A 57,671-nucleotide genomic window follows, 5' to 3' on the forward strand; every position below is an offset into this window, starting at 1 on the left:
GGGCTTCTACCAGGCGATTGTTAGTGGTATATTCATCATAACGCTGGCGCAGTTCCTGCTGGATTCCCGCGATTGCCCGTTCCAGATTTTCTGGGGTGGTGGTATGGTGGGAAGCCGGGAAAATCGAGACATGGTTCAGCTCGCCATAGATCTCACCGGTCAGCGTATCAATCTCGGTGATCCGCTCGATTTCATCACCAAAAAATTCCAGACGAATCGCTTTATTTGATGAGGCCGAGGGAAATATCTCGAGAATATCCCCGCGGACCCGAAAATTGTTCCGTTCGAAGGCAATATCGTTCCGGGTGAACTGGATTTCCACCAATTTACGGATGATTGCATCCCGGTCTTTTTCCATTCCCGGACGGAGAGACAGCATCATGTTTTCATAATCAAAAGGACTTCCCAGTCCATATATACAGGACACGCTGGCAACTACAATCACATCCCGCCGTTCAAACAGAGCCGCCGTGGCGGAATGCCGCAATTTATCTATTTCATCATTGATGGACGAGTCTTTTTCAATAAACAGATCCGAGTGCGGAACATAGGCTTCCGGCTGATAGTAATCATAATAGCTGACAAAATATTCCACCGCATTATCCGGAAAAAAACTCCGGAACTCATTGGTCAGCTGGGCCGCCAGGGTCTTATTATGGGCAATCACCAGGGTTGGTTTTTGGACCGCCTCGATGACCTTGGCCATGGTATAGGTTTTCCCTGATCCGGTTACACCCAATAAAGTTTGATATTTTAAGCCATCCTGGATTCCTTTAGAAATTTTTTCAATGGCCGGTCCCTGATCTCCCTTGGGTTCGTATTCCGAGACAACCTTAAATGCATGCTTCATATCTTTCATCAGCACCCTCCAATCGATTCAATGAACATTCGTTCCATTATTTTACCATAGCTTTTTTTTTATGGCAAATGATAATCTTTATAATTTAATAAAATCTTAATTATTCTTATTTGAATAGAAAAAGCATGCCGTAATGGCATGCTCTTTAAAATTAATTGGTACCGCTGAGTACTTGCAGGGCCTTTTGAAGCTGGACATCTTCTTCGTCGGTAAAGAAATTATTCTTCATAAAGTCAGTAGCTTCGATGACAATATTCGGCTCCAGACCTTTTTCGTGAATATTATTGCCGTCGGGAGTGAAATATTCGGAGTTGGTTACTTTAAACCCACCACCATCAGTGAGACTGATGATTTCCTGAACAATGCCCTTGCCGAAGGTCTTGGTTCCCACCAGCTGGGCGGCTCCGGTATCTTGAAGCGCGCCGGCCAGTATTTCTGCCGAGCTGGCTGATCCGCCATCGACCAGCGCCACCATCGGGAGGTTAAGCTGTTCGGTACCGTCTGATGTATACTCTGTTTTCTCGCCATTTTTATCGACTGTGTAGACAACCATTGTTTCGCCGAGAATCCGGTCGGCAATTTCCACCGCTTCTTTTACCCCACCGCCGGGGTTGCTACGCAAATCAATGACCAGGCCGGTGATGTTCTGAGCCAGTAGCTCACCCAGTTGGGTTTCAAAGTCGTCTGCGGTTTTATCGGTAAACTCACTGATCTGAATATAACCCTTATCGCCAATTAGCCGGGACTCCACCGTCTTTGCTTCAATGGTTTTACGAACCAATTGCATTTCAATGATTTCCTCACCTCGCGCAATGGTGATGTTGACAGTGGTGTCGGCTGGGCCCTTCACTTTGGCAACAACCGCATCTGATCCGATGGTCGTCACATCTTCACCATCCACCTTGATAATCTTATCTCCAGTTTTGATCCCGGCTTCCTCTGCCGGTGTACCCTTCTGGGGTGCGATGACCGTCGTATAACCCTGTTCATCTTCTGTTACCACCACACCAATACCTTCATAGACACCAGTGGCTGATTCCATGTATTTTGAAAATTCCGCGGAGGTAAAATAAGTACTGTAAGGGTCGCCAAGGCTTTCAAACATTCCTTTAATGGCTCCATCAACCAGCGTCGTGTTATCCACATCTTTATAGTACTCTAAGCTAATCTGTTCTTTCAACGCCAATAATTTTTTAATGCCGGCGGCGGTTTCGCTGCTGTCGACATTCACAATCAACTTGTTTCCGATCAGAAAATTGCCGGTTGTTGCCACTGTGAAGGTAATGATATTGGTGATGATTAGCACCACAATAATCACGATGAGCTTTGTTTTTTTTGATTTATTTTCCATTGTCTCCACCTAATCCTAAACTTTTATTCTGCTGCAAATAAAACAGGAGAAAAGAATCATGATTCTTTTCTCCTGTTCTTTCGTTATATTCTACAATGTTTCGCTTAAAAATATCCTAAAGGATCAACAAACGATCCGCCCGAAAGTACCCCAAAGTGGAGATGGGCGCCGGTGGAATCTCCGGTTGAGCCAACATATCCAACCACATCGCCTTTATTGACGGTTTGGCCAGATGATACAGCAAAACCACTCATATGGGCATACATGGCCTGAACACCATTGCCTAGATCAACAATCACACAATTTCCATAGCCGCCATTCCAACCTGCCGAGATGATCGAGCCATTACCCATCGCCAAAATTGGGGTTCCTGATGGAGCACCCATGTCGACACCGTAATGGGTTCGGTAATCACCCCAGATCGGATGCAATCGAGTCCCGAAGAAATCATCATCGGCTGAAGGATAATAACCCGGACATGGCCATTGATAGGTTCCGTTTGATGGTACAAAGGAAGTGCTGCCACCAGTGGTTGATCCGCCTGAAGCTGCGGCCTGAGCAGCCATCGCCGCGCGAACCTGGGCTTCAATATTAGCTGCATTGGCAGCCTCAGCTGCGACAATCGCCTGATATTCTGCGACGATGGCCTGATTCTGAGCTAATAAGCTATCTTTTTGAGCCTTAACTTCCTGCTGTTGGGCTAATGCTGTTTCCTGCTCGCTCTTTTTTGTAACTGTTTGAAGACGATCTGCTTCGATCTTAGCTTTCTTTTCATCGATAATTCTTTTTGTCTCCGCTAAAGCGTCCAGCGATTCCTTGTCCGATTCAATAATGTACCGGGACATATCAACCTTGGTCACAAAGTCTGCGAAATCACTTGATGTAAACAAAAACTCAAGCATGCTGCCATTTCCGTACATGTACATAGTCCGGACACGTTCGTTCATGGCTTCTTCCTGTTCCTGACGCTTCGCTTCAGCAATATTCAGCTCTTCCTGAGTTTTGGCAATATTGGCTTCCAATGCGGAAATTTCAGCATTGATTTTATCGATGACGCCAGTAATCCGACTCATTTCTTCATTGGCCTTGCCAATTTCAGCTTCGATTCCGGCAATGGTATTCTGGGTCATATCAATTTGATATTGAGCTGCTGCCTGTTTTTCATTACTCTCTGCCAGTTGTTCAGTCAGGGATGCTGCATTTACTGGAGATATCAATATCCCCAAAGTAACCATTATGCTCACAATGCCTGAAATAATTCGTTTTTTTGTCATCCGACAATCCTCCTGTGTTTGAACAAGTCTAATCATTTATACATCCAAGAATTTGCGAATCGCAAAAACGCTGCCTACTGCTCCGATAAATCCTCCATAAAGCAGGAAGAAAAATATCAATTGTCCCATTACTGCGTCCGGGGAAGCCAGACTGGCATCCACCGGCAGAAAGAGATTTCCGCCAACTAAACCCAAAATATAATAATAGGTAATCCGGATAATCAGGAATGCCACAATGGCTCCCATTAACCCCAGCAGGGTTCCTTCCAGAATGAAGGGCGCCCGGATATAGGCATTGGTAGCACCTACATATTTCATAATTCCGATTTCTCGCCGCCTTGCAAAAACGGTTAATTTAATGGTGTTGTAAATAATAAAGATCGAAATCATCGATAGAACCACCAGCACCACAATACTCAAGGTATTGGTAAATTTATTGAAGCTCACCAGTGCTTCTACATATTCCTGACCATACCGGACATATTCAACCCCTTCGCCTTCAAAAGACATGGCCAGAGTTTGAACCTCATCCATATCCTCCGGATCGGTTACCCGGACAACAAAAGATGCCGGCATGGGATTATTTTCCGAATTATAACCACTAAGCAGTGGGGCATAATCTTCCAGACTGACAGTAAACTTTTCTAATGCTTCCTCGGCACTTTCAAAGGTGACATTTTCAATCAGATCGCTTTTTTCCAGTGCCTGTTCAATCGTTTCCTTTTGGGTATCAGTGAAATCCGACTGGAGAAATATCTTCAGTTCCAGTTTTGATTCCACATCCTTGGTGACTTCCTGAACATTAATGGTCAAGATCAGAAAAATACCCAGGATAATTAAGGCAGCGATAACCGATAAGACCGAAGCGGCGCTCATCAAGTTATTTCGCTCAATACTTTTCATCGTATCCCGAACCACATTTCTGGGCATTGTTTTTATGGAACTAAACTTCATAGCCGTACCTACCTGTCGCATCATCTACCTTAAGAATACCATCTTCCAATGTTAAAACCCGTTTTTTCATCGTATCAACAATTTCCCGGTCATGAGTCACCACGACGACGGTTGTTCCTCTGCGGTTGATTTCTTCGAGGATACTGATGATTTCATAAGATGTTTCCGGATCAAGGTTTCCAGTGGGTTCATCACAAATCAAAATGGAAGGATTATTAATAATCGCCCGGGCTATTACCACCCGCTGCTGTTCTCCCCCTGATAATTCATGGGGATAATGGTTCATCCGATGGGATAAACCCACCATATCCAGAGCCAACGGCACCCGCTTTTGAATCTGTTTTTCAGATTTCCCAATTATTTCCATGGCATAAGCCACATTTTCATAAACACTTTTGTTTTCCAACAGACGAAAATCCTGGAATACAATTCCCATTTTTCGTCGTAAAAAGGGAATTTCCTTTTTTGAAAGTTTTGATACATTAAAATTATTAATATAAACTGAACCTTCGGTCGCTTCAATTTCTCTTAAGAGAAGCTTAATAAATGTGGACTTTCCCGCACCGCTACGGCCAACAAGAAAGACAAACTCACCCTTATCAATAAAGAGGCTCACATTTTTTAGCGCATCACTCTTGTTTTTATCATAACCCTTGGTTACATTTTTAAATTCTATCATATCTTAGCCACTCCTAATTTACTTATCATTCTGATTACTTTGACAGGGCATTTTAACATGTCCTATCCTATTTTCTTCTTAAATCAGCAATAAGTTAAGATTACCTTAATTATTTAATCGGAATATAAATGTTCTGGACATCAGCGAATTCTTCATCTTCCGGACATTTCATGTTTGAAGCTGAATTTATTTTAACATACTTTTTGAATAATTTCATTAAAAAAATAAATATTTTGTAACAAATGTATCTGAATTCGTCCAACTTTTTATTTTATTGTTAAATCATAACCTTCGTCCGAGGATAACCACTGGTTTTTAGGACAAAATAAAAGAGAAAAGATTCTATTTTAATCTTTTCTCCAATAATTATTCGTAAAATTTTAATCCCTCACAATTAAACGATTCTATTTAAATATAGGGACTGACTGGTGATCCATATAAACGTACTTCATAATGAAGGTGAGATCCGGTTGAGTCGCCGGTACTGCCAACGGCACCAACGGTCTGACCCGCTGAGACGGTTTCCCCTGATGAGACGTTAATTGCGCTTAAATGAGCATATACTGCCGACAAACCATTACCAATATCAACGATCACACAATTTCCATAACCGCCGTTCCAACCAGCCGAGATCACTGTTCCGTTTCCGGCACAGGCTACTGGGGTACCGGATGAGGCCCCAATATCGACGCCGGCATGGAATCGGGAATCGCCGTAGATTGGATGAATTCTCCAACCAAATTCACTGGTGATATTACCGCCACATGGCCAGACATAGGAGCTGGAATACTCCGGAGGTGCCGTTGTTCCACCACCTGATGTATCTCCGCCGCCAGGGGTGGAAGTGTCTCCGCCCTCACCGCCGGCAGTACCATCTGTCGCTCCGCTGTTGCCGCTATTTTGAGCTGCTGCCTGTTCTGCTGCGGCCCGCTGTTGTTCATAATAAGCTTGTAATTGACCTTCAATATCTGCTGAAGTCGCCGCTTCAGCTTCTTCAATCGCCTTATACTCATCTAATGTTGATTGGTTTTGGGCCAATAACTGATCTTTTTGAGCTAGTACTTGTTCCTGCTGAGTTAACACAACTTCCTGTTCTGTTTTTTTCTCAACTGTTTTCAGTCGATCTGCCTCAATGCTCAGTTTCTTCTCATCAATTACTTTTTTAGTTTCTTCCAGAGCATTCAGGGAGTCCTTGTCCGCTGTCATGATATATCGGGACATATCCAATTTTGTGATAAAATCCGAGAAGTCCGAAGCCGAAAAGATGAATTCCACAATGCTGCCGTTGCCATACATATACATAGCCCGGACCCGATCACTCATGGCTTCTTCCTGCTCCAGTTTTTTCGCCTCTGCTATTTTCAGTTCTTCCTGTTTTTTTGCTATATTCCCTTCAATGGTTGATAACTCGCCATTGATCGCACCGATCACCCCACTGATTCGATTAACTTCTTCATTGACTTTGCTGATTTCCTCTTCAATCCCGTTGATGGTGTTCTGAGTCATGTCAACTTGATACTTTGCCGCTGCCTGTCGAGCATTACTTTGTGCCAACTGCTCGGTTAATGAAGCCGCATTGACGGGCGCTGTTAAAAATGCCAAAACCAGGGAACCAGTAACGATACCTGATACAATTCTATGTTTTTTCATTTTTCCCCTTTCCCACAATCTTAGTGTGACTGATATTGTTTGTTACTTTTAAGGTAATTCTTATTGTTTTTGTAACGGTTGTATTATACCATATTAGTGTCGTAATTAAAACAAAAACAATAAAATAACTTTAAAATATTTTGTATAAAACATTAATAAATGGGATGTTTTTCCGCTTTTTTATATTTTAAAGAAAAAAAGACACTCCGAAAACTCAGAATGTCTTTTCAGTAACAGGTTATTGCGAATTTCTATTTCAAAAACTTAGAATGCAGCTTTATAGATAGCAATTACATCTTCTTTGGTTGGGCACTTTGGATTTCCGCCGGTGCAGATATCGGCCAGCGCCAGATCAGCCAGTTCGCTGAAATCTGCTTCTTTAACACCGATTTCTTTAAGTCCTGATGGAATACCAACATCTTTTGATAGTTTTTTAATGGCATCAATGGCCATGATATTAATTTCTTTAGGTTCGCGACGGCTGGTGTCAACTCCCATCGCCTGGGCAACGTCTTTTAACCGATCACCAACAGCATCAGCATTAAAGGCCGTTACATAGGGTAACAGGATGGCATTGCAGACGCCATGTGGCAGGTCATAAAATCCACCTAACTGATGCGCCATCGAGTGAACAATTCCCAGCCCACCGTTTGAGAAGCCCATGCCAGTGACAAACTGACCATAAGCCATGTCATCCCGGGCATCCAGATCGTCACCATCTTCAACGGCTTTTCTCAAGCTGCCGGAAATAGCTTTGATCGCTTCCAGATTAAAGAGGTCAGTAAACCGGGAAGCGCCGGCGGTGGTATAGCCTTCAATTGCATGGGTCAAGGCATCCATCCCAGTGGCTGCGGTTAATGATTTTGGCATTTTGAGCATTAAAACGGGATCATTGACCGCCACTGTCGCCAGACAGTTAGGATCGACAATAACCATTTTCAGTTTCCGGTCTTCGTCAGTAATAACATAGTTAATGGTTGCTTCACTGGCGGTTCCGGCGGTGGTGTTAATGGCCACGATGGGTAGGGATTTATTGGCGGTTTTTCCAACACCTTCATAATCCCGAAGATCCCCAGGATTGGTAGCCAGAATGGCAATCCCCTTGGCGGTATCCTGAGGTGATCCGCCACCGATACTGACGACAAAATCGCATTCGTTTTCCTGCAAAGCCTGAAGACCGGCATTGACATTGGCAACAGTAGGATTTGGTTTAACATCTGAAAATAAAGCATACGGAACTTTCGCTCCATCTAATACATTGAGCACATCTTGAACAATACCTGCTTCAACTAGTACTTTATCGGTTACAACTAAGGCTTTTTTCACGTTCATACGTTTGATCTCTGGAGCAATTAACTCAATTGCACCGGGTTCCATAATTACTACTGGTGGAAAATAATAGGTTCTTGCCATAAGAACACCTCCAAATTTATTCGTTTACAAGATTATATGTCATCGAAATGGCTGAATAAATGGAAATTTTCTCTTGTTTGGGATACATTATTGAAATGACTGATTGATGACATGGAATAAACCGAACACAATAAATAATAAACGGCTTTTTGGATCTCTCAAACTCCCGTACCGACCAATTGTTAATCTGTTGTTCGCTGCACCATGCGAAATCTGCGTTGCTCCTTTCGCATTGGTCGCGGGCAGGTTTATCAACCTGTTCGCTCCGATGCGTACAACATGATATAACAATTGTCGGTACTACTTTTTCTGTTCTTTTTCAATTTTAGATATTTAAATTTATCTTTTATTTTTAAGAATTGTATTATATGATTTTAAGCAGAATTGATAGAATTAATTGTGTAAAAGAGGTAATTATGAAAAATATCAGCATCCTCGGGTCGACCGGTTCGATTGGAACCCAGGCTCTGGAAGTGGTTTCTGAAAACAGCGACGCTTTAAATATTGTGGGTTTAACCACCAACACCAGCATTGATTTGCTGGAAAAACAGATTGACGCCTATGCCCCCCGGATTGTCTGTGTCATGGATGGGGATGCCGCGCTGGTGCTGGAACAGCGGTTGAAAAAAAAGGGCTCCTCAGTGGAAGTCGTAACTGGCTTAGATGGCCTGATTGCGGTGGCCACTGCAACGGAAAACAAGTTGCTGCTCACGGCAGTATCCGGTATGATTGGCCTGCAGCCGACCCTGGCAGCCATCAATGCGGGCATTGATATTGCCCTGGCCAATAAGGAAACACTGGTGGCCGGCGGCCAGATCGTCATCGATGCGGCGGCGGCCAAAGGGGTTTCCCTGCTCCCCGTGGACAGTGAACACTGCGCCATTTTTCAATGTCTGATGGGCAATAAACATCAAGAAATTGACCGGATCATCATTACCGCTTCCGGTGGCCCATTCCGGGGTCAAACCCGGGAACAACTGGAATCGGTCACCCTGGCTCAGGCCTTGAAGCATCCCAACTGGTCAATGGGAAAAAAAATTACCATTGATTCCGCTACTCTGATGAATAAGGGTTTGGAAGTCATCGAAGCCAAATGGCTATTTAATCTGAGCATTGATCAGATTGATGTCGTGGTTCATCCCCAGAGCATCATCCACTCGATGGTCGAATTCATCGACCATTCCACGATAGCCCAACTGGGGCTGCCGGATATGGCACTGCCGATCCAAATTGCTTTTTTCTATCCGGATCGGATCGCCAATAATCGACCCGCTCTTGATTTCAACCAGGTTCGGGAGCTTACCTTTGAAGAACCCGATCGGATCGCTTTCCCCTGCTTACAACTGGCCTATGAGGCCCTTGAACGCGGCGGTACCATGGCCTGTGTCCTTAATGCTGCCAACGAGATTTCGGTGGCCCGATTTTTGAATCAGGAGATCCATTTTCTCGATATTCCCCGGATTAACCGGCTGGTGATGGAAAAACATCAGGTGATTTCCAATCCGAATCTCGATGATGTGTTGGCCGTAGATAATTGGGCCCGGCAGATTGCCGGGGAAACGGTTCGTAAATCTTTAAACTAAGGTGACTAATATAAGCGTTTTACAGCGACTTTTTTGTTTCAAAAAAATGAGACAGCCATTTTATTGCCTAAAACGGCTGTCTCATTTTTACGAACTCGACAAAATCATGCCTGACTTAAATCAAATCCTCGCTATTTATTACTTTCGATATTTTCCTTGACCCACTCCAAAGCACCATAGGCATCGTCCGCATAACCGTCCGCCCCAATCTCTTTTGCGAACTCGGCGGTTACCGGACCGCCACCAACCATGATTTTGGTCTGGGAAAAATCACCGGAACTGTGTTCTCGAATTAAATCAATGACGCAGCGCATTTCTTTCATCGTCGTCATCAGCAGTGCGCTAAGCATCACAAAATGCGGTTTATATTTTGCGATTGATTTGACAAATTTTTCCCCCGTCACATCCACCCCTAAATCAATAACTTCATAGTTATTTGCCTCCAATAATAAACTTAGCATCGTTTTTCCGATATTGTGAATATCCCCGTAAACCGTCCCAATAACTACCCGAGTTCGGCCTTTAGTAATGGGCTTGCCATCAATTCGGTCTTGTTTTTCAATCGCTCGCAAGGCGGCATTTGCCGCTCTGGCCGATAGCAGAACATCGGTTATAAAAAAGTCTTCAGTCTGAAATTTCTTTCCTACTTCTTCGATTGATGGAATGATCGCTTCTTCAATAATTTTTTTAGTCGAGACCCGGCGCAATGTGTATTCTTTAATTAATTCCTGGGTCCGTGGGACATTGCCATTATAAATAGATTCTTTAATTTCTTCAAACATATTAAATACTCCCTTTATTTTAAAGCAATCTTTTCCGAAACTACGTTGGTGTTATGCCCTCATTCTTCTTGAATACTTTACTAAAATAGCTGGTGTCGCCAAAACCCAATTTCTCAGAAACATCGGCAACACTGTTTTTAGGATTATGCAATAGTTTTTTTGCAGTTTCCATTTTTACTCGGGTAATATATTCAATGACCGTACATTCCAGAACTTCTCTAAATACATGGCTGAGATAATACTGGCTTACAAAAACAGCTTCGGCCACATCCAGGAGGGTAATATTTTTTCTGACGTTAGCACGAACAAATTCTGTTGCTGAATCCACGATCTGCTTGGTTTTAATCGAGGTTTGTTTTCCTTCAAGCAGATCCATATATTGATTGAGAATGATGCACACCCAGCTACTGATTTCTGCCGCATTGTCCAAACTATAAATTTCATTGATTACTTTGGTATTGAGTAAAATAACCTCCGACATTTCTGCGCCAGTTTCAACCACTGTTCTCGAAATCATGATCATCAGTTCCAAGACCATCGTTTTAAATAAATCTAACCGGGTTGTGTATTTTTCCATGATGTCCGACATACAACCCAACAATGCCTGATACGCTCCGTCTCTGTCCAGAATGGCGATTTTTCCCAGCAGCTCCTTTTCCTTTTGAAGCTTATACTGTCCATACATCTTTTCGTTGGAATTAAGCAGTTCTTGATGGAGCCGCTTTTTTTCCTTTATTTCCTGATTTAACACTGACTGATGATACATGATTTCTTTTTTGTGTTTTTTTGTTTCGTTATCACTGTTGATAACCTGATTGGCTACTAAGTACAATAACGAAGCCGCTGCATGGACCTTATTTGAACTCACGATTTTAAGCTTGGAGACACTTTTTTCGAGTGATTCGATGTCTAAATTCTTGTTTTTTTCGCGCAACTCTTCATAAAAAAAGTCATCCGGTTCCCACATTAAAATGTTTCTGCAGATTATGATTCCAGCATATTTTTCGTCAATCATCAGCGGTGCTGCAAAGGCCAGGATGCCGGCATGGCACATGAAAATATAAGGTTCCGCATATTTTAAGGCCTGAAGTCCGGCATTTTTATAGCTGATCTGACATTTTGTTTTACCACCATGTGAGTTTTGAACAATCTCACAAAAACTGACACAATTACCGCAATCCCTTGGGATAATCTGTTTTCCGTCGACGTCTAAAATGACCGCATTGAATTCTGTTGCACATTCAAAAGCATTAATGATCTTCAGCAGCGTCTCCTTATGCTCCAGATTTTCAAAATTCTCAATTTTACTCATTACGCCCTCATATTCGCATAAAATTACTCATTCCTAAAACTGTTACGCTAAAATTTGCTTAATAATTTTTCAGTTCTCTTAAATTCAATCGATTACATATCGCAACTGGTTAATTTTTAATAAAAAGATCCCCGCGAATAACTCCAATTCTTGATTAAGAAGAAAAATCTTGAAAACTAAGTCCTAAACGAATCGTTTCTTTTGATTAGTTTAACCTGTCATTGTATATATTACAATAGCAATCTTTGCGACAACCCGGTCGATTTCTGAAGGTATGCGTTTGATTCAGTTCTCATACTTTTATATGTGATTTTTGTGCTGATCTATTCCTTCTATTGCTCATTAATATATTGCCATTTAATAAGATAAATGATGGCTAATCTACTTCTATTTCTACATTTTGACACTCTATAATCATCTCCTGATTATGTTCTTTTTTGGCATAAAGCCAGAAAGGAACAAACAAAAATAACACCAGAATCCCAATCAGCGCTGCCCCTAAACCATAATCCAGAGTATTAATATAGAAGATCCCCGCCAGATATAACGGAATATTCAGAATACAACATCCCAGACCAATAAATTTCCACCATTTTGGCGCCAGTATCTTTTGATTCCCCTTGGCTTTGAAATAAGCAAATAAGGTAATCCCATTGGCAATGACATAGCCCACTGCCGAACCAGCCACAATTGCTGCGGGCGTCCCGATAAAAATTAGCCCCAGATTAAATACCGCTACCAAAATCATCGCTTTGACTGGGGTCCCATACTGATTGGTTTCTGATAATACCTTTGGCAGGTTGCCCTCAACCGACATCGACTGCATCGCCTGCGCTGAACCAAGTAATGCGGTTTGAATGATCAAGATCATCGAGGCCATCAACATAACCAGGGTAATCACCGCGCCGGCATTGCCAAATGAAATTTTAGCCATTAACAGCATCGGCGAATAGGGTTCTTCCAGAATCCCCTGAATACCTAAGGTTCCAATGCAGGCTGTTTGCACCAGGACAAAAGTTACCAGACAGATCAGACCACAGGAAAATAGCGCTTTAGGTAAATCTTTTTTAGGGTTTTGGTAGTCCGGCGCGTACACTGCCGCGGTTTCCCAGGCACAGGCACTCCATTGGGCCATTGCCATAATGCCCAGCAGAATCAGGATATGGGTGGCATCCCAACTCCAGGTTTCTGGAAACAGACTCACCGCGGTGATATTACTTAATTGGAATTGACCGGTAACAATTGGCGCTATTGAAAGAACAATGAGAGGAATCAGGGCAACCACTGCCAGAACATTACCGGCCCTGGCACCTCCTGATAGACCTTTGCGATTAATAACAATCAATACCGTGAAGATGACTGCTCCGGCCACTACCGAAATCATTTTTTCTGAAACATTACCTAAGGCCGGTATCATGCCATGCAAATAGGTTCCGATCAGCAGTGAAAAGATTGCCAGCACGGGATTCCAGGCCATCCAATATCCCCAGGCACTAAAACCACCAATAAATTTGTTGATATCATAATCTTTGGTATCTTTCCCTTTGAAGATGGCCTGGACATACCCGGGTAATCCCCGGGCCTCTGGGTACATCAGCGCAAAGTCACCGTAAGCAATGTTTTGAAGAAATCCCTGACCGATTGAAAGGATCCAGACAATAATTGAAAATACCCCGACATAACCTGCAAAATAGCCAATATTGGGAAGAATCAGCATCGGTACACCTAAAGCGATAACCAGACCTTGCTTCCAACTAATTTTACTCGTGTTCATTTTTTACCTTTCTATACGTGTTTTTAGCAGCAGTTAAATAAAAGTGATGGTGGTATTGCTTTCTTTGAACACATCTTTTGCATAGGGTGTGATCAAAGTCCCGGTTTTTAAAATAATAGTTGCTTCCACGGCAAGCTGTTTGGCCAGTTCATGGTTGATTAGTTTTTTCACCGTACTATATTGAATATCACTTGCCAAAACACTAACTACTGATTGTTCAGAGGTCTCTTTTTTTAAAATTTCCGGTGATATTGTTTTTTTTTCAGAACTGAGTGCACTTTCCAGGGCTATCGCAGTCATAATTTTCATGCCATACTGGATTAACTTCATTTCATGTTCTTTAAAAATGTTATAAAAAACCGGATTTGCAATCGCTTTATAAGCGCGATATTCAAGACCTTCTTCAATGACATAGACGGATTTACCCGTCAGCAAAAATTGGCGTAATACGCGAGTTTTTTCATTGATGACCAAGCCATTAACCGAAGCTACCATCTCATCAATTGAAAGCTCGCTGATCACCAGAAATTCATAATTCCGAAATTGATTTTTGTCCTTCACCGCATCCAATAAGACTGTTTCATATCCCGCTATTGACAGTAAACTACCGTCGCATTGCAGAAACATCTTAGTGGAACGCTCTTCTGTCACCATTTCGTTTTGCCTGGTCTTATCCATGATCCGTTTGAATACTTCATCGATTATCAGTTCAAGATCCATTTAGTACTCCTTTTTTTTAAATTTGCCATTACTTTTTAATAATCAAACCAAATGTTTTCCCGGTCAGATTACAGGCATTCGCCTCATCATAATCAATATGCATGTAGGTATCATACTGCTCCGACACTCTCAGTTTCACATCCTTAAAAATCACTGGCCGTTCACTATTCACTTCAACATCGACCCGGTCACCATCTTTCAAAACTAAACTCGCGGCATCAGCCAGTGACATGTGGATGTGTCGTTCTGCCACCAGGACCCCCTGGTTTAACTGAACTTTATTGCCATTGGCACTGATTTCGATGGCTGCAGTTCCCTGAATTTTGCCACTTTCCTGAATTGGGGCACTGATGCCCAGAATTTTCGCATCGATTTTTGACACTTCGATTTGTGAATGCGCTCGTTCCGGACCCAGCACCACCACGTTTGACAGCTGACCTTTGGGACCGATCAGAGTTACCCGTTCAGCTGAAACAAACTGACCCGGCTGGGAGAGTGGTTTGATCTTCGTCAACTGATAACCTGTTCCGAACAGTTCTTCAATCGCCTTCCTTGACAGGTGTACATGTCGTCCCGATGCTTCAATTTCAATATAGCCCAAGCTTTTTAATCTAGCGCAAATTTTTTTGTAGATAACCTCAACAATTCTCTCCAGTTGCTCACTCATCTTGTTCCTTTCCGGCATTAATGATCCAGGTTTTTGAAAATGATAATATACATAACTGATGACAAGCGGTTATAACCCTGCATCAGATCGCCTCTGGTAACCGTGCCATCGGCCTGTTTAAAGGCTTCATAACAAGCCACTTCGGTTCTTCTGATCAATGCCCGTAGTGCGTTTAACAGAATCGGAATCTCACCCAGTTCATAGGTAATATTAAATAAGTGTTCATGATTAAAATACTTTTTAGGGTTATGAGACATCGCTCTGATCTCCTGCTCATTAAAGCCCAGGATCGTGTTGGTGCTCACCGGTTCACTCAGAATTTCAGATCGTGATAATTTTCCGATGTAATCAAACACTTCTTGTAAATCGGTGACAAGCTCATTCCGTTCAAGGGCCTTGGCACGGATCTGAACTTTCATGATTTCCCCCATTAACAAATCAACTTCACCTCTAAGTTTGATCCGTTTGTGATCCTTGTTAACTAACAGGTTACCGTAAACCTGGGTCATATATTCCGGTTTATCGTCGAGATAACCGCCACTTTCGAGGATAAACTTGCCGATTTTTTTTGCGGCCATCGCAGTCGCCGTTTCCATTACCGTTGTTTTTTTATCCTCTATTTTTTCATCTTCGGGGATTTCAGCAACCAACACCAGTTTCAATTTATGATCCGCCAGCAGCGATTTTGCCGAAGGGGTTAACATTGAGTTTTGGGGAAGTCGCAATTCATTATTCTCGATCACTTGCCCGCTTTTGATGATTTTTTTTAATCCATCTTCGGTAATTAAATTCATTGGTTCCCTTCCTTAATTAAACGAAAGTGATGCTGGTTTAGCATCACTGAGACCGTAGATATAATACAAATGTAGTACCGACGAGCTGCCGCTATCTGGCATCACTTTCGTTTAGTTTCTATTCAATCTGATGATCTTAGTTTTTTTCCTGTGGCAGCATTTCGTTAACATCTGCATGGGGACGGGGAATTACATGGACTGAAACCAGATCGCCCACTCGTTCAGCTGCTGCGGCACCGGCATCGGTGGCTGCTTTGACAGCGCCGACATCGCCTCTGACCATGACCGTTACCAGACCACTACCAATTTGTTCTTTGCCGATTAATGTCACATTTGCCGCTTTCACCATTGCATCCGCTGCTTCAATCGCTGCTACCAAACCACGTGTTTCAATCATTCCTAATGCATTTGTATTTGCCATTTTATTTACCTCCAAGTAAAATTAAATATTTAATTGATTTCTTAGTTTTTCAAAAATTACATCGGTCATGCGGTCGAGTTTATCCTCAACTGCCTGATCCAGTGCCACATCTCTACTAACGGTTCTCGCAGGTTGTCCTTTACTTTCACGTTCGACGTTCTTTCGTATTTCGTCCAATTCGACGACGCCATAGGCCACCCGTCTCAGGTTGAGTAAATTCAGTGGGGAAATATTATCTGAAGTAATACTGCCACCGACTGCCCCACAGCCCAGCGTAAAGGCCGGGATCAGGTTTGTTGTTCCACCGACGCCACCCAGCGCGCCTGGGGTATTCACCAATAAACGACTGACCGGTTTTTTCAAAGCAAATTCTTTGATGATCGCCTGATTCTGGGAATGGATGATCATGGTATGACCAACGCCCTCTTTATTTAGAATTTCAATCGAGCGTTCGCAGGCTTTCTGCCAGTCATCTTCAATATAGAAAGCCAGTATCGGGCAAAGTTTTTCTCTCGAAAAGGCGACATCATGGCCAACCCGGTTTTCCACGCCAACCAAAATCTTCGTTTCTCCCGGTACCCGAATGCCTGCCATTTCGGCAATATAAGTCGCTGTTTTTCCGACAATTTTGGGATTCATGGTCATCTTGGGTGTCATCATTATTTTTTCCAGTTGCTTTTTCTCGTCTTGAGACAGCATGTAACAGCCCTGTTTTATTAATTCCTTGATCACTTCTGCTTCTGTTTCTTTTTCAACGATGATCGACTGCTCTGAGGCGCAGATAACGCCATTATCAAAGGTTTTGGAATCGATGATCTGCTTGACAGCCAGGGAAATATCAGCACTTTTTTCAATAAAAGCCGGACCATTTCCCGGACCTACACCAATGGCGGGATTACCGGATGAGTAGGCCGCTTTCACCATGGCTTCACCACCGGTTGCTAAAATCAAGCTGGTATCTTTATTTTTTAAAAGCTCGGCGGTGCCTTCCAGGGTGATTTCGGTTACGCAACCGATACAGTCTTCCGGCATGCCAGCGGCCACGGCCGCCTCCTTCAGCACTCTGACGGTCTCAATAATACAGTTTTGGGCCGTTGGGTGAGGTGAAAAAACGATCGCATTGCCAGCTTTAATGGCGATCAGCGCCTTGTAAATTACTGTTGATGTGGGATTGGTTGAGGGAATCAGTCCTGCTACAACCCCCATCGGCACTGCGACTTCAAAGATTTTTTTGACTTCATCAGAACTGACGATTCCTACTGTTTTCATCTCTTTAATGCTTTCATACACGACCTGAGATGCAAAATAATTTTTTATGATCTTATCTTTGACAACCCCAAAGCCAGTCTCTTCATTTGCCATTTTTGCCAGTCGTTCAAGATTTGCCATTGCCGCATCTTTAATGGCTTTACAAATCCGATCAATTTGACATTGACTCATTTGAGCCAGCTCGACCTGGGCTTTTTTGGCGTTTTTCAGTAATAAACGGGTTTCTTGTATGGAGATCAGGTCTTTGTCTGCTAATTGCACCATTTATTCCTCCTCTTCTTTTCGTTCCGTTGATTCGTTTAATTCGACTAAAATATTCACAACCAGATCAACTTTCCGGGATCTTTTGATTTTTTCGCGGCTGATTCCTTTAATATTCAGTTCTCGCGCCAGCCTTCTTAATTGTGAAACGGTCATCAGATTTAGGGTTTCTTCCGAATAGCTTAATGTCGCTGCTTTAGTCTCTTCCTGGGTCTCTGGCACTGAGTTAATGACTGCTTTTTGATCGATGGGAGCAAGCATCGGCTCCAGTGGTTGTTCAGACTGCGCTTGGTTTTCCAGCTCAGTGATTACAACTCCAGCATCCCGGTTTGAATCGACTCCGCCACCTGACACTTCCGATCGTTGAGCAACTGCTTTATTCAGCATCATCTCACTTTGATCATCCAGTCTGGCAATAATGGTATGATTACTCAATTCGCCCACTGCCGCTGCTGCCTCGATCCCCGCCATAATACTTGCTGAAACCGCCCCAACATCGCCTTTAATGATGATGGATACAATCCCGCCGGATATTTTTTCAAACCGGACAAATTGCACATCTGCAGTTTTTAGACAGGTATCCAAGGCATTCACAGCGCCGACAAAACCAATTGTATCGATTATCCCGACGGAAATCATTTTTATATCACAATCGGATTATTGGCAATATGTTGGACGGCCTGGGCAAAGGCATCACAGGCCGATTGACAAGCCGATTGCGACCCAGTCATCAATGCGCCGGCAAAGTTTGATGTGGCCGTCGGCGGTAAAAAGGTCTTACAGATCTTCACATCGGCGGCTTTCAGTGCGGCGTCAATACCGTAAATCGCTTCAATCGGTGGCGCGATACAATAAGCCAGTGGCATCCCCGCCGGAATCTCTGCTGTTTCCGATAAGTAACTGCCGGTACTGGATATACAGTGGGATAAATAGATGGACTCCCCTTTATCATTGCCATTGACAAAGTAAGCACCGTTTTCAATGTAGTGCGCACAAGCTTCAAGGCCGCTTTTTACCTCAGCTGGATTTTCGCCAGCCAGGATTCCAATCGCTTCTCCGGCAAATGAGGTGAAAATCCCCACAAAGGCCGAAAATAAACATTCCCCGTAAACAACTTCGACGTCAGCCGCTTTTGTCGCTTCATCAAGGGCAATGAAGGTTACATCATCAATGGACCCGGTGATAAGACCTAAACTTCTCTGATGGGGCTTGAGATTAAGGGCTTTGGCTAAATCGTCACTGACGTTTGGAATCATATTCATACAAACAACATTCGCGCGTATAATTTCTCCGATCACTCGTTTATCCTCCTCAGGATTTAAATTAATTTTAAGTCAACGCCAGACATTTTATGCTTGATCATTGTTTGACAAAGTTCGGCGATTTGAGCACCTGCTTCAACCGGTGCGGTTCCCTGGTCATGAATGTTTGAAATAACCGTTCTTCTGGCCTCTTCCATCCCCATTGTGGGCTTATAGGTAATATAGGCACCCATCGAACCGGTGGAGTTCAGACCTGGTCTTTCGCCGCAGAAGACAGCAATAACATCAGCATCAGTAATTTCGCCGATTTCGTCACCAATTGCAACCCGGCCATTGTTGACAAAGAATGGGGTTGAAAAGCTTAACCCCAGTGATTTCAAACCCTGCTCAAAAGCTGGTAGAAAATCAGCGGCATTTTTTTCAATCGCTCGTGAGCTGAGTCCATCGGCAAAAACAATTTGCACGTTCAGGTTTTTAACGGTATTTTTCTTGACCGTTTCAACGGCTTCATCGGTGAGTTTTTTTCCGGTATTCGGATTTTTAATGTATTCAGCCTTATCAACAGCGATTGTCGATAGGGGAATAAATCCTAGTTCTTTCACCAACTCAGCATCAACGTCTGACCACACGGCGTTTTGGGCGGCGGAATGATCCGCTAAGAATCTTAAATAGGCTTTGGTCAAGGGTCTGGGGCCAGCGCGCCAGATTCCCAGCCGACCCGAGGTAAATTCTTTCATTTTCATATAACCTTCCCGGTCATATGGATCAGGAATATAAAAGGTTTCCTTCATGGTAGCCAGGGTCACATCGTCGACAAAACCATTGTCGTCACTATGCTCAATTGCCGGTGCTTGCGCATGGTTTTTAATAGCACCTGCGCCTGCTCCACTTAATTCTTCCTGGATAACATTTTTAATAATGTCACGAATTGACTCTTTCAAAGTAGCTTCATTTATCATATTATTTTACCCCTTCTTAATTATTTCAGAAAAATTGATGCATCGCCGGCTTTGGCCGTAAACATACCGTGTTCGTCGAGGATTTCCATTTTCTGGAGCCATTTTTCAAATTTCGGTACGCGTTTCAGTCCCGACAGCTCCAGCAGTGTTTGCCAGTCATGATTTCCCAGCAATTGGTAGTTGAGCATAATATCATCGCCCATTGGCGCCGTTACGAAGGCCGGCATACCAGCATGGGCCAGCAACAAGGCCAGGTTTTCGGAATCGTTCTGACTGGCGGGCATGTGATTGGTATAGCAAACATCCACACCCATTGGGAATAATGACAACGTTCCCATAAAATGCTCTTCCAGACCGGCCCGTAATTGCTGAACCGAGTCATAAATATATTCAGGTCCGATAAAACCAACTACTGACATAACATAAAATGGATCATATCGTCTGGCATAGCCATAGGTACGGGCTTCCAGGGTCAACATATCAACGCCCAGATGGGCATCTGCCGAAAGTTCTGATCCTTCGCCAGTTTCGAAGTACATGATATTCTTACCACCGGAAACACATTCGCGTTTTCCCAGATCATAAGCATCATCAAGCATGGCGGTGGTTACCCCAAACGATTCATTTGCCTTTTGCGTCCCGGCAATGGATTGAAAAATCATATCCAAGGGAGCACCTTTGCGCAGGGCGGCCATCTGGGTGGTAATATGGGAAAGAACACAGTTCTGGGTAGGAATTTCCCATTTCATTCTAAAATCATATAACTTATGGAGCAGGAATGAGGTTGATTCGACCGTATCCTGAACCGGATTCAGCCCCAACATGGCATCACCAACCCCATAGGCAAGGGCTTCATAAAGTTCTGCGAAAATTCCATCGATATCATCGGTCTGATGATTTGGCAAGGCCCGGTTAGCGGCAATTCCGCGCTGGCCGATGGTTGTGACACAGGTTGCCACGTTATCAATCTTCTTGGCGACATAAATCAGATCCATATTGGACATAATCTTGGTAACAGCTGCGATCATTTCCGATGTCAACCCGGTTGCGATCCGTTGGATAATGGGTCCGGTTGACGAGTACAGCATCATGAAGTCCCGTAAGTCTCCAACTGTCCAATTTTTTATTTCGCGATATACCGCTTCATTAACCTGATCTTGAATAACCCGGGTCACATCATCAAGTTCATAAGGAACGGCGGGGTTATTGCGAATATCCGATAACAGCATGTCCGCTAATACAATTTTTGCAGCCGCTCTTTCTTCAGTTGATCTTGCTGCTAAACCCGCCAGTTGATCACCGGACTTCTGTTCACTTGCTTTTGCCTGAACTTCATTCACATTCTTGAACTGATAGGTTTTTCCAAACAATACGGTTTTAAGTTTCATTCTTTCACTCCTTATTTTTTTGACTATCATACTTATAACAATCAATATTTTCTTTTGTTCAGCTTTCTGGTTAACTGGTCAAAGCGCCGATTATTAGGGTTAATAATCACTGCTTTGATCAGTTAATCCATTGGCCAAACCGATGTTAAAATTTATTTCATAGTATTTTCATACTTGATGAACGGTTAGCTTCGGTAGTAGGCGAATCTATTTGAAAATCAGGGTTTTTACCACAACCGGTAAAACCATTCCACCGGCAATGGGATTTCCGATGTCGATATAATCGCCATCACTGACGATGACACTGTCGATGCAGATCACCGGATGGTCATTGTTCAAGATTCGCTTGATGGTTTGTCCCAACACTTTTGCGATATCCTCTTCGGAGATAATAATGATGGGATAATCGTGTCTGATTATTTCTTTAAGCCCTTTAATCAATTCTTCCGCCGTGGCTTCAATATGCCTGAAAGACGGTGAGTTGATTCCCTGAAAAGCAATTGCAACCTGTTGATATTCATCTTCCAGCTTGAACCATTCAATTCGTTTAGACACTTCGTAGGCAATTTCAGTGATATTGTTTTTATCTGTAAATGGTATTTTCACTACCGGAATATTTTTTATCGGTAATACCGATTTGTCATAAAACACGGTGCTGCCGCTGATATCGGTGGTGTGGGAACCGGCCCCAACGACGGTGGCGCGAATGGTTTCTTCGGCATCCAGGACATGTAGCTTTGTAAATAATTCCGACTGACGAATCGCTCGGCCCAGGATGATCCCCATATCCTGATATTTGTAAATATCTTCGTTTTCATCATAGTGATAGATGATATCCGCAACGCCTCCCGAAAAGGTGATGTATTGGATCGGCTTCTTTATAACCATATCCTCAATGGTCAGCATCATTTTGTAATACTGATCTTTTGGTGTGATGCCAACAACCATTTCCAATTGATGCACCATTATTCGTGCCAGTTTAGCCAGACTCTTTTCATTGGCCTATTGACCCAGTGCGATGTCCAGTTTTTCATGCTCGATAATCTGTTTTAATTTTTCATTGATGTAAATAATTTTCCCCCGGGCATCCATTTTGACTAACCGGCCGCCGATGTCAAGACATCCGGTGCTGGCGGTTGTGCCATGATCAAAAACGACTACATTCGAGGTTCCTCCGCCGATGTCAATGTTTGCCACGGTGGTGCTATGTTCTTTTGAAATTTTGTCGGAACCGGCGCCTTTGCCGGAAATAATACTTTCTAAAACGGGCCCTGCCGTTGCTACGACAAAATCTCCGGCATAACCGCTGAGTTTATGTAAAACCTCACTGGCATTGGCACGGCGAGCCGTTTCCCCGGTGATAATCACGGCGCCGATATCAATGTCTTTTTTGTCGATTCCCGCCTTACCAAACTCCCGGTCGATTATTTTCATGACTTCATTCATGTCGATGCGATCATCCGGTGTTAAAGGGGTAAAATAAATCTCACTGCGATAAATGATCCGCTTTCCGATAATTTCAATGCGAGCAATGTTAAAACTGGATGCCATATTTTCAAGCAGAATCTTTGTAAATACCAGCTGGGTGGTGGATGTGCCAATGTCGATGCCAACACTTAAAATCTCCTGTCGTTTGAAATTTTCCATAATTTTCTACCTCTGGTTTCAACCTGAATTTGTAGTTTTTCATGCCAACTGTTGCTAACCTGATCCGAGTAACCGAAGCTCCTCCTACCGATGGCTTATTCGTTTGATCCGAAAAAAAGACGCCGCTTAAATGATAACTATCAAATTACTTGATACTTATTTTTAAGCGGCGTCGCTTTTTTTCATTACCTCGTTGCAATGAAATTATTTATTTTTGAAAACTCGTGCGTTTCTATTTTTAATTTTTTGTTTCTTCCTTTTTTCTTACATTTGATATGCATTTAAAAAAATAGCTTAAAGTTTAAATATCCTCAAATAGATATTTAAACCTTAAGCTACGTCGCTTAGTAAAATTGCCTCGTCGCAATTCATAGTTTAAATGCGAATGAAGTTTTTGTTCCTTCATTTCCTGTTTCAATAATTAATTTGCCAACCAGTTTTTCATACACATATGATTTCACAATCGACAATCCCAAACTATTTGTTTTTATCTGGGCCGGGTTGTATCCGATACCATTGTCCTTGACTTCAATCATTTTTATTTTTCCATCGCTGGCGGTAGTTACTTCAATCATCCCGGCCGCGCCATTGGGAAATGCATATTTAAGTGAGTTTTGAATCAATTCGTTGACAACCAGTGCCACAACCGTTGATTTTTCACTGTCAATGAAGAAGTCTGTTCCCTTAACTGTAATCTCAATTTTATCATTATCAGTTACGCCGAATGATATCATGTTGTGTTTTATTTTGTCAAGAACTTCTTTTACCGACACCAGATCATTCGATTTCTTTTCCAGCAGTTCATGGGTTACCGCAATACTCATGATCCGATTGATACTGTCACTTAATATGGTTTTAACCGCGGGATCTTTAGAGCTCCGACTTTGAAGCCTAAGTAAAGAAGCCACCGTTTGAAGATTGTTTTTGATTCGATGATGTATTTCATGCGAGCTGACCAAGTAGTTATTTACCTCATTTTCATATTTTCTCATTTCAGTGATATCATCAATAAACACAATGACATCCACATTCTTTTTAATCCGCAGGATGATATGGATCCGGTAAAATTTTTCACCAATCGTGACCTTGCCATCATAACACTTTTCAATAATCACATGGTCGTGGTCATCGTTGCTGAAGGTTCCCTGAATATTTGCGATAATATCATCAAAGTTTTTAGGTGAATAGTTCAGATTGTCAAAATGCTGATTTCTTATCGATTTGTAGCCCAGCTCCTGATACAATTTAACAGCACGCTGATTATAATATCTCAGATGACCGGTCAGATCGAATATTAAAATCCCCTCGCGTAGTTGTAATTCTTCATTGTCGCTGTTAATTCCGAAAATCGACCCCCAAACCGCGTCTATTTTGTCGTTGTCCGGCATTGGCTCCAACTTAACAACCGGTTTTTCATCGGCATTCAGATCCAAGACTTTTTCTAATATCAAAGTCGCCACCACGTTGTCCTCGTGTTTAATCGGAACAACGGTTTGCCTGGTCCAGATTTTATTCTGATGCCGGTCAAAACTTACGCCAATTATTTCTTTTGATGTTACCCCTAAATCAAAGGAGCGAAACACTGCCGGTTCATTCTCCCGGTAGATAATATCACCCAGAAACGAGTCGACATAGATCGACTGTCTTTTTTTATAGGATTCTGCCACAACAACAGCCAGGTCGGCGTCATGAACCTTAATATCAATAAAAGTTTCACCATTAAACCCCTCATTAAAATAAGGCAGAATCTTAGCCACATCGATAATTGCTTCAATCTCATCGTTATTTAAAAGCGTATATTCTTTACATTTACTGATAATAAAATCACGATCACAAGTATAAACCATACTATTCGCCTTTTTTTGCTCTCAGCAACAACATCTCACTGATCACTCGCAATGAACAGCTTTTTTCCATGCTCAGTGAACGCATCTTTTGATAAGCGGTGTTTTCGTCAAGGCCTTCGCTTTGCATTAGAAATCCTTTGGCTTTTTCGATTATTTTGCGTTCTTCCAGTCTTTTTGTGGCTTCATCGAGTTTGTCTTCGGTGTCGGTCGTCTCCAGAGATTTTGCATAGGCAATTTTCAGGGCTGGGATTAAGCTCTTCTCATCAACTGGTTTCACAACGTAACCAAACACGCCAACATTTTTGGCCCCTTCAATAAACACATCATCTGAATATGCGGTAAGTAAAACGACACATTTACTTAAGCCATCCCGGCGAATAATCCTGGCGGCGCTAATTCCATCTAAATTTGGCATATTGATATCCATCAGGACCAGATCCGGCTGATGGGTTTTGCATAAATTGATGGCATCGAAACCATCCTTCCCTTCATCCAGCACTTCAAATCCGGCCTCTTCCAACATACAGCGTATATCCATGCGTGTTACTGGTTCATCTTCAACAATGATAATTCTCATGCCTAACCTCAATTCCATTCAAGAAATTTTCGCAACTCCTCGATATTATGATTTTTTAGTGATGAAATTTTAAATATTTCGTTAACGCCTGTTTGCCGCAACGAATATTCTGCATAATCATCCGTCTCGCCAGCCCCAATTAAGTCGGTTTTAGTGACGATTCCAATGATTTGTTTGGTGAACATTCTGGCAAAACCCGGTGGGAAAACATTGCGCCTGCTTTTACAGTCCATCACCAGGGCAACGACGTCAGCTTCAACGGCGGTAATATGCAGCGCTGAATAATACCCGCGATTTTCCAGATATTCGCCCGGTGTATCAATAACATTTTTATGAAATTCGATGACCTGAGTTTTGTCATAATCAAGGTTACCGGCTTCCAGTCGCTGATAAAGGGTCGTCTTACCGCTCCCCGTGGCCCCCACAAACATTACTTTTTTCATTGCCACTGCCTACGACCGGGTTACTGTCGGGATTGACATTCCCTGCAGCATTGACAGGGTCTGCAGCACTTCACTGATTGATGCTTCCACCGAGGCCACATCGCCCTCGATGACCAGCGAACCATTAAAACGATCGACGTAACCGATTTCAACATCCCCGGACTTCACAGCCACATCCGCGGCTATAATCGCGGCTTCACTGGGCGTGATGGTCAAGATTCCAATCGAATTGCGGTTATCTTCTAATCCCAGTTTCTTATAAATGCTGTTATCAGGATTGACAATAATGTGCGCTAACGTAACCTGTTTTCCCGGAACATATTCCTGGATCACTCTTTTGACATCTTCATTCATTGTTGAATTCTCCTTATCAGTTAGAGTATCTTCAACGAAACAATCAGATTAAATAATCATTTGTTTGTCAACACTTTAACCTTAAATACTCGTTTCTATCCGATACTCCATCGCAATTCCAGGCAATCACACCAGCTGCCTTAAGGATCATTATAAATCGCTTCTGTTTGAACAACTAGACTTTCAGAAACTGAAAAACAATTAATCCTTAAGCAGGATGTCTTGAATAATTTTAATCCTCGGCTTACACAGTTTCTTCTGGTAAAATCATCGCCACAGTTTCATGGGGTCTGGCAATAACATGTACCGAGATCAGCATGCCCACTCGTGAAGCTGCCGCTGCTCCGGCATCTGTGGCCGCTTTTACGGCACCGACGTCGCCTCTGACCATGACAGTTACTAATCCACTACCGATTTGCTCTTTTCCGACCAGTCTTACATTCGCTGCTTTGACCATCGCATCCGCTGCTTCAATCGCGCCAACCAATCCTTTTGTTTCAATCATTCCCAATGCTTCAGTTGAACTCATTTTTTCCTCCTGTAATTTTATTTGTGGTGTTATCTAGTCTTATTTCTAAGGAAATTTTTCCCTTTGATAAGCCCTTTCAATCTGTTTGGTATAACAATACTATTTCTTTTCTTCGCATAAATCCTGCCAGTTTGCCGGAGATGCTGCGAAGAAAAATGTACAGTGATCCGGTGAACTGAATGTTACCGCGGTTTCTTTGGGGATAAAAATTACATCACCAGCATGACCGCACTGTTTGATTCCGTTGTATGTCACCTCCAGCGTTCCTTCGATTATATAGTCCAGTTCATCATAACCCAAATACCAATCAAAGGATGATTTCTCAATTTTCAGAAAACCGGTGGCCATATTGGGGCTTTCCTCGATGGTCAGGATCTCTTTAAAGGTCACCTGATCATTGGGATTGCCGGTATCAAATGTTTCAAAAACAACCGTATCTCCTTTTATCAGTTTAACCCGGTCTGCCACAGCAGCCTTTGTCAACTGCTGGTCATCCATTTTGAATGATTCCATCACTTCGTTAACAATGCGTGTGATTAATTCTTCGGAAATATTCATATCTATTTCTGTTCCTCCTTCTAATGCTTTTTTAATCTTTATAACATCATGCTTTTAAAGCTTTTGTGTGGTGATGGAATAATGGAGTAGTAAACGATGTTTCCGGTTTCTTTGATACTCGCTACCCCGGCTTCCATCGATGCATTAACTTCTGAAATATCACCGGTCATCACCACATAGGATTTACCACCGATTCCCGACCCCAACCGCAATTCTACCAGCTGCACCCCTGAAGCCTTCACACAGGTATCAGCGGCGACGATCAATGACGCCATGGCCAGACTTTCAATCACCCCAATTGCCCCTATTTTGTCAATATTGGTTGATCCGGTTATGGCGGGAAAAAGCTGTTCATCAACATTAGGAATCATTAAATCATCAATAATAAATTCCTTCCCCAAGTCTTTCCCCGCTCTGATTGAATTTTCGACCGATCCCACATCCCCATAAATTAAGGTTATATATTTTCCTGGGCATGTTGCCGTCGAAAACATCAATTGGACATTCGCCGTTTTCAGCATATGATCCGCTACTTCCATACCTTTTGCGATACTATTCAGTTCCACAAAACCAATCGCGTTTATCATATTTTCCCTCCTTGTGCTTCAATTGTTATTGATTCTGGGGTGATCTCCTGGATGATTCCAGAAATACTGGCGTGAACATTGGCTCCCAGGTTTCCGTTGGCAATTTTTCCAATCAAGGTTCCTTCCGCAACCATCATCCCTTTTTCGACAACCGGGATGGCAGCCGTGCCAAGGTGTTGTTTTAGCGGGATCACCACCCATTCTAGCGGTTGGTCAAATTTTTCAAGTGGCGCTTTGACATCAAATTTTTTAATTCCAATTCGTTCAATCAGTCGCTTTACCGGAATTTTTCGATAATCAATCATTGCCGATGGCTGTTTAGGTTCCACAGCTTTGTCAATTTTAATTCCGGCTTTGGCCATTTCCTGTTTGATCATGATATTGACTCGTCGTGGCGATAAACCATTGGGACAGGCGTATAATTCGCAGGCGCCGCATTCCGAACAGCCGAGCGCTGTTTTCATTCCGGAAAAATCCGACAAGCCATAATTTGCAATCCGCATCACGATGTGCGGTTTGACATCGTGCCCAAGCAAATCCCGGGGGCATAAATCCGTACATTTCTGACATTGGATACAGGCAATCCGCGACTGTTTTAAGACCTGTTCCATTTTTTTTGTTTTTTCCCGGATCAGTAAAGAATCGACATTTAATAAAATAATCGCTTTCGTTGTTTTGGTAATCGGTGCATCAAAGTTGGTTATCAGCTTTCCCATCATCGGCCCGCCGTCAATACCAACTTTTCCCTCTAATGTATCCACTCCGCATAGTTCCAGCGCTTTTTTATAACTCATCCCAATCGGCAGACAATATGTCGCCGGCCTATTGACTTCCCCGGTAATTGTAACAAAGGTAGTGGTTACCGGTTTCCCTTGACAGGCACGATTTACGTTTAAGACTGTTTCTACATTGCAGACAATACAACCAACATTTAATGGAATCCCGCCTTTGGGAACGGCTTTTTTTAAAACCTCATAAACGGTTATCTGTTCATCCCCAGCTGGGTAAAAATCCTTTAACGGGAAAACTTCGATGCCTTGATCGTTGCCGATCGCTTCATTTAATCGCTTGATGACATCCTGATGTTTTTCCTTTATGGCAATAAACCCTTTGACTGCACCGGTTTCCTGTACTATTTTGTTTAATCCCTCAAGAATATCGGCAGTATAGTGAGTTAATAATTCTTGATCCACCCGGATCAATGGTTCGCACTCTGCCGCATTGATGATGATATATTCGGCCTGGGTGCCTAGTTTTACGTGGGTGGGAAAACCGGCACCGCCAGCTCCGACGACACCGGCTGCGATGATACTGTTAATCAATTCAGGATTCATTCAGACCCTCCTTATCTTCATTTTTTGCATCGATAATACCGATAATGATGCAATCCACTGGTGCATTTTCTAAACCTTCGGTTCTCCTGGCCGAGCTGCCATTGGTAATCATTACCAGCTCCCCAATTCCGGCCCCGATTAAATCGGTGGCAACAACGATTTCCGGATTATCGGTTTCTCTTTCATGGTTTAAAATTTTTACCTTCAGGAATTTCAAACCTCTTAATTCATCTTCTTTTCTAGTACACCAGATACTGTCGACAACGCGTCCAATCTGCATTACTTCACCTTTTGCAATCCTTTACATCCAAAGAAACAAAAAACTTCCATGTCATTACCCTTATTAATGGATAATCACATGGAAGCTTCGTCGCTTTTATACAAATACTCCGTTGCATTTGTCATATTAAATTATGATTTTATTATCGCAGATTTATCGGGTGCTGTCAACCATCATTATTTAAAAAAATAATTAATTAAATTTTCTATAAAAGCCTCTTTGTCTAGTTACGATAAGTAAACAAAGAGGCTTTTTATTGTGGTTTTAGACTTCCAGTTTTTTCTTCCGGAAAGCTTTTAGATATTGAACATTAAAGTTATCGCGACCAATTAATGTCTCGGCGGCACAAATATTGGACATCATTTTTTTATCCAGTGGGTCAATTAAAAGTGAATCCAGACCCTTCGAAATAGCCATTACGGCAAAATTTCGATTTAAAAATTTTCGTTCCGGTAAGCCAAAGGAAATATTTGACAAACCGCAAATGGTATGAATGCCTTGATAGTTTTCCATGATGGCTTCGACGGTATCAATAAAACCTTTGCCATAGGTAATATCGGTTGAGATCGGTTGAACTAATGGATCGACATAAATATTTTCGATTTTGACACCCTTCTGAATCAACTTATTGATTAGAATATCGGCTATTTTCAAGCGGTCTTCTTTTGTTTCCGGCATTTTTTCGTCATCCATACACAATGCAACAACTTTAAGATCGGTGCCGGCAATGAGGGGCAAGATGGTATCCAGGCGTTTCTGCTCCAGGGAAATCGAATTAATCATGGCATCATTTCCATTGAGGGCAATTCCCCGTTCAATGACGTTGGGATCGGGACTGTCAATCGAAATGGGTAGCTTTGTGACTTCTTTGATGTTCTTGATCAGCCACTCCATGTAATCCCCTTCTTTGCCAACAAAGATACCGGCATTGACATCAATATAGGTAGCTCCGGCTTCGGTTTGGTCGATGGCCAGCTTTTTAATAAAATCACTATCACCTTGCTTAATGGCCTCGCCAACGGCTTTACGGCTGGCATTAATTAATTCTCCTACAATGATCATATTGTGCCCCTACTTATGAAGCCAGTAGATTTCTTGCAAATACAACAGCTTCACCTGCGTCTTCTGCAAAGCCATCGGCTCCAATTTCTTTAGCAAATTCTTCTGTTACTGGTGCGCCGCCGACCATTGTTTTTACACCTAAACCAGATTTTTTAATGGCGTCGACGGTTTCACCCATGGTGGTCATGGTGGTGGTTAATAAAGCTGATAAACAAATAATACCAGCATTGTTCGTTTTGGCGGTTTCAATAAATTTGTCTGCCGGTACATCGATGCCAAGATCGATGACCTCAAAGCCAGCACTTTCCATCATCATCGAAACGAGATTTTTGCCGATGTCATGCAGATCGCCTTCAACGGTACCGATTACGACCAGACCTTTGCCGCCATCGTCACCTTTAAGATAGGGTTTAATGACTTGCATGCCAGCCTTCATGGCATTGGCTGCCATCAGCATTTCCGGTACATACAGATCACCGATGGAAAAAAGCCGGCCGACTTCATCCATGGCACCGATCAGGCCTTCATTCAGAATGATCTGGGGATCCACACCGGCTTCGATGGCCTCTTTTACCGCTTCAACAACATCATCATCTTCAAATTCCATAATTGCATCATAAATTGCTTGTGTACTCATTTTTAATTCTCCTTAATTTATCTTGAAATCATTGATATTATTATTAATTTTAATACTTTACTACCAAACCATATCGCCTTTTACAAGGCCAGGGAAGTTACTTCTGATTTTTTCATCAATTTCAGCCGGGAATGTTTTTTGAACCGAGTTTTCAAAGATCTTATTGACTTGTTCAAATGCTCTTTCTTCAGCGGTTGATCTGCTTGCTTCCCATTTTTTACGCATTTCGCGGGTGGCAACTTTGGGATAAAAGGCCATTTTTCGCATGTTCTTCTGAGTATGTTTGAGATCCAGATAGGTTCCCCCTGGTCCGACCTCATGGATCAGATCAAGACAAAGGTTTTCTTCGCTGAATTCCATTCCCCGTTTCATACGTTTCAGCATTAAGGCTATTTCATTGTCGATAACGGCTTTGGAATAATCAAAAGCCATCAGGCTTCCTAATAAGCCACCCATATTAAACATATCAGATCCGGCTAAAAGGGCACCGGTGGTGTTTATGCCGGTTTCATATCCACATTGAGCATCATTAATCTGTGAATTAGTTAAGCCGATGTATCCACCTGAAGGCACGCCATAGAATCTGGCCATTTGCGAATGGGCCATTTGAAGCATTCCCGTTTCTACCGCACCAGGGGCGTAGTTTCCGGTGCGCAAGTCTGCGACGGTTGACAATACCGCATAGATCATCGGGGCGCCTGGTCGGATCAGCTGAATTAATGTCGACAGCGCCAAAAATTCGGCATTACCTAACACTAACGTACCAGTCATCGTCATTGGTGATGTCATCCCGGCATTCGGAACAATGGTTCCATAAACGGGCAATCCTTTTTCCGTTAAATAAATGACTGCATCAGTCGAATCCACGTCCATGGTTAGTGGTGAAACAACGGGGCAATAGTGATGGTTAATGAATGGTCGTTCTTTATAAGCTTCTTTACCGCCGGCAATGATGGCTCCCAGTTCCAAAACGTCTTCCAGATCTTTGATCGTCGGGGTATTACTTCGGACTGGTTTTTTGCAATTTTTCAAGGCTGGATAGAACCGCGACACACTGATTTGACCTTTGGGCGCATCCTGAGCCAATGTTGAAATGGAGAACACATCAAAGCCGTCCAGTTCATTGATGAGATTGGCAATATTGGCGATATCGGATGAGGTTGCCCGTCGATCTTCGCCAGTTTTGGGATCGATGATATTGGGAGCTGAGCTTCCAGTAATCACAACTGGCCGGTTATCTGGCAAGACAATATCGTAATCATCAATATTTACTGTTTCAACTTCAATTAGGCCTAAAGCTCGCATGGAAATCAAATGACCTTCCATCGCTTTTTTCTTAAATTGCTTCTCTTTTCCATAATCGCTGCCAAGTTCCTGCATGATCTCTGCCGATGTTACGCCTGTATCTTTTGTAGACATCAGATGTAAAATCCTAAAGCGTAGGGGTAGCAAAACTGCCATCTTTCATACCTCCATAGTTATTTCGTATTTTTATCTTATACTTTTCTTAAATTGATTAATTCTTTAGGATTCGCTCCAACCAGAACAGCTCCAGCAACAATAGTAAGACCACCAATAATAAGAGTCGGGGTGATTTGCGTTCCCAGTAACAACCAGCTAAAGAATACTGACCATAAAGCATAAGTAATATTGAGTGCCATCGCTCGAGACGCACCTGTTTTGTTGATTGCTAAATACCAACAGATATAAGATCCACCACCTAAAAGTGCGGCAATGGCGATAACCCCAATACTTGCTGTTGTGAAGGCGCCAAAAAGCATTTGATATCCAACAACGCCAAGCAGTAATGGAATAACTGCCACAAAATAGACAACGAATGAAGTCGCTTCACGAATTCCCACCGCAACTTCTGGATCAACCATGTCCATTCCAAATCCAGAGACAACGCCTTCTGTTCCCCAACCAATCGCAGCTAAGAAAGCCAGCGCAATACCAGCGTAAAAATATGGGAAAGATGTGGCATCAGGTGGAACCCAGCTGACAATCGCAACACCTATAATTGAAAGTAAAATACCGATCCAAGTTCTAACGCCAATCTTTTCTTTTAAAATAACAACTGATAATATGGCACCAATTGCCGGATATATTGCCGTTATGGCAAGTGCATAAGATGGCCCAGCCAAGGTGATTCCCAGCATATAACCTGACATTCCGATCGGTCCCCCGAACATTGCTGCTAAACACACCAGCAAACCCGGTTTAGTACGGAGACTTCGGCCATATTCCCGCCATTTACCATTAAATAAATTAAAAAGAAAAACCCAAAATCCAGCAAACCCATCATGCAATGCAGCGCCAACAAGCGGTGCTACCAGAAGACTAGCCCCTTCGGTAAATGGGGCCATTCCGAAAGCAATACTCATGATTACTCCACTTAATCCCCAAGTCATCCCCGATACGACCCCGAAGCCTAAACCCGATTTCGCATGGCGTAATTCTTGTTTTTCCAGCCGTTCCGTAGTATTCATAAAAATCCACCTTTCAAAATTTTATTTTATATTATAATCGATCAACCATTTCTTGAATCGCATCTTCATTGGCTTCAATCCAATCCATTAACTTAATTTGATGTTTCAAATAAGCAAGGTATTCATAATCATTCAGCTCATCCATATCGTTATAGTAGGCATCGACACACCAGTTGATCAGATATACATTGGCAAAAGCCAGCATGTTTTTCATCGAAGCTTTTTCCTCAATCGTAAAACCAGTTAAGCCTTTGAGCTCATGCATCTTCTGTTCGTAGGCATTCAGGAAGATTTCACATTTATCCAACCGCATCTTATCTTCTTCTTTGTCTTCCCAGAAGCAACAGGAATAGATCATTCCCAGGCAGACATCAAATAATCTTAACTCAATTTTTGACCAGTCGAAATCGAAAATTCCGACCACCTGTTCATCCAGGAATTTCACATTACCGGGATGATAGTCATTATGAGTAGGGTTATACGGCATTTTTGCAGCGACTGCTTCAGGGATCTTATTTTTCTTAATAACGTCAATAATGGCAGCCAATTTTTTATTGAAAAATTCGTGGTAAATGTTATCATAGTCTGCCCCGGCATAATCGGTAAATATTTCTGGTAGCGTTTCGACAAAATCCAATATTTTCAGTTCAACCCGTTCCAATCCCATTGGATCAAAATCTCTGGCGGCGTTGTGGAAGGTCGCCATGACTTCGGCCATACTGGCAAACTCTCTATCGGTACAATAAGGTGTCAGCCAGGTATATTTGTCTTCTCCGCTTAAATAATCATAAACCGCATAATATTCTACATTTTCATCCTCATCGCCAATGATCGGATTTTCGACCTTGATGTATCCCCTGCCATCAGCCGCAGGTATTATCCCTGCCGCGATATCTAAACCATGCTCTTTGGCAAAGGTAATCAGCAAATGCTCAAATTCAATTTCTTTTTCCTGGATCCCGGTTTTATATTTTCTGACAAAGTATTCTTCCACCTTGCCATCCTTTTCAACCCGAATACCAAAACTCCGGTTCACATATCCACCAAAAATTTCCAGTACTTCGTTTACCTTTCCAAAATCGTATTCGTTTTCAATGACTTCAACAACACGATTTCTCAGAAATATCTTGTCCAGATCTTCCTGCAGACTCGTGACCCCAAGACGGATTTCCTTTATCTGTGTATACATGAGATAAAGTTGTTCCGAACTTGCTGGTTTAAACTCCAACATCTTTGACGTATCCATTTTCATTTTAAGCTTCCCCTTTTGTTTATTGTAATCGACTACTTTCGTACAGTATATAGATATTCGAACCTGAATAAAATCAAAATTCTTGTTAACAATGGTAATATCTTGTCATTAATCAATACTTTTTTACAATTCAGTCCGATTTTTTTAAATTTATTATCAAATACAACCAAAAAAACCTCAGAATTAACATCTGAGGTAAAAGTAGTATCAACTTAATTATTTTTTATATTTTTAAACATATGTTTTTATAGACGATTATAGGTACGCTTGATTTTACACTGCCTGTTTGATTTCATCGGTTTTCCTACTATACATTCCAACCAGCACCATTGAAATAATACTACCAGAGATCAATGTTGCTGCGGCAATTTGCCAGTCCGCTCGGGTAGCGGTTAAATTGAGCGTTTGACGTAAAAACTTCAGTACATAAGGTGATATAAATTGGCCAATCCCAGTTGCACTGACATAAATGGAAATCGCAACGGCCGCATATTTTGGTTGAGCCGCACTTTTGGCAACAGCAATTGTAATTGCCGGATTAAAGGTACCAAACCCCATTCCGAAAATTACTGCTCCAATAATCAGCATTGTCATGCTGTTTGCAAAAATCAGTACGACAAATGCCAATCCTACTGTCATCACTGCAAAGGAAGCTGTGAATTGTTTTAGTAGTTTGGTGACATTTCCAAACATCAATCCAAGCACGAAGGCAGCACCCGTAAAAACCGTTAAGACAGTAGCAGCCTGAGCTGCGTTGCCAAGCCCATCAGCCTGGATAACCATTGCAATGTTGGTCATAAAACTGAATTGAACAATATTGATCAATAAACAGACCAGCGCTAAAATATAGGTTATCGGTGTTACTTTCTTTTCTGTTGTTCCTGATTGATCAACTTTTTCTGACTTCTTAACCCCCGTATCCGGTAATTTAAACCAGATCAGTAATGCAATCGGGATGACTAATAGGAAACCTAAAAAAGAAAAGCGCCAGTTATAGGCTGCCAATATTCCGCCCATCATCTGGAAAACCACGCCAGCCGCTGCCCCAACGGCACTTCTGAAGCCCATTAGTTTGTTCTGCTGCTGTCCAGTAAAGAGATCCGCAATTACTGCCGATGCCATTGGAAAAACCAATCCGTATCCAGCGCCAAAAACAAACCGCATCGCGATCATAAATTGCAAATCACCAACAAAAGCAGATGGAATTCCGCCGACGAACATAAGAATCATGGCAATTGTTATAATCTTCTTGATGCTGATATATTGGGTCAGTTTACCAGAGACCAATGCAAAGAACACCATCATCAGAGAAGGAATCGTGGATAATAACTTAATTGTCTCTGGAGCCGCATCTGGAAAGGCTTTTGCAATTTCACCCAGGGCCGGGGTTGTCATGCTGGTTGTATACATCAACAAGGCCACCGATAAGGCCGCTACCTGGACCCACACGCTACTGTTTTTTTGTTCACTCATTTTTCTACTCCTTAAAATTAGTTTTGGGATGGGATACGAAATGCCGAACTATTTACGCTGGATTAAAATTTAATCGCATTTAGTTTGTTGTTGTAATATTATCATCACTCGATTTATTTGTCACTAATTATATTTGTTTTTTTAATTATATTTTCTTTTTTACTATAATTATAGGTTTTTATCGATATAATATTTCCTTATTTTCGTATATTATGTATTTTATTTTTAAAGCGTTGATACATTTATTTATTTCGCTCTGCCAATACTGATATTAACCTTGTTTGTTTTTATGCTTTCATTTTGTAAATATATCGTTATTCACTTGACTACAATTCAAAAAAGATCAATACGATTGCTGTTTTTTCGCAATCGTATTGATCTTTTATATCCGTTTGGTATTCAACTCAAGCTATTTCATATCCACATCTATGATACTACAACAAAATTCTTATCAACCTGAATCTTAATTTCTCTCGCCATAGCTCGAGACTCTTCAATACATTGGTCAATAAAACTATTTTCAAATCGCAAGCTCTGAAAGAGCAAACGAATTTCCATCTCGGCCAGATACTCGCTACTGCAGTCTAAATAACCATCATCCCGGGAGACGTGGAGACCATGAACCACCGCCAGATTTGCAAGCGCCAGTGCCTTCACTTCCAAGCGATCAAGTCCAAGTTTATAAGAGCGGTTGATATTTTCGACAAACCCCACCGAAGCACTTTCGCTTTTCATCAGTGTATTGGTATCACATAACTCATGATAGAATTGGTTCAAATGACGATTTAAACGACAATTGCGATTCTGAACGCGATATTCGATTGCTGTTTTTAGCACCACATTGCAACCAGGAAACTTTTCATCAATGGCCTTTTGTGTTTTAACCTTATTTGCAACCATATATTCATTATAAACTTCCAGTGCAAGGTTGTTTTTGTTTTTGAAATAATATGCAACCATCGCTTTGTTCGTTCCCGATGCTTTGGCAATTTCTGCCAAGGTCGTTTTAATAAATCCATATTCATAAAATAATTGTTTTGCTGTAAAATAAATCTTTTGCTTTGTTTCCAACCCGGTTTTATAATTAGCCAAAGTTTTTCCTCACTCTCTGATATTGGACTTATTTTAGCATAAAACAGATTTTGACTCGATTAATATCACGGTAAAAATAAAACGTCTGTTTTTTGCTTTTGTCCTTAGCTGTGTTCAATCTTTTTGAGCAGCTAAAAAAAGGTAATCTGGTTGGAAGCCGGCAGCTGGTTTAGACAGCCCTGTTTTTCCAGGGTTTCGATTACCGATTTGCTGATCTTGGTACGGTTCTGCAAATCTTCCCGGGACATATACGGGCGCAGCTGGGCTTCTTCAAAGATTCGCTGGGCGGCCTTGTCGCCAATTCCTTCCAGAGCATTCAGAGGCGGTAACAGCGTATCGCCGATGATTCGGAACTGACTGAAATGTGACTCGTAGACATCGACATTTCTAAAGCTGTAGCCGCGACACATCATTTCATGGGCAATCTCCAGCACCGTCAACAGTGATTTCTCTTTGTTGGAGGCCTTGGTTCCCAGCTCTTTGATCTGGTTCATCCGTTGTACCACAATACCCTTGCCCTGACTGATCAATTGGGCATCAAACTCGCTGGCCCGAACTGAAAAGTAGGTGGCATAATAAGCCAGTGGGTAATAAACCTTGTACCAGGCAATTCGGAAGGCCATGGTGACATAGGCGGCTGCATGGGCCTTGGGAAACATGTACTTGATTTTTTTGCAGGAATCAATATACCACTCCGGCACCTTGTTTTTGCGCATATCTTCTTCCCATTCCGGCTTCAGTCCCTTTCCTTTACGAACAGCTTCCATAATCGTAAAGGCCGTTTTAGCTTCCAGACCAGCGTAGATCAGATAAATCATGATATCATCTCGGGTACAGATAGCTTCTTTAATGGTGGCCTTTTTATCCCGGATCAGATCCTGGGCGTTATTTAACCATACATCGGTGCCATGAGACAGACCAGAAATCCGGATCAGATCTGAAAAGGCCGTGGGCTTGGTATCCAGCAGCATTTCCCGGACAAAACTGGTCCCGAATTCAGGAATCCCGCAAACCCCCAAGGGCGACTCAAAATCATTATCTTTAAAATCCAGGGCCTTGGTCGAGGTGAATAAGCTCATCGTTTTTTCATCGTCCAGGGGAATCCCGACCGGATCGATGGCGGTAAAATCCTTGAGCATTTTTAACATCGTGGGATCATCATGGCCCAGAATATCGAGCTTCAGCAGCCGGCCGCTGATCGACTCGTAGGCAAAATGAGTGGTGACGGTATCGCTTTCAGTATCATCGGCCGGCCGTTGGACCGGACAGAAATCGTAAATATCCTTATAGGTCGGCACGACCATTATCCCCCCGGGGTGCTGACCGGTGGTTTTTTTGACTCCGGCACAGCAGGATATTACCCGCTCCAGCTCAGCCCGGGTGGCTTTGATGTCCTTTTCGTCATAATAGTTTTTGACAAACCCAAAAGCGGTTTTTTCAGCAATCGTAGAAATGGTACCAGCCCGGAAAACCTTGCCCTTACCAAAAAGTACCTCGGTGTAGCGATGGGCTTCAGCCTGGTTCTCACCAGAAAAATTAAGGTCGATATCGGGCTCTTTATCGCCTTCGAATCCTAAAAAGGTTTCAAAGGGGATATCAAAGCCATCTTTATCAAGCTTGGCCCCGCAATGGGGACAATTGGCATCTTTTAAATCCGGCCCCACCCCGACCTCGGTGCTGTTGAAAAATTCGGAGTGTTTACAGCTGGGGCAACGGTAGTGCGGTGCCAGCGGATTAACCTCAGTGATCCCGCAGAGGGTAGCCACAAATGAGGATCCTACCGAACCCCGGGACCCTACCAGATAACCGTCTTCCATCGAATGATAAACCAGTTTCTGGGCAATCAGATAGAGGACCGAGTAGCCGTTGCCGATGATTGAATCCAATTCTTTTTTAATCCGTTTTTCGACAATGTCTGGCAGCGGTTGGCCAAAGAGTTCCCGGGCCCGGTCTTCCACCATTTCCCGGATCTCCTCATCCGATCCTTCAATCACTGGTGGATAGGTACCATCGGGTATCGGCAGCACCTCTTCGATCATCGTGCCGATTTTACGGGGATTATCAATCACCACCTCCCGGGCGGTTTCCTCATCCAGGTAGGCAAATTCGTCCAGCATTTCCTGGGTGGTCCGATAATATAGCGGTGGCTGCTTGCCGGCATCTTTATAACCCTGACCGGTAAACAGGATTTCCCGATAAAGGGAATCTTCCTGATTGACAAAATGGACATCACCGGTGGCTACCACTGGTTTATTTAATCTTTTTCCCAAATCGATGATCCGTTTATTTAAGATTTTTAGGGCTTCCTGATCCGGGACACTGTTATTATCGATCAAATATTGGTTATTTCCCAGCGGTTGGATCTCCAGATAATCATAAAAGCTGGCGATCTGCTGAATCTCATCCTGGGACTTGTTGTGAACCATGGCGGTGAACAATTCTCCTGCTTCACAGGCCGAGCCCAACAACAGGTTTTCGCGGTTTTCCGCCAGCAGCGACTTGGGAATTCGGGGTTTTTTATAAAAATAATTGAGATGCGATTCAGACACGATCCGATACAAATCCTTGATTCCGGCCTGGTTTCTGGCATAGATGATAATATGGTTGGTGGAATTCAGCCGGATACTCCGTTCCCGACTGGACAGGGCATTGAGGGTCTGGATCGAGGTACAGCCTTTTTTTTCAGCCAGATCCAAAAGTTTAACAAACACCTTGGCCGAGGCAGCCGCATCATCCAGGGCCCGGTGATGATTTTGAATATCAATTTTAAAATGCGAGCATAGTTTTTTCAGGTTATGGCGGGTTATCTGGGTTAGCAGACAGCGGGACATGGCCAGGGTATCCACCGCCGTATTTTCCCGAACGATGCCGTGGTCCGACAAGGCTTTGTTTAAAAAGCTCATATCAAAAGCGGCATTGTGGGCGACCAGAATGGTATCACCGGCAAACTCCAAAAATTTCGCCAAAGCATCCCGTTCTTCCATTCCATCGGCGACCATCTGATTGGTGATATTGGTCAAATTGGTAATAAAGGCCGGTATTTCACAATGGGGATTGACCAGAGTCGAAAAGCTGTCGATGATCTGTTTATTTTTAACACGCACCGCAGCAATTTCAATAATCTTGTGATTTCCGGGCACCAGGCCGGTGGTTTCCAGGTCAAAAAAAGTAAATTCGCCGCAGAAGTCCTGATCCTGATTGCCATAAACCATATTAAGCTGGTCTTCCACCAGATAGCCCTCAACCCCATAGAGGACCTTGATTTTTTTCTTGCGGCCCAGTTCCATCATTTCCGGATAGGCCTGTAAAACGCCGTGATCGGTGATGCCGATGATGTCATGGCCAAAGTTGGCCGCCTGTTTCATAATCTGCTCCACCTTACTGACCGCATCCATGGCACTGAACTGGCTGTGCATATGAAGCTCAACCCGCTTAACCGGAGCTTCATCGGTTTTAATGGTTTCTTTGGACAGGTTAATATTCCGGGGATAAAACATCATTTCCTGAGAATACTCATCATAATTGATCTTGCCTTCAACCAGATACCAGCTGCCTTCTTTAATACCTTCAATGACTTCTTCTTTGTCGGTAAAGGTTTTACAGGTAATGCTATTGGTATTGTCCGTGATATTAAACGTCAGCAGGGTCTTATTATTCTTCAGCGGCCGGGTGTTGACACCAAAAACCCAGCCCTTGATGACCAAACTTTTTCCTTCGGATTCCCCATTAATATTAAAATCCACATTTTTGAGCCATTCCCAGGTCCGGGTAATCTTTTTCCCGGCAACTACATCCCCGGGCTTTTCGGCTTTAGGTAGCTTGGCTGTGCTTGATGAACCGCCTGAACCAGACGAGCCGGCACTAGAAGCAACCGGCTTTATGGTCGCCAATCGTTTTTCCAGATCCTGTTGACTTTTTTCCGCCACCGAACCTTCATCAGTGAAACGCACCACCAGTTCTGCTTCCAGACCGTAGTGTTCAGCAATCAAGCGTTTGAAACGGCTGGAAAAAATCGCCAGGGCTTCGCCATCCAGCTCACCGGTTGATCGGCCTCTGACATAAAAGGTGTTGCCTTCGGCAATCAGGGTATTGATCAGCAGAATATTGGTTATCTTCTGATTGATGCCCACCAGCAGCTGACTGACCCCTTTGCCATCAGTGGCCAGAAGATGCTCGCCATCCTGATATTGTAGGGGGGCCACCTCGATTTGCAGGGCTTTTGCATAGTCAAAAATCTCCTGCATTTCATTTTTGATAAATTCGGTATCCGTTTGTTTTTTCGGACTGGAAAATTTAAAAATCAATTCCCCTTTACTGGAATTGATTTTAATACTATCGGTGATCAGATGATAGTCAGCTATTATTTTTTGATATCGTTCCTGTCGTCGGGTTAAAATACTCAAAGATCTCGCCTCACATTTTTTCTATTTCTTCTAATAACACCGAGATGATTTGATCCTCGGTAATGCTTTTTATAATTTCACCCTTTTTAAATAACACGGCTTTATTCTTCCCACCGGCAATGCCAATATCGGCGGCCTTACCTTCTCCGGGACCATTAACAATACAACCCATCACGGCCACCCGAATGTCTTTTTCGACCGTTCTCAGTTGCCGATCAATTTCCTCGGCGATACCAATCAGATCAATTTCGGTCCGTCCACAAGTAGGACAGGAGATGACTTCGACCCGGGGTCGTCGGCCGGTATATAAGCCGATGCCCCTGAGGATGTCCCGGGCCACATCGATTTCTTCCAGCGGATCACCCGTTATCGATACCCGCAGGGTATCCCCCAGGCCATTGAGTAACAAATAGCCAATCCCCATGGCTGATTTAACGGCTGAGCTGCGCAGGATTCCGGCCTCGGTGATCCCCAGGTGCAGGGGATAATCGTACTGCTCCGCAAACTGTTCATAGGAGGCGATGGTAAACCGCACATCCGAAGCCTTCATCGAAACGACAATATTATTAAAGCCAGCGTCTTCCAGAATCTGAATGTGTCGCGCAGCTGAGGCTACCATCCCGTCCGGGGTGACCTGACCCCCGTTTTTTACCAGGATTTCTTTTTCCAGCGAGCCGGCATTGACGCCAATTCGAATCGGGATATCCCGTTCGGTGGCCATGGCAACAATTTCCCGGATGCCTTTTTCCGAACCGATATTGCCGGGATTGATGCGCAGCTTATCAACCCCATTTTCGATGGCGGTCAAGGCCAGCTGATAGTCAAAGTGAATATCGGCAACCAAAGGTATCTGAATCCCTTTTTTAATCTCGGCAAGGGCCAGGGCTGCTACTTCATCGGGCACTGCCACCCGGACAATCTCACAGCCGGCGGCAGCCAGATCATTAATCTGGGCAATCGTTGCGGCAGCGTTTCTGGTATCGGTATTGGTCATCGACTGGATCGCAATCGGATTCTCGCCGCCGATGGCAAGGGCGCCAATTTTGACAACCCGGGTTTGCTTTCTTTTTTTCATGTCGTCTCCTACGCGGCCAACCGCATGACATCGTTCACGGCAATCAGGATCGCCAGGGCTATCAGGGCAATGAAACCAAAATAGTTGATCTTCATTTCCAGTTCGGGACTGAGTTTGCGGCGCACTACCATTTCAATCAGCAGGATAAAAATCCGTCCGCCGTCCAGGGCGGGCAGCGGAAACAGGTTGATAATCCCCAGATTGACGCTGAGCATGGCGGTAAACGCCAACAGAATAATCAGCCCGCTCTGCAAAAAGGTATCCACCATCGATACCATTCCGATCGGACCGGCCAGCTGATCCAGACCGACCTGACCCGTGAACAGCATCCCAAAGCTCTGAAAAATCAGACCGGAAAACCGCCAGGTATTTAAAAAAGCGGTGCCAATAGCGTCAAATATATTGGTATGACCAGTAAACAAGGCCACCACAATCAGGCAGACCATAGCAAAAATAATGTTCATGGCCGAACCAGCCACCAGTACCAGCAACTTTTCGCCCCGACTTTTTGCTTCATAACTGCGGGGATCAATGGGGATCTCAGGATCCTTGGGAATCAGGTTTCCTTCGGCATCAAATTCTGGTTCTTCGCCCCGCATTTTACAGAAGCCCCCCACTGGAAAGGCCCGAATCGTAAACAGGGTTTCTTTGCCCTGTCGAGCAAACAGTTTTGGCCCCATGCCAATAGCAAATTCTTCAACGAAGATGCCCGTTTTTTTTGCCACCATAAAATGTCCCAGTTCATGAACAATCACTAAGACACATAAGATCAGCAATGTAATAAGGATCGTATATAAATTCAAATTTTCACCTACGCGATGCCAATGGTTAATTTGGCAAAAATATAAATTAAAGGAATGATAAAGAGGATACTGTCAAAGCGATCCAAAATCCCGCCATGACCAGGTAGGATGGTGCCAAAATCTTTTATTTTGGCTTTTCGCTTAATCATCGATGCTGTCAAATCCCCGCATTGTCCGGCAATGCTTCCAAAAACGCCAACAACCAGGTATAAATACCAGGGTAAAACAAAACTGAAATAGGAACTGAGAATGGTTCCGTAAAGAACCGTACACAAGGCCGCAACAATTACCCCACCTACCGAACCGGCAATGGTTTTTTTAGGACTGATCAGCGGGGCGATCTTCCGGTTGCCAATCGATTTACCGATGAAATATGCGGCGGTATCGGTTGTGAAGGCAATCACAAAAATCAGCCACATATAATAGGCCCCTTTATTGACCGTCTCAAAAAGAAACAGGTGACCAAACATAATCGGAACGTATATCAATCCCATCAGGGTGGCACTTCCACGTTGAATTCCGACATTTCCCGATAATATTTCATAGCAGAAAATAATGATGAAGGCCACCAGCAAAACCGGCATCAGAAAGTAATAATCCAATTTGATGGTAATCATTAACATGACGGTCAAAACAGTCATCAAGATCACATTAATTTTAGGACGAATCATTTTATTAATGGCTCGGGTATATTCCATCGTCCCGACAAAGGCCAATATAGCCACACCAATGACCAGGATAAATCCTCCAGTATACAAAATAAAAATGAGCAGCGGCAGCCCAATCACCCCGGTCCAGATTCGGGTTTTCATGGAACTCTTCTCAGCGCGGCGACTCTCCGCTAAGGATCGTTCCGCCCGGCGGCTCTCCAGACTGCTACTCGGCCGATCCATAGCGCCGATTCCTGTTCTGATAATTTTCGATCATTTTATAATAAACATCAACTTCGAAATCTGGCCAATAAATGTCGGTAAACATAAATTCTGAATAGGCCATCTGCCACAACATAAAATTGCTGAGTCGACTTTCCCCGCCGGTTCGAATCAGCAGATCCGGATCCGGCTGGCCTTTGGTATAAAGATGATCGCTGATATGCTGTTCCGTCACTGCTTCCGGACTAATCCCCTCGGCCATGAGCGCCTTAACCGCATGAATAATTTCATCTCTCCCCCCATAATTCAGGGCGATATTCAGTACCAGACCGGTGTTTGCGGCGGTAGTATCCATGGCCTTCACGGCAGCTTCTCGGACTTTTTTGCCCAGCCCGTTCAGATTTCCGATCACGTTGATTTTAACATTGTTTTCGTGTAATTCCCCAACTTCTTTATGGAAATATTCAACGGCAATATTCATTAGTCCAGCAACTTCTTCGGGACTCCGTTTCCAATTTTCGGTGGAAAAAGCATACATCGTCATTATTTTTATTCCGGCGTCTGAGGACGCCCGCACAATTTTTTTCAATGTCTTCATGCCGGCATTGTGGCCAAACAAACGGGGACGATTTTTTGCTTTCGCCCAGCGACCGTTTCCGTCCATGATTATGGCTATATGCTCAGGCAGATTATCTTTATTTAACTGACTCGTCATATTGCACCTCTATTTCTACTGTATTTACGCATTTTCTTTTCACACTTTTATGCTATTCAATATTATATGCTATTTTTTAAGATTTGTAAATTCTATCACCAGGCGATGAATTGAAACAAGATTTACTTAAGACTCAATTTTTCCAGAATTCATTGCTAGACTGGCTGACCCAAAAAAGGAAAAGACCTCAGGCTATGCCTGAGGTCCTCCTGGAAATTATTGTGAAAATGAGAATTATTGATATCAATATAACATCTTTTAAACAAAAAGTAAACGATTAAATAAAAATTAATTTAATTTTTATTTAATTAAGGCTAACCTTAATCATTTTAACGTTCAGGTTAGCTGTATATCCGTTACTCAATTAAGCGCTAATCAACACCATTAATTTTCGTGGTTATTTTTTGTCAGCGAAATATAACGATACAGGGTCGGCACTGATACCCCCAAACATTTCGCCAGATACCAGATGGTTCCTTTAACTGAAAAGGTCCCCATCTCATCAAGTTTCGCCACTAGTTCGACTTTTTCATCCTTGGATAAAAGCTTCAGCTTCTTTAACAGATCCCGGGAGATATGGTTTAGGTTATTATCCACCAGTTCTTTGACATCGATGTTTATTTTATCCGGACCTTTTTCTTTGATCGCCGTTTCTACCAACGGCGGTCGAATCATTTTGTCCAAAAGTTCCCGGGCGGCAATTAAATCATGGCAATCTGAATTGATACAGATCATCCCAATCAAAACTTCATTCTCGTCCTTGATAAACCAGGACGCCGACTTGATCGACTCCTTTTTTTTGAATTTTTTGGGATCGTTGTTCATGTAGGGTACTTTTTTATGGACTTCACTTCGGAGAATTCTCAGATTCGTTTCGGTGATTGGATCACCGACCTTTCGACCACTGATATGGCCATTACGAATGGCAACCACCGAATGATGCCAGTCGGTCATATCATGGAGTACCACTTCGGTATTCTCACCCATAAATTCTGCTAAAAAATCCACCAGCGTCATATAGTTCTGCAGTTTTTTATTCAAAATTTCCCTCACTTTTGTTTCGTATTTTTAATCAAGAAGATACCCATGGTCATTTGCCAGAAAGGCATGACCATGGGCGCTATAAACGATACTATTTTATTTTTCTGCTTTAAGCATCTTATTTAACAGCGATGGCTTCAATTTCGAAAAGCGCAGCCTTAGGCAAAGCGGCTACCTGCATACAGGAACGAGCGGGATACTCGGCCTGACCTTCGAAAAATTCAGCATAAATATCATTAACTACTGCAAAGTCTGCCATATTTGCCAGAAATACCGTGGTTTTAACAATATCTTTGCGGCTGAACCCGGCTGCTTCCAGAACCACATTTAAATTTTCCAGACCTCTTTTAGCCTGTTCTGCCACGCCTTCGGCCAATTCACCAGTTTCCGGAATCAGGCCCAGCTGACCCGATGTATACAAGGTATCCCCCACTAAATAGGCATGGGAATAAGGACCCACTGCTGCCGGTGCCTGATCGGCAATGATTGCTTTTTTGTTCATAATAATCTCCTTAATTTTGTTAATCTATATCCTTTACTATGCCAGAACATATTTCTCAATCGCATGGGCGACGCCGTCTTCATCAAAAGGCAAGGTGACATGATTGGCGACGGCTTTAATTTCTTCAGGAGCATTGCCCATGGCAACACTGAGGCCAGCAAACTCCAACATGCGCAGGTCATTGTCACTGTCGCCAATTGCCATAACATTTCCCGGTTCCAGATTTAAAATCCGGCAAAGCTGTTTTAATCCGGCCCCCTTATTCGCGGAGCGATGATTAACCTCGATATTGTTGGCAATGGCTTTTGTTAATGTTACTCCGTGAATCTGAGAGAATTTCTGCCAAAGAACCCGATGATTATTCACACTGAGTAAGGGGATATTGATTTTTTCAATTTCTGATGCGTTTGCCTTGGTAAAATCCAAGATACTATCAACTTCTTTCGCTTTGCTCTGGATAAAAGCAATGAGATCCTTTGATAGACCACTCTTTTCGCCAATCATTTCAAAGTAACGCCATTCGCCGTAGGACTGTCCTTTATGGTAAACTTCACAAAACAGATTACGACGGGTCAATGTCGAGATGATCTTCTTAACACTTCCTGCACCGAGATAATTACTACTGATTACTTCGCCGCTGTTTAAATTTGTCACTGCAGCACCATTCGAAGTGACCGCATAGTTTATTCCCGGAATACTCATGACCGATTCCGGCAGTTGTCCCAGAATACGTCCTGTCGAAGGGACCACATGGATTCCTTTGGCAATGGCATTTTCCAGTACAATCCGGGTTCTTTCTGAAATTGACATATAATCCTTTTGAAGGGTGGTACCGTCCATATCCAATGCGATTAGTTTTATATCCATGGTTTACCCCATTTCTTATTCTTTAGTTTTAAAATTTTATGCTGATCTCTAGTCTAACATAAGAAAATAAGTTTTTCATCAGGTAAGCCTTTACATTTTTTTAGAATTATTACTTAAACGTTCTTTTTTTAAAATCTGAACGGGTTTATCTGAAAAGGTTAAGATCACATCGGCTAAACGTCTGATTTCATCTTCATTATGGCTGACAAAAATCACTGTCCGTTTGTCCTGCTCCCAAATCTTCGAAAAATCTTCAATCAACCGGTTTTTCAGCGAGCAATCCAGACTGCTAAAGGGCTCATCCATCAGTAACAGTTCAGAAGGGTAGAGGAACGCCCGGGCAATCGAAACCCGCTGGCGCATCCCGCCGCTGAGTTCCTGAGGAAAATAGTCCCCCACCGTTGCCAATCCCACCAATTCCAGCATGGCGTCGATATCAGCCTCATGAGAGCCCGGTTTTTTAATCGCTTTTTCTTTAAAGACAAAGCGGAGATTTTCACGCACGGTCCGCCAGGGCAACAATCGCGGCTCCTGAAAAATGTAGGAGATCGACTGGAAATTAATCCCTTCAATCGTTCCGCGATCAGGCTGATCCAAGCCGCTGCAGAGATTTAGGAGGGTGGTTTTGCCAGCCCCGGATGGTCCCAGAATTCCGGTTATTTTATGCTTTTCAAAGACCAGATTAAAGTCTTCAAAAATGGTCTCCTCTCCATATATTTTACTAAGGTCTTTTATGATAATTGACATTGACCATCCCCCTTTCGACTATTCCCAATCACATAAAGGGTAATTTTTTCGATAACAAGACTGCAGATCACAATGACCAGGGTCCAGGAAAAAAGCAAATCGGTTTCCAAATATATTTTTGAATAGTAAAGATTCATTCCGATCGATGGCAGGGCATTGGCCAGCACCTCGGCGGTAACCGTGACCTTCCATCCCAAACCGATGGCGTTCATCAAAGCCGAAACAGCATAGGGTTTTATCGAAGGTACATAAATATCCCGGATTATTCTGGTCTGTTCAACATCATAAATTTTGGCCATTTCCAGCAGTTTTTTATCGGTGGCTCTCACCCCCTGTACCACATTTGTCCAGGTCACCGGAAAGCAGATTAAGAAGGTGACTACCAGGGGCACCAGACCGGAAGCAATCCATAGATTAATTAGAATGATCACCGAAACGACTGGCAACGACTTGATGGTACTGACGAAAGGATTCATGATCTCGTAAAAAGGCTTGTTGAGTCCACCGGCCAGGCCCAGTACCAGTCCCAAGAGTACCGAAATAAAAACGCCCCCAAAGACCCGCAGTAATGTGACCCCAATACTCACAAAAAACTCAAAATCCCCAGCCAGGATAATCACACCTTCCAGGGTTTTAAGCGGCGAAGGCAGCACCAGCGGGCTGTCGACCCACCGGGCCGCCAGGGCCCAAAGGAGCACCCAGAAAAGGGCCACTCCTATTTTACCAATTATTTTTTTTAATGGTTTGTCCTGCTTATTTTCCAAGAACGTAGAAATCTTCACCTGGAACTTTTCCTCCAACCGCTTTGGGTTCAAATCCGGCTAAGATGGTATAGTATTCATTCAGAGATTCCTGAGCATCTTTAACCGGAATAAAGACGATATTACAATTTGGTATCGCTTTTTCTGCTAGTGTTGCATCAGTCATAATCCCCGCTGCAACAATATTTTGGGCACCCTCGGCGGGATTGTCATTCACAGCATTGATGGATGCTTCGTAGGCTTCCATGAATTGTTCAAGCACCTTCGGATTCGCTTCAGCCCAGTCTTTATTGACAACGACTGCCGTCATTTGCAATTGGGAACCATTGCTGGCTTCTTCCCAGGCTTTTGACATGTCCACGGCTACTTTGATATTTGCTTTTTTAGAGGTGATGGTGGTCACAAACGGTTCCGGAATCATCGCAATGGTGGCTTGTCCGGCAGCCAATTGAGTCACTGCCTCACTGTGTTCGGCGACATAATTAATGGTGACATCCACCCCAGGGGTCAAGCCATTTTTCTGCAGTAAGTAGTTCAGCACATATTCCGGGGTCGAACCCTGTCCGCTGGCCACAATGGTTTTGCCCTTTAAATCGGCGATGCTGGCAACGCCGGCGGTTTCATCGGCCACAATATACAACACCCCCAGGGTGTTGACGGATCCCAGAACCACCTGACCCTCGGTTTTGTTAAATAGTACTGCCGCTAAATTACTGGGCAGTGCGGCAATCTGAAATTCACCACTGATTACACTGGCGGTCAATTGATCTGGAGCACCGGCCACGGTAAATTCAGTGGTGACGTTTTCGCCCAGGTCGACGCCATTGACAATCATTTCTGCCATTCCCATTCCGGTTGGTCCAGCCAGGGTTCCGACTTTAACGGTTTGCGGCTCGGCCAGTTTTGCCTGACAGGCAGTAAAAGCAAGGATCATCACCAACATCAAACCAGCCAGGATCATTAATTTCCTGGTATTCATTTTTTGACTCATTTTCTTTTTCATCTTTTCTTTTTCTTCCTTTTCCTTTGATTCCGTTCAAAACATCAATCTCTTTTGTCTGGTAAACGGTATTCGTTTCAATAGTAATCATTCTAACATGAAGATAGTTTATTTAAAAGAAAAAGAAGGAGGAAAAATTCGATTATCTGATCAAACTCCTGACAAATGTTATTTCAGCTTACATCTAAGGTAATCTGTAGATAAATGTGATATAATCTGGACAGCAATTATTTAAAATCGTTAAAAACGTGTCCAAGACTTAGGACCGTAACAATCCCATAAATATCCAAGGAGAATCCCATGAAAAGTAAAAAGAAACACCGCCTGAGTTTGTTCGGTATTGCGCTGTTGATGTTTTTCCTGCCGGCTCCAATCCTGGCAAATGAAGCAGTTCATTCCGGCGAGATATCTAATTCCAGTGAAGTGCAGGTGAACGATCAAATGACCATCAATGCTCTTACCGAAATTCCCGATGTCGACACTAATGGCAACATCGATCAGCAGGTCGTTATTATTTATAAGAACACCAGCCCCTTTAATGTTCAAAGTCTCTCTTTATCCACCAATGAGATCGCATCCGGAGAAGCCGTCTCAGATCGGGTCGATGTCCTGGAGGTAAAAAGCGATGTCGACATCGACGCGTTCATCAAAACCATGAATGAAAATCCCAATGTTCTGGTCGCTGATCGCAATCGTGTCATTAGAACCTATTCCCTGCCTGATGATCCCTATGTAACCGACGGCAAAGCCTGGCAGTTTGTCAGTATCGGTGCCGACAAAACCTGGGACCAGGTAGCCAATTCTGAAACCATCGGCGTTGCGGTTTTAGATACCGGGCTTAACACCAATCATCCGGATCTGGCCGGCCGAATTATTAGCGGTTATGATTATGTCACTAAAAGTACCGAAGTCACTGATCAGGATGGCCACGGAACCCTGGTCAGCGGTTTTATTGCAGCCGTCGCCGATAATGGCATCGGCCTGTCCGGTGTGGCTGGAACTGCCAACGTAAAAATTGCGCCGTACCGGGTCGGCACCAAAGGTCTCTCGGTTGCCAATATCTGTGCCGCCTTAATGGATGCTGCTGATCGTTCCGATATCAAGGTCATTAACATGAGCTATGGCGGTTATGAATATAACAATAGCGAAGCCGCTGCCATTCAATATGCTAAAGACCGGGGCAAAGTGCTGGTCGCTTCAGCGGGGAATGAAGGGGAAATAACTGATCCTGAGGTCGGATTGGCTTCTTATCCGGCTTCCTACGATGGCGTTATTTCAGTAGCTGCCACCGATAGTTCTAATGGTCGGGCCTCTTTTTCCCAGTATAACAATATGGTGGATCTCGCCGCCCCCGGTGAAAATGTTTATACCACCGCCTTTACTGGCGGTTATACCTATGATAGCGGTACCTCTTTCTCATCACCAATTGTTGCCGGTGCCTGCGGCGTATTACTGGCTGCCAACGGCAACCTGAGTGCCAGTGATGTGGAAACAGCTCTGACGACCACTGCTCTGGATCTGGGTGATCCGGGTAAGGATGATTATTTTGGTTATGGATTGATCCAACTCGATCAGGCCTTAGTAAAGGTACTAACCGACAAGCCCTTAACCGCCCTGTATAAAACGCATATTCAAAATATCGGCTGGGAACCAGATTTCAAAAGAAATGGCGAACTGAGCGGTAGCTCAGGTTTAGGTTACCGGTTGGAAGCCATCAGTATTACTTTGGATAATCCCGGCTACGATGTCGGTGTTACCTATCGAACCCATATCCAGGACATCGGCTGGCAGGACTGGCGTTATAACGGTGAGTCCAGCGGCACCTCCGGCGAAGGTCGCCGGCTCGAGGCAATTCAGATTAAGCTAACCGGTGCCGACGCTGATCAATTTGATCTCTACTATCGTACTCATGTCCAAAACCTCGGTTGGCTCGGCTGGGCCGGTGCTGATGAACAATCTGGCACCGCCGGCTATGGCTATCGTCTGGAAAGCATTCAAATCATGGTGGTTCCCAAAGGAACTCCCTTTGATACCTCAGGTGATTCGTTTATCACCAACCCGATATGATCTGGCCGCAGATTCAATAGCAACTCGTTCAAAAGCCGACTGGAAATTTATAATTTTCAGTCGGCTTTTATTCGATTTCAGATTTGATTATTCGATCGATTTTAGTGACTCCACCATACTGATCCGTTTAATAATTGGTGTCATCAGAATATTGACGATAAAGGTAAAGGCCAGGGTAAAGACCACGGAATAGATAAAACTGGTGGGCTCAATTTCCCGGGCGAACATGGCGATATCGGTTTCCACAGTGGTAATGATAAAGCCGTCAAGCAGAACGCCTAAGAATAACCCGACGACGATCCCGATAACCGAAAGAACGATATTCTCCCGGAAAATGTATTTATACACCTCCATGTCATAAAATCCCAAAACTCGGATGGTGGCAATTTCCCGGACTCGCTCGGAAATATTAATATTGGTCAGGTTATATAAAACAACCGCTGCCAGGGCTCCTGCAGAAACCAGCATCACCACCACCACGATGCTTAAGCTGCTGAGACTGTCCGATGATGATTTGACAATATTGCCGGTGAAGTTCACTGCTACCACCCCATCTTTGGCCAGCCATTCATTGGCAATGGCATTTTCCAGATCCGTTGAGGTATCAGGAATATTGACGTAGGCCATATTTACGGTCAGGGCCTTTCCGAAGGCTTCTTCGTAAACCGCCGGAGACAGATAGAGATAGTTCTCCAGATAGTTTTCGGTAATAGCACCCAAAACCACCTCATGACTTTCATCATCATTATAGATCCGGATAGTATCGCCTACCTTCAGTCCCAGGCTGTTGGCAACTTTTTCTGATAAAACAGCACCAGCCGCTTCCAGATTAATGGCTTCTCCTGATTTCCGATCTTGCAGGTGAATAAAATGATCAATCTTCGTAGCTGTTTCCGGGACAAATAGATAGGCTGCTTTGCCACTGCCCGTTCCGGCTTTTTCGATAGTCATTTTGGATTGATGAGCCAGGATATTTTCGCTGAACCGGGTGTCATTATCAAGGATTTTTTTGAAGTCGGCCTTTTCAGCCAATGTTCCTTCGTTTTTTAAGGCCATGTAACCATCAAAGACGGTAATGTTCTCAAACTGCCGGGGGATCATCGAGAAGATTGCATCCTGCAACCCGAACCCGGCCAAAATCAGGGCCGTACACCCGGCAATCCCAATCACGGTCATAAAAAACCGACCCTTGTAACGGAGTAGATTACGAGCGGTAACTTTTTCGATAAAGCCCAACCGTTTCCAGATAAAGGGCATACTTTCCAGAAAAATCCGTTTTCCGATCTTGGGGGCCTTGGGGCGCATCAACTCCGAAGGGTGTTCTTTCAGTTCATAATGAGTCACGATCAGGGCCGCCGCCACGGTACAGGATATCGCAATCAGACAGGAAACAATAATTGGCAACCATGGTGGCGCGATGATCAAATCGGGAACCTGATAGAGCAGTCCATAGGCACCGGCGATTAAATGCGGCAGGGTATTGATGCCAACAAGCAAACCGATGAATGAACCAATACTACCAGCCAATAAGGCATAGACAAAAAACTTCGAACCAATCTGATAATGGCGGTAACCCAATGCTTTCAGGGTTCCAATCTGGGTCCGTTGCTCTTCCACCATTCGGGTCATGGTAGTGAATGATACCAAGGCTGCCACCAACAGAAAGATCAGCGGAAACACGCCGGAAATATTGTCAATCCGCTGGGCATCTTCGCCGTAACTGGTATAGCCGGGATTATCATCGCGGTTGAACAGATACCATTTTCCAAATTCCAGATCACCAATTTTCGCCTCAGCCTTGGCCAACTCATTGGCAGCGTTGGCCAGTTCGGCCTCGCCCTCTGCCCGTTTCTGCGCCAGCTGGGCTTCCCCATCACGGAGCTCCGCCCAGCCAGCTTGCAATTGATCCTGGGAGGCAATCAGGGTATTCAATCCATCTTCCCGACCGGCCTCAAAGGCCGCAATTCCGGCATTGAGCTGGTTCTTACTGGCAGCCAGGGTCGCCCAGCCAGCCGACAGCTTATTCTCGCCGTCGATGGCCGCCTGGGCAAGGGCAGCTTCGGCCTGGGGCAGGGTTGCTTCCAACTCGGCCAGCTGGGTTTTCATTCCCGCTAACTGGGCCTGAAAGGCGTAAATTTCATCAATGCCCTGCTGGATCTGGTTTTTTCCGGCATAAGCTTGAGCTAACCCTGCTTCAACTCCGGCAATCTGGCTGTTAATCTCCGCCAACTGGGTTTCCAGAGCGGCCAGCTGCGCCTGATAATCTGGGGCCGCCGGATCCAGACTCTGTATCTGGGCTTCAACTCCTGCCTGCATAGTAGTCAGGTTTGCCAAGGCACTTTCGCCCTGAGCAATCTGGTTTTCCAGATCGGCCAACTGGGCTTCCAGCGCCGGCAACTGGCCGGAAGGATCCTGGGCTTCCATTTGAGCAATGCCGCTTCTTAAATCGGTGATACCCTGGCGCAGCGTTTCCAGTTGTGCCTCACCTTTGGCCAGTTCCTGCTTTAAGGTGCCCGCACCGTTAATCAAATCAGTCTCCCCCTGGACGATCTGATTCTGAGCGTCGGCGAGCTGGGCCTCGGTCTGGGCAATCGTGGTGTTATATTCATCCCAACCGGCACTTAGGGCCGCCTCCCCGTCAATCAACTGACTTCTGGCATCAGCCAGAGTAGCCTCGCCCTGGGCAATTCCTTCATTAAACTGGGTCACCCCATCGTTGTACTTGGCCCGACCCTTATCCAGTTCGACCTGAGCCTTGGCCAGAATATCGGTATGATTGATTTCCAATTGCTGAAGACCCAAGGCTTCTAATTGTTTCTCCAGACTACCAATCGCTTCTTCGTATTCGGCTGAAAAGGGATTAACTCCGTCGGCAGAGGCCTGAGATAAGAGATAAACTTCAGTGAAACGTTCAAAGGCAAAATTTTCAGTAGGAATAAAACCATAATAATCCACTTCACCCCGACCAACCGAGGTACTACCCCGCTCAATAGAAACAAACTGCGGCGATCTGACAAAACCAACGATGGTGAATTGATCCCGTTTGATCGATTCAGACAAAGCTTTATCACCAACCTCCGGGAAGAGCTTGATCATTTCGCCCAGTTGATAAATATGACTGGAAACCCCCATCCCCTTATCTTCCTGAGGCTGTTCCAGCAGAATTTCCCCTGCATTTTCCGGTAACCGCCCGGCCACCAGCACCGGCTGATTCAGAACCTGGTCTGACTGGTAGGCCATTAATTTGATGACCGGCCGTTTATCACCCCGCTCAATGATCACATCCGCCGAATAGCTGGGCATCACGGTTGCCACCCCGGGGGTGTTTTTAACGGCATCCACATCCGCCGGCAAAAATCCATAAGTCGAAACCAGCCGCATGTCCATCAGCTGCTGGTTCTGATAGTACTCACTGACTGTATATTTCATGCTTGGGCCGGTTGTTTTAACCCCCACAAAAAAGCAGATACCCAGAGCAATGATGGCGACAATGGATAAAAAACGGTTGATCGATTTTTTTATTTCTCTGAATGTATCTTTCTGCAATGCTTTCATTGATATGTCCTTCATTATAAAAATTTATTTATCGGCGGTGCCGCTGATTATTGATTGGCTCTAACCAACCTCAACCCAGAGGCCTAAGTGCGGTTTGAGATTACATTAAGCTAAAACATCGTTGCTTTCAATATTTTACCATGTTTTGATTAAGAAAACACCCACTCACCGTTAAAATAATTTACCCTCTCACTGGATACTGATATTTTCTTTCATCGTAATCAACCCGATAAATTTTTCCTTCACCGGGATACCGGTTAATTCGGTGAGGGCTTTGGCGTAAAGATTGATTTGAATTTCGTAGCCTTTAATGGTTTCCTCCCGCAGACAGGAATCTTTAAAATAATCGGTCTTATAGTCGACAATGACCCATTGGTGGTCTTCCATAAAAATACAGTCGATAATCCCCTGAACGATGATCTTATCCGGGACTCCCGCCCATACTGTCCGGATTTCAGCGGGTGCGTAAGCGTAGTTGAAGGGTATTTCCCGCCTGATTTTTTCGGCTGACAATAGCCTGATCCCCAGGGTCGAGGTATAAAAGCTGATTAGTTTATCAACGCTGATGGTTCGGGCCAATACTTCTGGTAAAAATTCTTTTTGGATCAGGGCTTCAATCTGGTTGGCCAGATATTTTTCCAGAAACATCGGCAATGCTGATTGGCCATTATTTAGCAATTCCTCCCGGATTGGTTTCAGGTCGACCACTTCCATTAATAAATGGAGTGCCGATCCTCGTTGGGCGGCGGTGAAATCCGTCTGTTTTTGCTCCATAAATTTCGGTTTTTCCTGCTTTTGAGAAAGTGTTCTGAGCGCTTCCGGTTCATCAGACTGATCTCTTTTTTGATAATCCTTGATTTCGGTTACGCTCATCTTACTGGGCAGTTCGTTCTCCGCTTTGGCTGGATAACGGAAATCCAGACGCTGGTGAATGGCTTCCCGATCAGCCTGTGAAATTCCAATTGGGGACTTTTCCGATACTGCTTCAGGCTTATCCAGCCCCGGATCGATCGCTGTTGAACGATCCGCCAGGTCCTGTTGATCTTCCAGTCCCAGACCCACTTTTTCGGTGAATTGATCAGCCTGATGGTAAGCAATGTCAAAATCTGCCAACTCCAGATTGGTCTGCGCCGGATCGCGGCCCGCCAATACGCCCATCATCACCCAGTCCAGCAAACTAGAGGCATTGAGGAGGTGATACTCGTCCGGCTCATTATGCCATTTTTGCCAGGCTTTATCGCGGTTTTTCACCGTTCCCACAATCACCAGTTTTTCCTCAGCCCGGGTCATCCCCACATAAAGCAGCCGCATTTCTTCGGAGAGCATTTCGATATTACTCTGCGCCTTGCAGACCTCTTTAGCCAGGGAATTATGTTTAAACCGTTTTTCCAGATTGACATAATCCGGACAGATCCCCAGATCCTTATGAAATAATACCTGGTTATAATTACTACGTTTATTGAAGCCTTTCCCGATTCCGGTCAAAATTACGATCGGAAATTCCAGCCCCTTGCTTTTATGGATCGTCATCAATCGCACCACTGCTTCATGACTACTGACCATCGCTGGCGGTGAAATATCCTGTTTGTGTTTTTTCATGTTTTCGACAAAGCGAATGAACTGATACAGCCCTTTCAGGGTCGATTTTTTATAGTCCCCGGCCCGCTTCAACAAGATTCGCAAATTACACTGCCGCTGTTCGCCGCCGGGAAGGGCTCCCACAAAGGCGT

Annotated in this window: 50 protein-coding genes and 1 pseudogene (2 of these 51 cut by a window edge); 2 read left to right on the forward strand and 49 right to left on the reverse strand. The window is 43.7% G+C overall.

Features of this window, described 5'->3' with window-relative positions:
* The 7 genes from uvrB to A3KS_RS0117475 form a co-directional block, all read right to left on the reverse strand.
* Window positions 1-859, reverse strand: partial view of an excinuclease ABC subunit UvrB gene (gene uvrB / locus A3KS_RS0117445; protein WP_026395983.1) — the beginning only. Its footprint begins 1,118 nt before the window's first position; only the first 859 of its 1,977 coding nucleotides appear in the window; the start codon lies at window positions 857-859; the stop codon falls past the left edge of the window.
* 151 nt (window positions 860-1,010) lie between these two features.
* Complete coding sequence (locus tag A3KS_RS0117450) at window positions 1,011-2,210, reverse strand: S41 family peptidase (protein WP_026395984.1); 1,200 nt, start codon at window positions 2,208-2,210, stop codon at window positions 1,011-1,013.
* Between the two features lie 104 nt (window positions 2,211-2,314).
* Complete coding sequence (locus A3KS_RS22895) at window positions 2,315-3,484, reverse strand: murein hydrolase activator EnvC family protein (RefSeq protein WP_051355978.1); 1,170 nt, start codon at window positions 3,482-3,484, stop codon at window positions 2,315-2,317.
* 36 nt (window positions 3,485-3,520) lie between these two features.
* Entirely contained in the window at window positions 3,521-4,438 is a 918-nt protein-coding gene (ftsX, locus tag A3KS_RS0117460; RefSeq protein ID WP_026395985.1) for a permease-like cell division protein FtsX, read from the reverse strand.
* A complete protein-coding gene (gene ftsE / locus A3KS_RS0117465; RefSeq protein WP_026395986.1) occupies window positions 4,428-5,117 on the reverse strand; it encodes a cell division ATP-binding protein FtsE in 690 nt (229 codons plus the stop codon). Before ftsE ends, ftsX begins: the two co-directional genes overlap by 11 nt.
* Window positions 5,118-5,525: 408 nt before the next feature.
* Window positions 5,526-6,767, reverse strand: a complete 1,242-nt coding sequence (locus A3KS_RS22900; RefSeq protein ID WP_051355979.1) for a murein hydrolase activator EnvC family protein — start codon at window positions 6,765-6,767, stop codon at window positions 5,526-5,528.
* A gap of 264 nt (window positions 6,768-7,031) precedes the next feature.
* On the reverse strand, window positions 7,032-8,180 hold the full coding sequence (locus tag A3KS_RS0117475) for an iron-containing alcohol dehydrogenase (protein WP_026395987.1): 1,149 nt from the start codon (window positions 8,178-8,180) through the stop codon (window positions 7,032-7,034).
* Between the two features lie 416 nt (window positions 8,181-8,596).
* Here A3KS_RS0117475 and A3KS_RS21865 point away from each other — a divergent pair, with 416 nt between their 5' ends.
* Window positions 8,597-9,763, forward strand: coding sequence for a 1-deoxy-D-xylulose-5-phosphate reductoisomerase (locus A3KS_RS21865; protein ID WP_035356704.1), 1,167 nt, complete (start codon window positions 8,597-8,599; stop codon window positions 9,761-9,763).
* A gap of 131 nt (window positions 9,764-9,894) precedes the next feature.
* Here the strand turns inward: A3KS_RS21865 and A3KS_RS0117485 are convergent, their stop codons facing one another.
* From A3KS_RS0117485 to A3KS_RS0117685, 40 genes and pseudogenes are all read right to left on the reverse strand, one after another.
* The gene (locus tag A3KS_RS0117485; protein WP_035356706.1) at window positions 9,895-10,545 is read right to left on the reverse strand and encodes a cobalamin B12-binding domain-containing protein; all 651 of its coding nucleotides are present in this window, start codon (window positions 10,543-10,545) and stop codon (window positions 9,895-9,897) included.
* A gap of 40 nt (window positions 10,546-10,585) precedes the next feature.
* Complete coding sequence (locus A3KS_RS0117490; RefSeq protein ID WP_026395989.1) at window positions 10,586-11,857, reverse strand: PocR ligand-binding domain-containing protein; 1,272 nt, start codon at window positions 11,855-11,857, stop codon at window positions 10,586-10,588.
* Window positions 11,858-12,233: 376 nt separating this feature from the next.
* Entirely contained in the window at window positions 12,234-13,631 is a 1,398-nt protein-coding gene (locus tag A3KS_RS21870; RefSeq protein ID WP_051355980.1) for an APC family permease, read from the reverse strand.
* 33 nt (window positions 13,632-13,664) lie between these two features.
* Complete coding sequence (locus A3KS_RS0117500) at window positions 13,665-14,351, reverse strand: hypothetical protein (RefSeq protein WP_026395990.1); 687 nt, start codon at window positions 14,349-14,351, stop codon at window positions 13,665-13,667.
* A gap of 28 nt (window positions 14,352-14,379) precedes the next feature.
* The gene (gene pduL / locus A3KS_RS0117505; protein ID WP_026395991.1) at window positions 14,380-15,018 is read right to left on the reverse strand and encodes a phosphate propanoyltransferase; all 639 of its coding nucleotides are present in this window, start codon (window positions 15,016-15,018) and stop codon (window positions 14,380-14,382) included.
* A 17-nt stretch (window positions 15,019-15,035) separates the two neighbouring features.
* Window positions 15,036-15,812, reverse strand: a complete 777-nt coding sequence (locus A3KS_RS0117510; protein WP_026395992.1) for a hypothetical protein — start codon at window positions 15,810-15,812, stop codon at window positions 15,036-15,038.
* Between the two features lie 136 nt (window positions 15,813-15,948).
* Window positions 15,949-16,233: an ethanolamine utilization microcompartment protein EutM gene (eutM, locus tag A3KS_RS0117515; RefSeq protein WP_026395993.1), complete on the reverse strand. Its 285-nt coding sequence runs from the start codon at window positions 16,231-16,233 to the stop codon at window positions 15,949-15,951.
* Between the two features lie 21 nt (window positions 16,234-16,254).
* On the reverse strand, window positions 16,255-17,763 hold the full coding sequence (locus A3KS_RS0117520; RefSeq protein ID WP_026395994.1) for an acetaldehyde dehydrogenase (acetylating): 1,509 nt from the start codon (window positions 17,761-17,763) through the stop codon (window positions 16,255-16,257).
* 3 nt (window positions 17,764-17,766) lie between these two features.
* Window positions 17,767-18,402, reverse strand: coding sequence for a BMC domain-containing protein (locus A3KS_RS0117525; RefSeq protein ID WP_026395995.1), 636 nt, complete (start codon window positions 18,400-18,402; stop codon window positions 17,767-17,769).
* Between the two features lie 2 nt (window positions 18,403-18,404).
* Window positions 18,405-19,061, reverse strand: a complete 657-nt coding sequence (gene eutL / locus A3KS_RS0117530; protein WP_026395996.1) for an ethanolamine utilization microcompartment protein EutL — start codon at window positions 19,059-19,061, stop codon at window positions 18,405-18,407.
* Window positions 19,062-19,081: 20 nt separating this feature from the next.
* Window positions 19,082-19,984 carry an ethanolamine ammonia-lyase subunit EutC gene (gene eutC / locus A3KS_RS0117535; RefSeq protein WP_242834792.1) on the reverse strand — a complete coding sequence of 301 codons (903 nt, stop codon included), beginning with the start codon at window positions 19,982-19,984 and terminating at the stop codon, window positions 19,082-19,084.
* Between the two features lie 20 nt (window positions 19,985-20,004).
* Window positions 20,005-21,372, reverse strand: a complete 1,368-nt coding sequence (gene eutB / locus A3KS_RS0117540; RefSeq protein ID WP_026395998.1) for an ethanolamine ammonia-lyase subunit EutB — start codon at window positions 21,370-21,372, stop codon at window positions 20,005-20,007.
* 207 nt (window positions 21,373-21,579) lie between these two features.
* Window positions 21,580-23,019: pseudogene (gene eutA, locus A3KS_RS21875) on the reverse strand (ethanolamine ammonia-lyase reactivating factor EutA).
* Between the two features lie 368 nt (window positions 23,020-23,387).
* Entirely contained in the window at window positions 23,388-24,866 is a 1,479-nt protein-coding gene (locus A3KS_RS0117550) for a histidine kinase N-terminal domain-containing protein (RefSeq protein ID WP_026395999.1), read from the reverse strand.
* Between the two features lies 1 nt (window position 24,867).
* Window positions 24,868-25,443 (reverse strand): ANTAR domain-containing response regulator, encoded by a 576-nt coding sequence (locus tag A3KS_RS0117555; RefSeq protein ID WP_035356708.1) that lies wholly within the window; start codon window positions 25,441-25,443, stop codon window positions 24,868-24,870.
* A gap of 8 nt (window positions 25,444-25,451) precedes the next feature.
* A complete protein-coding gene (locus tag A3KS_RS0117560) occupies window positions 25,452-25,886 on the reverse strand; it encodes a EutP/PduV family microcompartment system protein (RefSeq protein WP_026396001.1) in 435 nt (144 codons plus the stop codon).
* Window positions 25,887-25,895: 9 nt separating this feature from the next.
* Complete coding sequence (locus A3KS_RS0117565) at window positions 25,896-26,240, reverse strand: BMC domain-containing protein (protein WP_026396002.1); 345 nt, start codon at window positions 26,238-26,240, stop codon at window positions 25,896-25,898.
* A 244-nt stretch (window positions 26,241-26,484) separates the two neighbouring features.
* A complete protein-coding gene (locus A3KS_RS0117570; RefSeq protein ID WP_026396003.1) occupies window positions 26,485-26,769 on the reverse strand; it encodes a BMC domain-containing protein in 285 nt (94 codons plus the stop codon).
* 99 nt (window positions 26,770-26,868) lie between these two features.
* Window positions 26,869-27,327: a cupin domain-containing protein gene (locus A3KS_RS0117575; RefSeq protein ID WP_026396004.1), complete on the reverse strand. Its 459-nt coding sequence runs from the start codon at window positions 27,325-27,327 to the stop codon at window positions 26,869-26,871.
* A gap of 38 nt (window positions 27,328-27,365) precedes the next feature.
* Window positions 27,366-27,914, reverse strand: a complete 549-nt coding sequence (locus tag A3KS_RS0117580; RefSeq protein WP_026396005.1) for a BMC domain-containing protein — start codon at window positions 27,912-27,914, stop codon at window positions 27,366-27,368.
* A complete protein-coding gene (locus A3KS_RS0117585; RefSeq protein ID WP_026396006.1) occupies window positions 27,911-29,248 on the reverse strand; it encodes a 4Fe-4S dicluster domain-containing protein in 1,338 nt (445 codons plus the stop codon). Before A3KS_RS0117585 ends, A3KS_RS0117580 begins: the two co-directional genes overlap by 4 nt.
* Window positions 29,238-29,528: a EutN/CcmL family microcompartment protein gene (locus A3KS_RS0117590; RefSeq protein WP_026396007.1), complete on the reverse strand. Its 291-nt coding sequence runs from the start codon at window positions 29,526-29,528 to the stop codon at window positions 29,238-29,240. Before A3KS_RS0117590 ends, A3KS_RS0117585 begins: the two co-directional genes overlap by 11 nt.
* Window positions 29,529-29,792: 264 nt before the next feature.
* On the reverse strand, window positions 29,793-30,590 hold the full coding sequence (locus A3KS_RS0117595; RefSeq protein ID WP_026396008.1) for a methyltetrahydrofolate--corrinoid methyltransferase: 798 nt from the start codon (window positions 30,588-30,590) through the stop codon (window positions 29,793-29,795).
* A 13-nt stretch (window positions 30,591-30,603) separates the two neighbouring features.
* Window positions 30,604-31,227 (reverse strand): cobalamin B12-binding domain-containing protein, encoded by a 624-nt coding sequence (locus tag A3KS_RS0117600; RefSeq protein ID WP_026396009.1) that lies wholly within the window; start codon window positions 31,225-31,227, stop codon window positions 30,604-30,606.
* Window positions 31,228-31,287: 60 nt separating this feature from the next.
* Window positions 31,288-32,688 carry a trimethylamine methyltransferase family protein gene (locus tag A3KS_RS21880; RefSeq protein ID WP_084505067.1) on the reverse strand — a complete coding sequence of 467 codons (1,401 nt, stop codon included), beginning with the start codon at window positions 32,686-32,688 and terminating at the stop codon, window positions 31,288-31,290.
* Window positions 32,689-32,723: 35 nt separating this feature from the next.
* On the reverse strand, window positions 32,724-33,716 hold the full coding sequence (locus A3KS_RS0117610; RefSeq protein WP_035356711.1) for a DMT family transporter: 993 nt from the start codon (window positions 33,714-33,716) through the stop codon (window positions 32,724-32,726).
* A 31-nt stretch (window positions 33,717-33,747) separates the two neighbouring features.
* Complete coding sequence (locus A3KS_RS0117615; RefSeq protein WP_242834793.1) at window positions 33,748-34,968, reverse strand: phosphotransferase enzyme family protein; 1,221 nt, start codon at window positions 34,966-34,968, stop codon at window positions 33,748-33,750.
* Window positions 34,969-35,241: 273 nt separating this feature from the next.
* Complete coding sequence (locus A3KS_RS0117620; RefSeq protein ID WP_026396012.1) at window positions 35,242-36,441, reverse strand: MFS transporter; 1,200 nt, start codon at window positions 36,439-36,441, stop codon at window positions 35,242-35,244.
* A gap of 426 nt (window positions 36,442-36,867) precedes the next feature.
* On the reverse strand, window positions 36,868-37,533 hold the full coding sequence (locus A3KS_RS0117625) for a TetR/AcrR family transcriptional regulator (protein WP_026396013.1): 666 nt from the start codon (window positions 37,531-37,533) through the stop codon (window positions 36,868-36,870).
* Between the two features lie 131 nt (window positions 37,534-37,664).
* Window positions 37,665-41,936, reverse strand: a complete 4,272-nt coding sequence (locus tag A3KS_RS0117630) for a PolC-type DNA polymerase III (RefSeq protein ID WP_026396014.1) — start codon at window positions 41,934-41,936, stop codon at window positions 37,665-37,667.
* Window positions 41,937-41,946: 10 nt separating this feature from the next.
* A complete protein-coding gene (gene ispG / locus A3KS_RS0117635; protein WP_026396015.1) occupies window positions 41,947-43,011 on the reverse strand; it encodes a flavodoxin-dependent (E)-4-hydroxy-3-methylbut-2-enyl-diphosphate synthase in 1,065 nt (354 codons plus the stop codon).
* 8 nt (window positions 43,012-43,019) lie between these two features.
* Window positions 43,020-43,814: a M50 family metallopeptidase gene (locus tag A3KS_RS0117640; RefSeq protein WP_026396016.1), complete on the reverse strand. Its 795-nt coding sequence runs from the start codon at window positions 43,812-43,814 to the stop codon at window positions 43,020-43,022.
* A gap of 8 nt (window positions 43,815-43,822) precedes the next feature.
* Window positions 43,823-44,707 carry a phosphatidate cytidylyltransferase gene (locus A3KS_RS0117645; protein ID WP_051355982.1) on the reverse strand — a complete coding sequence of 295 codons (885 nt, stop codon included), beginning with the start codon at window positions 44,705-44,707 and terminating at the stop codon, window positions 43,823-43,825.
* On the reverse strand, window positions 44,691-45,401 hold the full coding sequence (gene uppS, locus A3KS_RS0117650; RefSeq protein ID WP_026396018.1) for an undecaprenyl pyrophosphate synthase: 711 nt from the start codon (window positions 45,399-45,401) through the stop codon (window positions 44,691-44,693). The genes A3KS_RS0117645 and uppS overlap by 17 nt, the downstream gene beginning before the upstream one ends.
* Before the next feature lie 384 nt (window positions 45,402-45,785).
* The gene (locus A3KS_RS0117660) at window positions 45,786-46,442 is read right to left on the reverse strand and encodes a helix-turn-helix transcriptional regulator (RefSeq protein ID WP_026396019.1); all 657 of its coding nucleotides are present in this window, start codon (window positions 46,440-46,442) and stop codon (window positions 45,786-45,788) included.
* A 118-nt stretch (window positions 46,443-46,560) separates the two neighbouring features.
* On the reverse strand, window positions 46,561-46,944 hold the full coding sequence (locus A3KS_RS0117665; RefSeq protein WP_026396020.1) for a RidA family protein: 384 nt from the start codon (window positions 46,942-46,944) through the stop codon (window positions 46,561-46,563).
* 36 nt (window positions 46,945-46,980) lie between these two features.
* Window positions 46,981-47,811 (reverse strand): Cof-type HAD-IIB family hydrolase, encoded by an 831-nt coding sequence (locus tag A3KS_RS0117670; protein WP_026396021.1) that lies wholly within the window; start codon window positions 47,809-47,811, stop codon window positions 46,981-46,983.
* A 90-nt stretch (window positions 47,812-47,901) separates the two neighbouring features.
* Window positions 47,902-48,558 (reverse strand): ABC transporter ATP-binding protein, encoded by a 657-nt coding sequence (locus tag A3KS_RS0117675; RefSeq protein ID WP_026396022.1) that lies wholly within the window; start codon window positions 48,556-48,558, stop codon window positions 47,902-47,904.
* Entirely contained in the window at window positions 48,543-49,340 is a 798-nt protein-coding gene (locus tag A3KS_RS21885; RefSeq protein WP_035356713.1) for an ABC transporter permease, read from the reverse strand. The genes A3KS_RS0117675 and A3KS_RS21885 overlap by 16 nt, the downstream gene beginning before the upstream one ends.
* Window positions 49,312-50,322: an ABC transporter substrate-binding protein gene (locus A3KS_RS0117685; protein ID WP_035356715.1), complete on the reverse strand. Its 1,011-nt coding sequence runs from the start codon at window positions 50,320-50,322 to the stop codon at window positions 49,312-49,314. Before A3KS_RS0117685 ends, A3KS_RS21885 begins: the two co-directional genes overlap by 29 nt.
* A 297-nt stretch (window positions 50,323-50,619) precedes the next feature.
* Here A3KS_RS0117685 and A3KS_RS22905 point away from each other — a divergent pair, with 297 nt between their 5' ends.
* A complete protein-coding gene (locus tag A3KS_RS22905) occupies window positions 50,620-52,386 on the forward strand; it encodes a S8 family serine peptidase (protein ID WP_026396024.1) in 1,767 nt (588 codons plus the stop codon).
* Window positions 52,387-52,473: 87 nt separating this feature from the next.
* Here A3KS_RS22905 and A3KS_RS22910 read toward each other — a convergent pair whose 3' ends face one another.
* Window positions 52,474-55,941, reverse strand: a complete 3,468-nt coding sequence (locus tag A3KS_RS22910; protein WP_026396025.1) for an ABC transporter permease — start codon at window positions 55,939-55,941, stop codon at window positions 52,474-52,476.
* Between the two features lie 189 nt (window positions 55,942-56,130).
* Window positions 56,131-57,671 carry the final stretch of a helicase-exonuclease AddAB subunit AddA gene (addA, locus tag A3KS_RS0117700; RefSeq protein WP_026396026.1) on the reverse strand. Its footprint extends 2,200 nt past the window's final position, so 1,541 of the gene's 3,741 nt are visible here — the last part of the coding sequence; the start codon falls outside the window, past its right edge — the gene reads right to left on this strand; the stop codon is at window positions 56,131-56,133.

It is taken from the genome of Acetobacterium malicum subsp. dehalogenans DSM 11527 (genome assembly GCF_000472665.1).
Lineage (GTDB): Bacteria > Bacillota > Clostridia > Eubacteriales > Eubacteriaceae > Acetobacterium > Acetobacterium malicum.

Bases quoted from the DNA above. Each gene is read 5' to 3' on its own strand.
- A3KS_RS0117450 (WP_026395984.1), bottom strand. From the start codon at position 2,210: ATGGAAAATAAATCAAAAAAAACAAAGCTCATCGTGATTATTGTGGTG.
- A3KS_RS22895 (WP_051355978.1), bottom strand. From the start codon at position 3,484: ATGACAAAAAAACGAATTATTTCAGGCATTGTGAGCATAATGGTTACT.
- ftsX (WP_026395985.1), bottom strand. From the start codon at position 4,438: ATGAAGTTTAGTTCCATAAAAACAATGCCCAGAAATGTGGTTCGGGAT.
- ftsE (WP_026395986.1), bottom strand. From the start codon at position 5,117: ATGATAGAATTTAAAAATGTAACCAAGGGTTATGATAAAAACAAGAGT.
- A3KS_RS22900 (WP_051355979.1), bottom strand. From the start codon at position 6,767: ATGAAAAAACATAGAATTGTATCAGGTATCGTTACTGGTTCCCTGGTT.
- A3KS_RS0117475 (WP_026395987.1), bottom strand. From the start codon at position 8,180: ATGGCAAGAACCTATTATTTTCCACCAGTAGTAATTATGGAACCCGGT.
- A3KS_RS21865 (WP_035356704.1), top strand. From the start codon at position 8,597: ATGAAAAATATCAGCATCCTCGGGTCGACCGGTTCGATTGGAACCCAG.
- A3KS_RS0117485 (WP_035356706.1), bottom strand. From the start codon at position 10,545: ATGTTTGAAGAAATTAAAGAATCTATTTATAATGGCAATGTCCCACGG.
- A3KS_RS0117490 (WP_026395989.1), bottom strand. From the start codon at position 11,857: ATGAGTAAAATTGAGAATTTTGAAAATCTGGAGCATAAGGAGACGCTG.
- A3KS_RS21870 (WP_051355980.1), bottom strand. From the start codon at position 13,631: ATGAACACGAGTAAAATTAGTTGGAAGCAAGGTCTGGTTATCGCTTTA.
- A3KS_RS0117500 (WP_026395990.1), bottom strand. From the start codon at position 14,351: ATGGATCTTGAACTGATAATCGATGAAGTATTCAAACGGATCATGGAT.
- pduL (WP_026395991.1), bottom strand. From the start codon at position 15,018: ATGAGTGAGCAACTGGAGAGAATTGTTGAGGTTATCTACAAAAAAATT.
- A3KS_RS0117510 (WP_026395992.1), bottom strand. From the start codon at position 15,812: ATGAATTTAATTACCGAAGATGGATTAAAAAAAATCATCAAAAGCGGG.
- eutM (WP_026395993.1), bottom strand. From the start codon at position 16,233: ATGGCAAATACAAATGCATTAGGAATGATTGAAACACGTGGTTTGGTA.
- A3KS_RS0117525 (WP_026395995.1), bottom strand. From the start codon at position 18,402: ATGATTTCCGTCGGGATAATCGATACAATTGGTTTTGTCGGCGCTGTG.
- eutC (WP_242834792.1), bottom strand. From the start codon at position 19,984: ATGATAAATGAAGCTACTTTGAAAGAGTCAATTCGTGACATTATTAAA.
- eutB (WP_026395998.1), bottom strand. From the start codon at position 21,372: ATGAAACTTAAAACCGTATTGTTTGGAAAAACCTATCAGTTCAAGAAT.
- A3KS_RS0117550 (WP_026395999.1), bottom strand. From the start codon at position 24,866: ATGGTTTATACTTGTGATCGTGATTTTATTATCAGTAAATGTAAAGAA.
- A3KS_RS0117555 (WP_035356708.1), bottom strand. From the start codon at position 25,443: ATGAGAATTATCATTGTTGAAGATGAACCAGTAACACGCATGGATATA.
- A3KS_RS0117560 (WP_026396001.1), bottom strand. From the start codon at position 25,886: ATGAAAAAAGTAATGTTTGTGGGGGCCACGGGGAGCGGTAAGACGACC.
- A3KS_RS0117565 (WP_026396002.1), bottom strand. From the start codon at position 26,240: ATGAATGAAGATGTCAAAAGAGTGATCCAGGAATATGTTCCGGGAAAA.
- A3KS_RS0117570 (WP_026396003.1), bottom strand. From the start codon at position 26,769: ATGAGTTCAACTGAAGCATTGGGAATGATTGAAACAAAAGGATTGGTT.
- A3KS_RS0117575 (WP_026396004.1), bottom strand. From the start codon at position 27,327: ATGAATATTTCCGAAGAATTAATCACACGCATTGTTAACGAAGTGATG.
- A3KS_RS0117580 (WP_026396005.1), bottom strand. From the start codon at position 27,914: ATGATAAACGCGATTGGTTTTGTGGAACTGAATAGTATCGCAAAAGGT.
- A3KS_RS0117585 (WP_026396006.1), bottom strand. From the start codon at position 29,248: ATGAATCCTGAATTGATTAACAGTATCATCGCAGCCGGTGTCGTCGGA.
- A3KS_RS0117590 (WP_026396007.1), bottom strand. From the start codon at position 29,528: ATGCAGATTGGACGCGTTGTCGACAGTATCTGGTGTACTAGAAAAGAA.
- A3KS_RS0117595 (WP_026396008.1), bottom strand. From the start codon at position 30,590: ATGATCATTGTAGGAGAATTAATTAATGCCAGCCGTAAAGCCGTTGGC.
- A3KS_RS0117600 (WP_026396009.1), bottom strand. From the start codon at position 31,227: ATGAGTACACAAGCAATTTATGATGCAATTATGGAATTTGAAGATGAT.
- A3KS_RS21880 (WP_084505067.1), bottom strand. From the start codon at position 32,688: ATGGCAGTTTTGCTACCCCTACGCTTTAGGATTTTACATCTGATGTCT.
- A3KS_RS0117610 (WP_035356711.1), bottom strand. From the start codon at position 33,716: ATGAATACTACGGAACGGCTGGAAAAACAAGAATTACGCCATGCGAAA.
- A3KS_RS0117615 (WP_242834793.1), bottom strand. From the start codon at position 34,968: ATGAAAATGGATACGTCAAAGATGTTGGAGTTTAAACCAGCAAGTTCG.
- A3KS_RS0117620 (WP_026396012.1), bottom strand. From the start codon at position 36,441: ATGAGTGAACAAAAAAACAGTAGCGTGTGGGTCCAGGTAGCGGCCTTA.
- ispG (WP_026396015.1), bottom strand. From the start codon at position 43,011: ATGAAAAAAAGAAAGCAAACCCGGGTTGTCAAAATTGGCGCCCTTGCC.
- A3KS_RS0117645 (WP_051355982.1), bottom strand. From the start codon at position 44,707: ATGGATCGGCCGAGTAGCAGTCTGGAGAGCCGCCGGGCGGAACGATCC.
- uppS (WP_026396018.1), bottom strand. From the start codon at position 45,401: ATGACGAGTCAGTTAAATAAAGATAATCTGCCTGAGCATATAGCCATA.
- A3KS_RS0117665 (WP_026396020.1), bottom strand. From the start codon at position 46,944: ATGAACAAAAAAGCAATCATTGCCGATCAGGCACCGGCAGCAGTGGGT.
- A3KS_RS0117670 (WP_026396021.1), bottom strand. From the start codon at position 47,811: ATGGATATAAAACTAATCGCATTGGATATGGACGGTACCACCCTTCAA.
- A3KS_RS0117675 (WP_026396022.1), bottom strand. From the start codon at position 48,558: ATGTCAATTATCATAAAAGACCTTAGTAAAATATATGGAGAGGAGACC.
- A3KS_RS0117685 (WP_035356715.1), bottom strand. From the start codon at position 50,322: ATGAAAAAGAAAATGAGTCAAAAAATGAATACCAGGAAATTAATGATC.
- A3KS_RS22905 (WP_026396024.1), top strand. From the start codon at position 50,620: ATGAAAAGTAAAAAGAAACACCGCCTGAGTTTGTTCGGTATTGCGCTG.
- A3KS_RS22910 (WP_026396025.1), bottom strand. From the start codon at position 55,941: ATGAAAGCATTGCAGAAAGATACATTCAGAGAAATAAAAAAATCGATC.